Raw genomic sequence first — 56,975 nt, 5'->3', positions numbered from 1 at the left:
GCCCTTGCTGCGATCGACTTGATCGGCCTTGACGGATTTGAGTCCGCCTTCCCGAAGGAACTGTCGGGTGGCATGCGCCAGCGCGTCGGCTTCGCCCGCGCGCTGGTGGTGCATCCGGACCTCCTGCTGATGGACGAGCCGTTCTCGGCACTCGACGTCCTCACGGCCGAGACGCTGCGCACAGATCTGATCGACCTCTGGATCGAGGGCCGGTTGCCGATCAAATCAATCCTGATGGTGACGCACAATATCGAGGAGGCGGTCCTGATGTGCGATCGCATCCTGGTGTTCTCATCCAATCCAGGGCGTGTCGCCGCCGAGATCAAGGTCGACATGCCGCATCCGCGCAACCGGCTCGATCCCCATTTCCGGCAGCTCGTCGACAACATCTACGCGCGCATGACCCAACGCGCCGAACCGAAGGCGCCCCCCGTCGAAGGCATCCTGGGCTCCGGTGTCGGCATGACCCTGCACCACGTATCGTCCAACGTGCTGTCGGGCCTGATCGAGACGCTGGCGGGGCCGCCCTATCACGGACATGCCGACCTGCCCGTGCTCGCAAGCCAGCTCCAGCTCGAGGCCGACGAGATCCTCCACCTCGGTGAGTCCCTGCAACTTCTGCGCTTCGCCCAGCTGAGCGAAGGCGACCTGATGCTCACCGACACGGGCAAGCGATTTGCCCATCTCGAAACCGACGCACGCAAGAAGCTGTTCGCCGAACATCTCGTCACTTACGTGCCGGTGATGGGATTGATTCGCCGCGTGCTCGACGAACGTCCCTCCCATACCGCTCCCGCGGCACGGTTCCGCAACGAGCTCGAAGACTACATGTCCGAGGACTATGCGGACGAGACGCTCAGGACCGTGGTGTCCTGGGGACGTTATGGCGAGCTGTTCGCGTATGATGAGCAGTCGGAGACGTTTAGCCTCGAAAACCCGGGCGAGAGCGCTTGATCCTGCCTGCGGCAATTTGGTCGGGAACCGGACAAATTGTGCATCGAGTTCATATATAAGGGGCTTGGTCCGGCGCTCGCCGGGTCAAGTATCCCTTTTCCTTGCGCACAATGTTGTCCGTCGAAATCATCATCGTCGTCGTCCTGATCGTCATTAACGGCCTGTTGTCCATGTCCGAGCTGGCCGTGGTCTCGTCCCGCCCGGCCAGGCTATCGCTGCTCGCGGCAAAGGGTGTGCGCGGCGCCGAGCGGGCGCTGACGCTGGCGGCCGATCCCGGAAAGTTCCTCTCGACGGTGCAGATCGGCATTACGCTGGTCGGCGTGCTCTCCGGCGCGTTCTCCGGCGCGACGCTCGGACAGCGGCTGACGCAATGGCTGGTCGAGCTCGGCCTGTCCTCAGGGATCGCCGACATCGTCGGCGTCGGCATCGTCGTCACGCTCATCACCTACGCCACCCTGATCGTCGGCGAGCTGGTGCCGAAGCAGGTGGCGCTGCGCGATCCCGAGAGCATCGCGGTCAAGGTTGCGCCCGCGATGCACGTTCTGGCGCGGATCTCGCTGCCGCTCGTCTTCCTGCTCGATCTCTCCGGCAGGCTGATCCTCACGCTGCTCGGCCGTGGCGGCAAGGCCGAGGAGAAGGTCTCGGAGGACGAGATCCATCACCTCGTCAGCGAAGCCGAGAACGCGGGCGTGCTGGAGTCGGGCGAAAAGGAGATGATCGCGGGCGTCATGCGGCTCGGCGACCGGCCGGTCGGCGCGATCATGACGCCGCGCACGGAGGTCAACGAGATCGATCTGAACGATGCGCCGGAGGCCATTCAAGCAATCATCGCGAAGAGCCCGCATTCGCGCTTTCCCGTCTCGGACGGCGATCGCGACAAGCCGATCGGGGTGCTCCAGGCCAAGGACCTGCTGGTCGCCTACATGAACGAGCGCACGCCGGATCTGCGAGCGCTGGTGCGCGAGGCGCCCGGCATTCCGGCATCAGCCGACGCCCGCGACGTGCTGGCGATCCTGAAAGCCGCTCCGGTTCATGTCGGCCTGGTCTACGACGAATACGGCGCCTTCGAGGGTATCGTGACGACGGCTGACATTCTGGAATCGATCGTCGGCGCGTTCCATTCCGAGGAGGGACCGCCGGAGCCGGCCTATGTCAGGCGCGATGACGGCTCGCTGCTGGTCTCCGGCTGGATGCCGGTCGACGAGTTCGGCGAGTTGCTCGGCATCGAGCTGCCGCCGCACCGCTACAACACGGTGGCGGGCCTCGTGCTGCAACAGTTCAGCGTGCTGCCCAATGTCGGCGATGCCTTCGACTTCGCCGGCTGGCATATCGAGGTGGTCGATCTCGACGGCCGGAGGATCGACAAAATTCTGGCGGGCCGGTTGAGTGAGGTCGAGACGGGGTGATTGCGCACCCAACCCTCCACCCGTCGTCCCGGACAAGCGCGCGCCGATCAAGCGCAGACCGCTCACCCGAACCGCACCCCGATCCGCTTCTCCTTGCGCCAGACGACCGTGCAGGCGAGATGCGTTCCGTCGGCCTGGATGACCAGAGTGAACCGCTCGGGGATACCGACCGGACTGGTGACATCGAGCGCGGCGCCGGTGTCGGAGAAATTGCGGACGGTGCAGTCGATCGCGCCGCCGCCGAACTCGATGGTTCCGGCTTTCAGCACGCGGTGCCTGGCTTTGTCGCGTCGCTCGTCCATGGGGCTAATCTACACCCCAAGCTGACACAGACGTTAAAACACAACCACGATCCCCGATGAATTTTCACCGCCGCAGGATGCGGCGGCGTCATGCGGTGGCCCCTACGGGGCCGGCTGGAACGTCTCCGCCCGCGCCATCTGCCAGGCTTGACGGAAGCGCGGATCTTCGGTGCCTTCGAGCAGCTCGCGCGGACGCAGCGACGGATAGAGCTGCGCAAAAGATCGCACCTGGGTGGTCGATGTCCGCTGGCTGAAATGGATCGGGCGCAGCTGCTGCGGATGTTCGAGACCAGCCGCGGCGATCAGCTCGGTGAGCGAGTGCAGCGTGGCGTGGTGATAATTATGCACGCGGTCGATCTTGAGCGGCACGTAGAGCGCGCGCGCACGCGTCGGGTCCTGGGTCGCAACGCCGGTCGGGCAGCGGTCGGTGTGGCAGCTCAGCGACTGGATGCAGCCGAGCGAGAACATGAAGCCGCGCGCCGAGTTGCAATAGTCGGCGCCAATCGCCATCGCGCGCGCCATGTCGAAGGCGGTCGCGATCTTGCCGGACGCGCCGATCCTGATGCGGTCGCGCGCATTGATGCCGACCAGCGCGTTGTGGACGAAATTGACGCCCTCGCGCATCGGCATGCCCAGATGGTCCATGAACTCCAGCGGCGCGGCGCCGGTGCCGCCTTCATTGCCGTCGACGACGATGAAATCAGGATAGATGCCGGTCTCCAGCATCGCCTTGCAGATCGCCAGGAATTCCCAGGGGTGGCCGATGCACAGCTTGAAGCCGGCCGGCTTGCCGCCGGACAAGCGTCGCATCTCGGCGAGGAACTGCATCATGCCAACGGGCGTGGAGAAAGCGCGGTGCGAGGCCGGCGAGATGCAGTCCTCGCCCATCGTGACGCCGCGGATTTTTGAGATCTCCTCCGACACCTTCGCAGCCGGCAGCACGCCGCCATGGCCGGGCTTGGCGCCCTGGCTGATCTTGAGCTCGACCATCTTGATCTGGTCCTGGCTCGCGACGCGCGCGAACGCCTCCGGATCGAACGTGCCGTCGAGATGACGGCAACCGAAATAGCCGGAGCCGATCTCCCAGATGATGTCGCCGCCCATCTCGCGGTGGTAGGGGCTGAAGCCGCCCTCGCCCGTGTCATGCGCGAAGCCGCCCTTCCTGGCGCCGGCATTGAGTGCGCGCACGGCGTTCGGGCTGAGCGCGCCGAAGCTCATCGCCGAGATGTTGAACACCGATGCCGAATATGGCTTTGCGCAATCGGGGCCGCCGATGGTGACGCGAAACTTCTCCTCGGCGTGCGTCTTCGGCGAAACCGAGTGATGCATCCACTCATAGCCCTCGCGGTAGACGTCCTCCTGGGTGCCGAACGGACGCTTGTCGAGCTCCATCTTGGCGCGCTGATAGACCACCGCGCGGATGTCGCGCGAGAACGGCATGCCGTCCTTCTCGCTCTCGAAGAAGTACTGCCGCATCTCCGGGCGGATTTCTTCCAGCAGGAAGCGGATGTGCGCCGAGATCGGGTAGTTGCGCAGAACCGCATGGCCCTTCTGCATGAGGTCGCGGACGCCGAGCAGCGTCAGCGCGCCAAAGATCAGGATCGGGATCAGCAGGATATCGAAGATCTTGCCATCGGCGAGGCCGATGCCGATCAGCAGCGCGGTGACGACCGCGCAGATGGTCAGCACGATGAAGCGCGGCGAGAACGGCAGCAGCAGGGTTTCCATCAGCCCTTCGGCCGAAGCTTGCGTCTTGTTATCGTTGGCCACGACCACATCCCTCTCGTCAGTCTGACGGGGCATGATACGCCCGCGCCACGTCCACAGATATGACGCGGACCCTGCCTTGAGGCTACCGAATCCGGATGCCGCAAATCAATCCATCCCGCGGCGGGCTTCGCAGTGCAATAGATTCAAATGAAATGACAAATCAGTGACCATGAGGCTGCGCCTCGTGCGGAATGACGCCGTGCTGCTCGAGGCCGCCTCGCGCCAGCCAGGCATCGGTGCTCGCGACCGCGCGCTCGATATGGTCGTCGGTCCGCGAAAAATCGTAGGGCGATCCCACCAGCGGACAGAGCGGCGGCACCACGACATATTCGATGTCGGACGCCAACCCCTCGAGCTCCGCCACCAATTGCCGGGCGATCAGCAGCGTCAGCGCATGCAGGGCATTGGCAACCGCGCCCACCGGCGGATCCTTCACCGCGCAGGCGTGCCCGGTCGGCAGCACGACCAGCCGTTTTGCGCCTTTCTGGATCGCGACCCGGACCGGGGTGTTCGAGGAGAGCGCACCGTCGGCCAGGAAGCGATTGCGGTAATAGACCGGCGAGAAGGCGCCCGGGATTGCGGTGGACGCCAGGATCGCATCCACCGCCGAGCCCTCCGACAGCACGACGCTCTCGCCGGAGACGAAATCGGTGGTGACGATGTGCACAGGCAGCACTGCATCCTCGAGGTTGCGGTAGGGCAGATGATCCTCGACCAGCTTGCGGATGCCGTCATGGGGAATCAGGAAATCGCGCCGCCACATGAAGCCGGCGAGGCTTCGCCAGGTGACCGGAAAGACGTCGTGGCGCTTGAGGCCGCGCCAGAGCGCTTCAAGCCAGAGCAAGCCCTTGAGGGTGGGGTCGCCGGCATAATAGGCGCCGTTGATGGCGCCGACGCTGGAGCCGACCACGAGATCGGGGACGACCCCGTGGCTCGCCAGAGAATGCATCATCCCGACCTGGATCGCCCCGAAGCTGCCGCCGCCCGCCAGCACGAAGGCGGTCGGTTTCGGCGGACCATGGTCGATCACGGACAAGATTTGCGCAGCTCCCCGAGCTCTCGCATTGCAACATCGCGGCGAGATTTTGGCGCGAGCTTATAACAAGGGGCGCGCGAGACGCGCCAATAACAAAGTCGGGGGAGGATGGTGAGGGACGTGCGTGGCTGGCGAGTGTGTGAGAGGCGAGATGGCAGCCCCACACTCAACTGTCGTCCCCGCAAACGCAGGGGACCCATAACCACAGGGAGAAGTTGTCGCGCGAAGCTCTCAACCACGAGTCGTCGCCAAACCACTTCCTGTGGTTATGGGTCCCGGGTTCGCGCTTCCGCCTTCGCTCTTCGAGCTACGGCGGACAAGTCGCGCACCCCAGGACGACACCTGTGGTGTGGCAAAAGCCGAACGGCGCTTACCGCTCGACGAACGCCTTCTCGATCACGAAATGGCCGGGCCTGTTGCCGGAGCCCTCGATGAAATCGCGGCCTTCGAACATCACCTTCAGCTCTTCCAGCATCGCCGGGCTGCCGCACATCATGATGCGGTCGGTTTCGATGTCGAGCGGGCCCTGTCCGATATCGTTGAAGATCTGCTCGGAGCTGATGAGGTCGGTGATGCGGCCGCGGTTCTTGAACGGCTCGCGGGTCACGGTCGGATAGTAGATCAGCTTGTCCGCCAGCAGCTCCCCGAACAGCTCGTCCTCGCGCAAGGAGGCAACCAGCTTCTCGCCATAGGCAAGCTCGGAGACCTGACGGCAGCCATGCACCAGCACGATGCTGTCGAACTGGTCGTAGACCTCGGGGTCCTTGATCAGGCTGGCGAAGGGCGCGAGACCGGTGCCGGTCGAGAGCAGCATCAGCCGCTTGCCGGGAATGAGGTTGTCGGTGATCAGCGTGCCGGTCGCCTTGCGGCCGACCAGGATGGTGTCGCCTTCCTTGATCTTCTGCAGGCGCGAGGTCAGCGGACCGTCCTGAACCTTGATCGAGAAGAACTCGAGCTCTTCCTCGTGGTTGGCGCTCGCCATGCTGTAGGCGCGCAGCAGCGGACGGCCGTCGACCTCGAGGCCGATCATCGCGAACTGGCCGTTCTGGAAGCGGAAGCCGGTGTCGCGCGTGGCGCGGAAGCTGAACAGCGTGTCGGTCCAGTGCTGGACGGAAAGAACCTTCTCTCGGTAAAACGCGCTCATGATTTTCGATATTCCGAATAATTGCGGTTTTAGGGCAAAAGCGTTGCCCGGCCCCTGAAAGCGGGGCGGACACCATTGCCATGGCGGAGGATTTCGCGTGTGTGATCTACGCCATTGAGGCCAATAATCAACCTCGTTCCGGATGCAATTGATGCCGCTCAGACCGGCATTTGCGGCGGAAATGGTCACATCATTAATGAATCTGCTGCCGGGCATGCGCGGCGGGCAATTTCTTTTCCCTTCAGGGCCTGATTGCAGCACTTAATTTCCGTCGCGCTCGCGAGAATTTCATTAAGAATAGCTCTGACTTTCACCCCGGTTTGGCGCCGTTTCCCGCATTTTTGCGGCTTTTTGCGACAGGAACGACTGAACACATGGCAAGCGGCGAGCGGATCTTCGTCCAGGCGATCAGGCGCTATTGCGCGACCCATGGCATCGCGCTCGATGTCCGCGCCGGCGGCTGGCTGCTCGCGATGCGCCGCCGCGCGAAGCGCCACTTCGCGTTCGGCTACGACATCGGCCTCAACAGCGCCATCGCGCACCGCCTCGCCAACGACAAATCGGCCACTGCCGAGGTGCTGGCGCTTGAGGGCGTACCATGCGTTCCGCATCGCCTCTTCCTCAACCCTAGCATGGGCGCGCACGTTGCAGGGCCCGATTGGCAGCAGGCGATGCTGGCGCTGCTCAGGCAGAATCCGCAAGGCGTCGTGGTGAAGCCGAACGAGGGCACGTCCGGACGCGGGGTGTTCAAGGTGACGGGCCGCGACGCGCTCGATCGTGCCGTGACCGAGGTGTTTTCTTCGAGCCTCGGTCTCGTGATCGCGCCCTATGTCGAGATCGAGGACGAGGTCCGCGTCATCCTGCTCGATGGCCAGCCGATGTTCGTCTACCGCAAGGAGCGCCCGCAGGTCGTCGGCGACGGCGTGCACACCTTGCGTGAGCTGGCGACCGCGGCGGGACATGACGGGGCGCTCTCCGAGCTCGGTACGCGCGAGGTGAACGCCATTGTCCCGAAGGGCGAGCAGCGCATCCTGAACTGGCGGCACAATCTCGATGCGGGTGCTCGGCCGGTGCTGATGGAGGACGGCGAGGTCCGGGCGGCCTGCGCAAAACTCGCCGGAGAAGCCGCCGACGCCATCGGCATCACCTTCGCATCGATCGACGTGGTCCGTGTCGATGGCGCCTGGCGGGTGCTGGAAATCAATTCCGGCGTGATGATGGAAGCGCTGGCGAAGCTGCATCCGGAGCTGGTGCAGGCGACGTACGACGCGGCGCTGGATCGGGTGTTTGGGAACGAAGCGCAATAGCCGCGGCGAAGATCCCCACCCTCCCCTGGAGGGGTCCGGGACGAGCGTAGCTCGCCCGTGGGTCGCTGTGCATGGAGCGAAGCGGAATGCGCAGCGGGGTGGGGTGACAGTCTCTCCACCGAAGCAGTGCCCGCGTGGAGAGATCACCCCACCCCGCTCGCGCTACGCGCGATCGACCCTCCCCCTCCAGGGCAGGGTAAGAGAAACCGCCGCTAATTATTCGCGCTCGCGGAATCGTCCATCGCCTTGAAGGCTTCCTCCAGTTGCAGCGAGATCGGCACGTTCAGGCGTTCGCCGGTGGGCAGCCGCGCGGTGAACCATTTGTTGTAGAGCGGAACGAGATCGCGATTGGAGCCGAGCTTGCGGAAGGTGCGGTCGACCACCGCCGACAGTTGCGGCTCGCCCTTCCTGAACATGATGCCGTAGGGATCGTAGGACAAGTAGTCGCCGGTGACGCGGAACTTGTCCTGCGCCTTGTGCCGCGCGATCAGCCCCGAAAGCAGGATGTCGTCGGTCGCGAACGCATCGGCCTTGCCGTCGACGAGCATCTGGTACGACTGCTCGTGATCCGGCGACGTGACGATGTTCAGCCCCAACGAGGACTTCTTGTCGGCCGCCTGGATCGCCTGCTCGTTGGTGGTGCCCTTCGTCACCACGATGGTCTTGCCCTTCAAGTCGGTCAGCGACTGGACCTTTGATGCCTTCGGCACCATCAGCTTGGTGCCGGCGACGAACATCAAAGGCGAGAACGCGACGCGCTTGCCGCGCTCGGCATTGGCGGTGGTCGAGCCGCATTCCAGGTCGATCTTGTTCTGGAGCACGGCATCGATGCGGTCGTCCGAGGTGACCTTGACGTAATCGATCTTCAGATCGGGATCGTCGACCTCGACGCCGATCTCCTCGACGATGGCCTCGCAGAGCTCGAGGCTGTAGCCGATCGGGCGGCCGGACTGGTCGAGGAAGGAGAACGGCGGCGAGCTCTCGCGATAGCCGAGCCGCACGGTATGCCTGTTCTTGATGGCCGACAGCGTCGGGCTAAGCCCTTCGCTGCCGCCGGTCTGGGCGGAGGCGCCGGTTGCCAGCAGGCACGCCGCCAGCAACAGGCCACCCGATATCGCCGTTGAAAGGCGCATGACGCACTCCCGTCAATGGCCGGCCATCGCGGGCAGTTCGCCCGGAACCATGTCCGGCGTCGTCGCTTCGCCGGGTCCGAGTTCGTGCTCGGGCCCGAGCTCACCTTCCCACTTCGCGACCACGGCAGTCGCGAGCGAATTGCCGATGACATTGGTGGCGCTGCGTCCCATGTCGAGGAACGTGTCGATGCCCATGATCATCAGCAGGCCTGCCTCGGGGATGCCGAACTGCGACAGCGTCGAGGCGATCACCACGAGGGATGCGCGCGGCACGCCGGCAACGCCCTTGGAGGTGATCATCAACGTCGCGAGCATCGCCAGCTGCGTCGCGAGCGACATCTCGATGTGGTAGGTCTGCGCGATGAAGATGCTCGCGAAGGTGCAGTACATCATCGTGCCGTCGAGATTGAAGGAGTAACCGAGCGGCAGCACGAAGCTCGAGATCCGCGACGACGCGCCGAACTTGGTCAACCCCTCCAGCGTCTTCGGATAGGCCGCTTCCGAGCTCGCGGTGGAGAACGCGATCATTAGGGGTTCGCGGATCAGCTTCAGCAGATGGCTGTATCGCGGCCCGATCACGATGAAGCCGACGATCATCAGGATGCCCCACAGGATCCCAAGCGCGAGATAGAAGCCGCCCATGAAGACGACGAGCTTCCACAGCACGCCGAGGCCGTTCTTGGCGACGGTGGCCGTGATGGCGGCCCATACCGCGAGCGGGGCGAACAGCATCACATAGCTCGTCACCTTGAGCATGATGTGAGCGACGTCGTCGATCATTGCCAGGATCGGCTTCGATCGTTCGGGCATCGAGCCCATCGCCACCGAGAAGAACACGGCGAAGATCACGATCTGCAGGATCTCGTTCTGCGCCATGGCGTCGGCGATCGAGGTCGGGATCAGATGGGTCAGGAATTTTTCGATCGAGAAGGCCGAGACCGGCAAGCCGGTCGATTGCCCCGCCTGCGGCAGCGTGCCGGGGAAGTTCGCGCCGGGCTGGAGCAGATTGACCATGACGAGGCCGAGCAGCAGCGACACGAAGGACGCGCTGATGAACCAGCCCATGGTCTTGGCGAAGATGCGCCCGAGCCGCGCGCCGCTGCCCATATGCGCGATGCCACCGACCAGGGTCGCGAACACCAGCGGCGCGATGATCATCTTGATCAGGCGCAGGAACATCATGGCGATCAGGTTGATGGAGGAAGCCCATTCGGCTCTGGTGTCGGGCAGGAAGTTGAAGATCGCCGCCCCCATGACGATGCCCAGCACCATCGCGGCCAGAATGTATTGCGTAAACCTGTTCGACATCGCTTACCCCCACCTACACCGGCGCTTCATGATGTCGCAGATATGACGACGACGCAACACGCTTGGCGTGCGCGCGCGATGGCCGGATGTTCCCGTTGCGAAACGGGGCGGCGCGATCTAGCCTTCATGCAGCGCACAACGAATGCGGCTTGCACGTTTTCTTTGCGGCGGCTGCATCAATAATCGTCAAGCAAACGAAGAGGAAACGCCATGAGCAGCAGCATCAATCGCCAGATTCTTCTGGTCGAAAAGCCCAGCGGCAAGCTCGGTGCCGAGCACTTCAAGATGGTCGAGGGTGCGATGCCGGAGCCGAAGGACGGCGAGGCCTTGCTGCAGGTGCGTTACATCTCGCTCGACGCCGCCAACCGCGCCTGGATGCATGGCGCGACCTATCGCTCCGCGGTCGAGGCCAACAGCGTGATGGCCGGCGGCGGCATCGCCGAGGTCGTCAGCTCGAAGGCGCCGGGGCTAGCTGCCGGCGACATCGTGTTCGGCGACACCGGCTGGCAGGAGTTTGCCGCGGTGCCGGCAAAGCATCTCACGAAAATGCCGAAGCTGGAGCCGATGACGCATCTGCTCAGCGTGTTCGGCATCGCCGGCCTCACCGCCTATTTCGGCCTGCTGGAGGTCGGCAAGCCGAAAGAGGGCGAGACCGTCGTGGTGTCCGCGGCGGCGGGCTCGGTCGGCTCGATCGTCGGGCAGATCGCCAAGATCAGGGGATGTCGCGTGATCGGCATCGCCGGCGGTGCGGACAAGTGCAACTGGCTGACCTCCGAGCTCGGCTTCGATGCCGCCGTCGACTACAAGGACGGCGCGGTGTTCAAGGCCCTGCGCGCGGCCGCGCCAAAAGGCATCGACGTCTATTTCGACAATGTCGGCGGCGACATTCTGGAAGCCTGCCTGCCGCAGATGAACAATTACGGCCGCATCGCCTGCTGCGGCGCGATCTCGCAATATGACGGCGCCCCCGCAGCGCACGGCCCGCGCGGCGTGCCCGGCCTGATCGTGGTGAAGCGGCTGGTCATGCAGGGCTTCATCGTGATGGACTACATGAAGGAGAGCCAGCGCGCGCTCGCCGACCTCCAGGGCTGGGTCGCATCCGGCAAGCTGAAGGTGCAGGAGGACATCATCGACGGATTGGAGAACACACCGAAGGCGCTGATCGGGTTGCTCGCGGGAGAGAACCGCGGCAAGCGCATGGTCAAGCTCTGACGACGCATTGTTTGAGCATGATCTCCGCGTAAACGCATTCCGCGTTTATCGCGAGGGAAAATCGCTGCACACTTTTTCGGATCATGCTCTAGTTGCGTCGCAATCGCGCCGGTATAATCTACTTGCGGTAGAGGTCGAAGCGGCCAATGATGCTGCACGCGGCATCACCCGCAATGATTGCTTGCATTACATTTGAAAATCGTCGGCGTTACCGACAGGGCAGGGAATTTACCCAAATGTTCAACACGTTGAAACATGCATCAACGCGTCGCGCGCTGCTGGCGGCAACGCTGTTCGCAACTGCAACAGGCGCATTCGCGCAAGCGCCGACCGAGGCTCAGAAGAGCGCCATCCGCTCCGCATGCCGCTCAGACTTCATGGCGCACTGCGCGAGCGTCACGCCCGGCGGCGTGGAAGCGTATCAATGTCTCCAGAAGAACATGTCCAGCCTGTCATCGGGATGCCAGACCGCCGTTCGCGCGGTCGAGCCCGCTGCGGCGCCGAAGACTGAAGCTGCGCCCGCCAAGTCTGAACCGGCAAAGACCGAAGCGGCCCCCGCCGCCGGGGCGAAGCCCGCCGCCGCAGCCGCTCCGAAAGCGGCGGCGTCAAAGCAGCCGAGCAGCACGCAGATTGCCGCGGTCAAGAGCGCGTGCCGCGCCGATTATCCCAAGGTGTGCGCCAGCGTGCCGCCGGGCGGCGCCCCCGCCCTCGAATGCCTCGAGAAGAACAAGGCCAAGGTTTCGCCGGCCTGCGAGAAGGCGGTGAGCGCCGCAACCGGTGGCGGCGGCGCCGCTGCGACGGCAGCGCCTGCGGGCGCAGCTCCAGCGGCGGCGGCTCCGGCGGCGGCGCCGGCCGTGATCGCTCTGCGCCCGCTGCGGCCGCGCGAAGAGCTGTTCATCGTGCGCTCGGCCTGCGGTTCCGACATCCGCACGCTCTGCGCCGGCGTCGCGCCGGGCGGGGGCCGCATCGTGCAATGCATCTCCAGCAATGCCGCGTCACTGTCGCCCGCCTGCAAGGACGTGCTGGCGCCATTCGCGGCGCGATAAGCGACGCGCGATTGCGCGCCAAGGGCGCGACCACGATCGGCCGCGCGAATGAATTTTCGCGCGCCTGCCGCGACAAATCCTTTGCCAGTAACCGATTTCGATCACGACAAGACCGGGAGGAAGACATGCGTTCATTTCTGCTTAGTGCTTCCGCGCTCCTCGCCTTCGGCGCGAGCATGACCTTTGAGTCGACCGATGCCAACGTGGTGGTGTGCGCCCGCGGCGTCTACCGCGCCGGCTGTGCCGGGCCGAATGCGGCCGTCGTGGTGCGTAAGCCGGTTCCCGCGGTCCGCTGTACCAGGGTGCTGGTGAACGGCGTCTACGTGAAGCGCTGCGTCTGACCCCGGATGGCCAAGCCCGCGCGGTTTGGCTATGGTTCGCAACGCCACTGCTTCGGACACGCGCCAGGTGCGTGTCCGGGAGTAAGCTTCGACGCGCCTCGCCTTCGATAATTCCGCTGGCGTGGACGGCCGGAGCACATTAGTCTACCCCTAGATAGTAAGTATACTGTCAATTAGGGAGGCAGACGTTGCGGATCGCCGTGATTGGCGGGGGGCCCGGTGGGCTCTATTTCGCCTATCTCTGGAAGAAGCGTCACCCCGAGGATCAAGTCGACCTGTTCGAACAGAACCCGGCCGACGCGACCTGGGGCTTTGGCGTCGTGTTCTCCGATCAGGCTCTGGAATTCCTGCGCGCCGACGACCCCGAAACGGTCGACGCAATCGCGCCGCACATGGAGAGCTGGGAGAACATCACGCTCAACCTTCACGGCGACAGCGTCGCCATCGACGGCGTCGGCTTCTCCTCGATCGGCAGGCTGGAGCTGTTGCAGTTCCTCCAGCAGCGCGCGCTCGACGCCGGCGTCACGCCGCGCTTCGACACGCCGGTCCACGCCATCGACCAGCTCAACGGCCACGACCTGATCGTCGCGGCCGACGGGCTGAACTCGCTGGTGCGGCGCGCCTATGAGGGCGATTTCGGCACGTCGCTGTCCTACTCCTCCAACAAGTTCGTCTGGTACGGGACCTCGAAGCGCTTCGACACGCTGTCGCAGACCTTCGTGAAGACCGATCGCGGCGCCTTCAATGCCCATCACTATCGCTACTCCCCGACCATGAGCACCTTCCTGGTCGAATGCGACCACGCGACATGGCAGGCCTATGGCTTCGCCTACAAGGATGCCGAGCAGTCCAAGGGCGTCTGCGAGGAGGTCTTTGCCGACACGCTGGGCGGCCACTGCCTGGTCTCCAACAAATCGGTCTGGCGCAACTTTCCCTGGGTCTGGAACGAGCACTGGTCGTTCAAGAACATGGTGCTGCTCGGCGACGCCCTGCACTCGGCGCATTTCTCCATCGGCTCGGGGACGCGGCTCGCGATCGAGGACGCCATTGCGCTGGTCAAGGCGCTGGAATCGGATGCGCATCTGTCGACCGCGCTGCATCGTTACCAGGCGGCGCGAAAGCCGGTGGTGCAGAAGCTCGTCAATGCTGCGCGCACCTCGGCCTTCTGGTACGAGCACTTCGCCCAGCACATGCAGCTCGGCCTGATGGACTTCGCCTACAGCTACATCACCCGCTCCGGCCGCATCGACGACCCCCGGCTGCGCGCGATGTCGCCCGCCTTCATGACGCTCTACGAGGCCGAGAAGAACGGCGGAGATGCCGCATGAGCAGCGAGATTCGCGACCAGGTGCCCGCCGACAGCCCGGGCGCTCGCGAAATCGGCTTTGCCATTCCGCAAACCTACAATGCCAGCCGCGTGCTGTTCGACCAGCTCGCCAAGGGCCGCGGCGACAAGCCCGCGCTGATCGGGCCCGCGGGGACGCGCAGCTATGCCGAGCTTTGCGCGGAAGCTTGCCGCTGGGGCAACGGTTTCGCCTCGCTCGGCCTGAAGCGCGGCGACCGCGTGCTGCTGTTCCTCGACGATACCCCGGCCTATCCCGCCGCATTCTTCGGCGCGGTGCGCGCCGGCTTCGTGCCGCTCCTGATCAACACGCTGACGCCGCCGGACCTGCTGCAATTCTATCTCGCCGATTCCGGCGCGGCGGTCGCGGTGGCGGATGCCGAATTCGCGACGCGCTTCGATGCGGAGGCCTGCAAGGCGACCTGCCTGCGCACGCTGATCGTCGTCAACGGGCAAGCGCGCGACCACGCCGCGCCTGCGGCGATCGCGGCGCCCGGCTGGCTCGCGCAGTTCCCGGCCGAGCTCGCGGAAGCGGATACCCATCGCGACGAGATGGCGTTCTGGATGTACTCCTCCGGCTCGACCGGCCGGCCCAAGGGCATCGTGCATCTCCAGCACGACATGGCCTACAGCGATGCCGCCTTTGCGCAGAGCGTGTTGAAGCTGACGCCCGGCGACATCTGCTTCTCGGTGCCGAAGATCTTCTTCGCCTACGGTTTCGGCAACTCCGTCACCTTCCCGTTCTCCGCAGGTGCCGCGACGCTGCTGCTGCCGGGCCAGCCGAAGCCTGCATCGATCTTTGCCGCGATCGAGCAATACAAGCCGACGGTCTTCTTCGGCCTGCCGACGCTGTACACCTCACTGACCAAGGCGGAGGGAGCAGACAAGACCAACTTCTCGTCGCTGCGCATGTCGCTTTCGGCGGCCGAGGTTTTGTCTGCGGACGTTTTCAACGGCTGGAAGACTCTCACCGGCCTCGAGATCGTCGAAGGCCTCGGCTCGACCGAGGTGCTGCACATTTATCTTTCCAATCGCCCCGAGCAGAAGAAGCTCGGCGCCGCCGGCCTGCGCGTGCCTGGCTACGAGGTCGCACTGCGCGACAAGGGCGGCCGCGACGTCGCCGACGACGAGGAAGGCATTTTGTGGGTGCGCGGCGATTCCAACACGCCGCTGTACTGGAACCGGCCGGACAAATCCGCCGAGACCATCCGCGAGGGCGGTTGGATCTACACCGGTGACCGTTTCGTCCGCGATGCCGACGGCTTCCACTTCTTCCGCGGCCGTGCCGACGACCTCATCAAGATCTCAGGCCAGTGGGTCTACCCGCTGGAGGTCGAGCTGTGCCTCGCCGACCACCCCGACATCCGCGAATGCGCGGTGTTCGCCGCCGAGCTGCCGGACCGGCGCATGACGCTGAAGGCCGTGGTGGTGATGAACGACCGCGCGACCGATCAGAATGAGGCGACGCGGCGGCTACAGGATTACGTCAAGGGCAAGCTGCTTCCTTACAAATATCCGCGCGAGGTGATTTTTATCGACGAGCTGCCGAAGACGGGAACGGGGAAGATCGACCGGCAGGCGCTATTGCGGATGTAGCAATCCCAAACTCGCTGTCATCGCCCGCGGAGGCGGGCGATCCAGTATTCCAGAGGCGGTTGTGATTGAGCCGGGAGGCCGCGGCGTACTGGATTCCCCGCCTTCGCGGGGAATGACAGTTGAGACTGGGGCAACGGCGTCACTACACACGAGAGACGCCACACCCCCTCACCCACCCTTCCCCAGATGCTCCAGCGCATCCTCGGCGCGCAGCGGCACGCGCGAGGCCTCGTTGTTGAGGTCGACGAGCTGGACCAAAAGCCCCATCAGCGTCTTGCGGTCGGCGGGTTTCAGCGGCTCCAGCATCCGCGCCTGGGCCCGCTCGACGGCGGGGATGATCTCGCGCAGGATCGCCGCGCCTGATTTCGTCAGATAGAGCAGCTTGATCCGCTTGTCTTCGGGGGCCGGCTTGCGCTCGATGAAATCCTTGGCCTGCAGCCGCTCGATCACGCTGCCGAGCGTGGAGCGGTCGAAGGCGATCACCGCCGACAGCCGTGTCGCGTCGATGCCGGGATGGGTGTGGATCGCGATCAGTGCGGCATATTGCACCGGCGTGAGATCGAACGCCTTGCACTCCTCCATGAAGATCGAGACAGCGATCTGCTGCATGCGCCGGAACAGATAGCCCGGCGCGGCGTAGACCGCGTCGATCGTGATCGGAGGGGCGGGCTTACTCGGCATCGGGCTGCTGCTCCGGCGCGGCGTTTGCGAAGGCCGGCAACCCCTTTGCCGCAGCTTCCGCCTTCAGCAGCCGCGGATAGGCAGCGACATCGACCCCGAAACGGCGGGCATTGGCGAGCTGCGGCACCAGGCAGAGATCGGCGAGCGTCGGCGCATCGCCGAAGCAGAACGGCCCCGGCTCGTCCTTGATCAGCGTCTCGCAGGCCGACAGCCCCTCGCGGTTGACCCAGGCCGCCCAGTCCTGGACCTTCTCCTCGGCCAGGCCGAGCTCGCGCAGCCGCGCCAGCACCTTCAGGTTCTGCACCGGGTGGGTGTCGCAGGCGATCGCCAGCGCGAACGCCCTCACCTTCGCGCGCCGCAACGGATCCTTCGGCAGCAGCGGCGGATTGGGATGCGTCTCGTCGAGCCATTCGATGATGGCGACCGATTGGGTCAGCGCCACTCCCGCATCGTTCTCCAGCGTCGGCACCAACCCTTGCGGATTGATGGCGAGATAGGCGGGCGCACATTGCTCGCCCTTGCGAAGATGATGCGGCAGGTGCTGGGCGCCGAGGCCCTTGAGGTTCAGCGCGATCCGCACCCGATAGGCGGCGCTGGAGCGGAAATAGCCGTGCAGCTTCATCGGAACCCTCCCTTTCATTTTCCGTCATTCCGGGGCTCGCAAAGCGAGAGCCGGAATGACGACCTTGTATGTCGTTCGTCACGTTGACGCTACCTAGATCGTCAGTATACTGTCAATTAACAAAACGATCGGGAGCAGCAACCATGGAAGCCGTGACCAAGACGCCGGAACGCGAGGCGTTCTACCGGAAGATCGACGGCGAAAATCTCACCGCGCTGTGGACGGTGATGAGCGATTTGATCACGCCGGAGCCGAAGAGCGCCTGCCGCCCGCATCTATGGAAATTCGAAATCATCCGCGACTACATGACGGAGGCCGGCAAGCTGATCACGGCCAAGGAAGCCGAGCGGCGCGTGCTGGTGCTGGAGAACCCCGGCCTGCGCGGCCAGTCGAAAATCACGACCTCGCTCTATGCCGGCGTGCAGATGGTGGTGCCCGGCGACGTCGCGCCCGCCCACCGGCACAGCCAGTCGGCGCTGCGCTTCGTGCTCGAAGGCAAGGGCGCCCACACCGCGGTGGACGGTGAGCGCACCGCGATGGAGCCCGGCGATTTCATCATCACGCCGTCGATGACCTGGCACGATCATTCCAACGAGACCACTGAGCCGATGTTCTGGCTCGACGGCCTCGACATCCCGCTGGTGCAGTTCTTCGACTGCTCCTTTGCGGAAGGCTCCAAGGAAGACCAGCAGAAGATCACCAGGCCCGCCGGCGATAGCTTTGCGCGCTACGGCCACAATCTGCTGCCGGTCGACGCGAAGCGATCGTCCAAGACCTCACCGATCTTCAGCTATCCCTATGCCTACACCCGCGAGGCGCTGGAGAAAGCCCGCGCGAGCCAGGAGTGGGACGCCTGCCACGGATTGAAGCTGAAATTCAGCAACCCCGAGACCGGCGATTTCGCAATGCCGACCATCGGCACCTTCATCCAGTTGCTGCCGAAGGGTTTCAAGACCGCACGCTACCGCGCGACCGATGCGACCGTGTTCTGTCCGATCGAGGGCAAGGGACGCAGCCGTATTGGCGATGCCGTTTTCGAATGGGGCCCGCGTGATCTGTTCGTGGTGCCGAGCTGGCAATGGGTGACGCACGAGGCCGAAGACGACGCCGTGCTGTTCAGCTTCTCGGATCGCCCGGTGCAGCAGAAGCTGGATCTGTTTCGCGAGGATCGCGGCAACGCGTGAGGCTCTCGTAGGGTGGGCAAAGGCGCAACGCGCCGTGCCCACGTCTTCTCATGAAGGAATGGTGGGCACGCTTACGCTTTGCCCACCCTACGGCTGCGGTGATTGTGGCTACCGCCAGTGCAACAACCGCGTCTCCAGCCAGCCAATCACCTTCCCGACCACAAGCCCGAACACCGACAGGATCACCACGCCCGCGAGCAGCTGATCCGTCTGCATCAGATTGCCGGCCTGAAGCACAAAGGCGCCGATGCCGTACTGGGCGCCGATCATCTCGGCGCTGACGACGAGCAGCAGCGCGACGGACGCGGTGATGCGGAAGCCGGCGAGGATGGCGGGCAGCGCGCCGGGCCAGATCACCTTGCGCACGATGGTGGCGAAGGGAACGTTGAAACTCTGCGCCATGCGGATGAGGTTGCGCGGCACCGCATCGACGCCGCTATAGACCGAGATCGCGGTCGAGAAGAACACGCCGAGCGCAATGGTGGCGATCTTCGGCTCTTCGCCGATGCCGAGCCAGAGAATGAGCAATGGCAGCAGCGCGATCTTCGGGATCGGGAACAGCGCCGAGATGAAGGTGATGCCGACGCTGCGCGCAAGCCGCGACAAGCCGATGGCAAAGCCGACCGCGACGCCGGCCGCTGTTCCCAGCACCCAGCCGACGCCGATGCGCAGCAGCGAGGCCGAGAGATGCTGCCAGAGCGCGCCTGACATCGCGAGCTGGTAGATCGCGCGCGCGATCGCAGCCGGCGCCGGCAGGAACAGCGGATTGACGAGCCCGGCGCTGCCGGCCGCCTGCCAGATCGCAATGACGAGGGCGAGCGCGATCCAGCCGCCGAAACGGCTGCTCGCGGGCACGAAGCCGGCGCCGCGAAAACGGACGCGCCGCGTCGTGTCGTCCTTCGCAGACGTCCCCGCGCGATCAAGCATGCTGGACCTCGCGCTCGGCGTCGATCGCCTCGTTGCGGATCAGCGACCAGATCTGGTTCTGAAGCGCCAGCAGCTTTTCACGCGCAGCGATCTCGCCGCGCTCGGTGCGCGTCATCGGTACGGTCACGACCTCTCGAATGCGGCCCGGCCGCCGCGACAGCACCACGATGCGGTCGGCGAGCCGTGCGGCCTCCTCGAGATTGTGGGTGACATAGACCGCGCCCATGCCGCCATCGGCGAGCAGGCGGACAAAGTCTTCCATCAGCAATTCGCGGGTCTGCGAATCCAGCGCCGAGAGCGGTTCGTCCATCAGCAGGATGGCGGGCTTGACCGCAAGCGCGCGCGAAATGCCGACGCGCTGGCGCATACCGCCGGAAAGCTGCTTCGGATAGGTTGTGCGGAAGTCGGTCAGGCCGGTGCGGCGCAAGGCGTCGTCGACCAGCGCGCGGCGCTGGGCCGCCGAAAGCTGCGTGTGCAGCAACGGGAATTCGACATTCTCCTCCACCGTCGCCCAGGGCAGCAGCGCGAAATCCTGGAACACGAAGGTCAGCGGATTGAGGCTGTCCGCCGGCGGGGCCCCGCGCAGCTCGGGCGCGCCGGACGTCGGCTGCAACAGCCCGCCGAGGATCGACAGCAGCGTGCTCTTGCCGCAGCCGGACGGACCGACGATCGCCACCACCTCGCCGGCACCGACGGTGAAGGAAACGTCGTCGAGCACGGCGAGGTCGCCGAAGCGATGGCTGATGTGGTTGGCGATCAGGTCCATGCGACGAGCCCGCTTTTTTCACCCTCCCCTGGAGGGGGAGGGTCGGTTCGTATTGAGCGAAGCGAAATGCGGGCCGGGGTGGGGTGACGGACTATCCGCAATGATACTGACAGTGGATAGGCGCGAACCCTTCGCGAGTGGTTAGAGCGAACGACGGAGAGATCGCCGCTGTGGCTCACCCCGCCCCGCTCGCTCCGGACGATGCTGCGCATCGCCGGTACGATCGACCCTCCCCCTCCAGGGGAGGGTGGCAGATCGCCTGCCGCACCAATCCACATTGTTAGCATCAATCCGCCTTCACAAAATCCTTGGCGATGATCGTGTTCGCATCAAAGCCCTTGTCGGCAAAGCCCTGCTCCTGCAGCCATTTGATCTGGTTGTCGACGTTCTTGACGTCGAGCTTGCCGTCGGGATCGATATAGGCGCAATTGCCGACCACCTGCTCGACCGGCAAATTGGTGTATTTGGCGATGATCTCCAGCAGCGGCTTTGTCTTGTCGTTGATGGGCGCGACGCCGTCCTTCATTGCGGCGAGGATGACGTCGTGATATTCGCGGTCGGCTTTCGCGAGCACGCCGAGAAATTTCGTCACCAGCACCTTGTTGGTCAGCGTCTTGGGCGAAGCGAACACCGCACCCAATTGCCAGGGCGTCTCGTCGCCGACCCATCCCAAAAACTTCGCGCCGCCCTCGTCCATCAGCTTTCGCGCGGTGGAGATCGGCAGCAGCGCCGCATCCACGGTTTCGCCCTTCAGGGCGGCCGCCGCGTTCGACAGCGATTGCAGCGGCACGATCTTCACGTCGGCGAGCCTGAAACCGTATTTGTCGGCGAGCAGCCCCAGCGAATAGTGAAAGGACGAGCCAACCTGCGTCATCGCCACACGCTTGCCCGCGAGGTCTTTCGGCGTCTTCAGCCCGGCGGCATAGGCGTTGTTGCTGGCGAAATAGCCGATCAGGGGATAACCGGCCTTCTCGCGGCTCATGCCGCCGATCACTTTCAGCGTGCCTTTGCCGGCGAGATTGTAGAGACCCGCCGTGAAGGCGGTGACACCGAAATCGATGTCGCCCGAGGTGGTCGCGACCGCGATCGGCTGCGCCGCATCGAAGAACTTCAGCTCGACATCGAGACCGGCCTCGCGGAAATAGCCCTTGTCCTGCGCAATGAAGACGGGCGCGGACGACGACAGGCGGAGCACGCCGACCCTGGCCTTCAGCGCGTCTTCGGCCCGGGCCGCGCCCAGCGCTGTGATCGTCATCAGGCCAGCCAGTGCGAGCCGCACAATCCCGATCATCCCGTTTCCTCCGTCGTCGTTCTCTCGGTCGTAATGTTACAACCGTCACAATCCTTCGGGCACGGGCTGGTCCCGCCCGATGAAGGCGCCCTGTTGTTTCAACGTTTCCTGCAATTTTTCAATGGGGATGTCGCGCGGGATGCGGTTTCCTGAGAGCGCGAGCGCGGCGGCGGAACCGGCGGCCTCGCCCATCACGAAACAGGCACCGGAAACCCGCGCCGCCGACTGGCCCTCATGGGTCATCGAGGCGCAGCGGCCGGCGACGAGGAGATTGTCGACGCCCTCGGGCACCAGCATCCGGTAAGGCAGCTCGTTATAGCCGCGCGATTCCGGGATTGGCGGGAACGTGAAGACGACATCGCCGGGAACATGGGCCTCGATCGGCCAGCCATTGACGCCGATCGAATCCGCGAACGAGGCGCAGCCGAGCACATCCTCGCCGCTGAGCTGGTAGCCGCCCTTGATGCGACGGGTCTCGCGGATGCCGAGCTGCGGCGGCAAATCGACGATGTAGGATTTTTCAAAACCCGGCACGCTGCTGCGCAGGAACTCGAATGCGGCCAGCGCCTGCTTGCGGCCCTCGATCTCGCCGCGGGTGAGGTCGTCGGGCTCGATGCCGTTGATGGCATGGCCGTCCTCGCGCGCCACTTGCGTGAAATTCACCCGCCATTCGATGCCTGATTTCTGCGGCCGCACGATCGCGCTCTTGCGCGGGAATGTGTGGGTGCCGGCGGCGATCGCCTTCTCCATCAATTGCGGGATGGTTCGCCAGGCATCGCCCGCCTTCTCGGGATCGATGCCGTTGAGACGAAGCATCATCGAGGGGTACATCGGATGGCCGTGCTCATCGCCGACCTCGAACGGCGCCCCGGCCCAGACCGCGAGGTCGCCGTCGCCGGAGCAATCGATGAAGATCTCGGCGCGGACCGCCTGCCGTCCGGCCTTGGTTTCGACCATCAGCGCATCGATGCGGCTGTTATCGCCCATCACGACACCGGCACCGAGCGCATGGAAGAGGATGTGCACCTTGTGGCTGGCGAGCAGCTCGTCGGCCGCGATCTTGTAGGCCGCGGTGTCATAGGCCTGGGCGAAGACCTTGCCGAGGATCAAATGCGGCGCGTTGAGGCCGTTCAAATGATCAATCCGCGCCAGCAGATCGGACGCCATGCCCTGCACCAGCCGGTGGGCCTGGCCGTAGACATTGCCATGCAGGCCGCAGAAATTGGTGACGCCGGCAGCCGTGCCCATGCCGCCGAGGAAGCCGTAGCGCTCGATCAGCAGCGTCTTTCGTCCCGCGCGCGCCGCTGACGCCGCCGCCACGATGCCGGCCGGCCCGCCGCCGAGAACGACGACTTCATATTCGCCGTAGAGCGGCACCTGGCGTGCCGGTTCTTCGATCATCATGGCCCGCATGCGCGTCCGCTCCCAAAATCTCTTGCTTGAAGCCGACTATGAATTAACGCTAGGCGAGCTACAATCCACCAAAATACGCGATCAGCTTTCTCGAATCGAGAAAGGTCGACATGGACATCCTGGTAAACCTTCAGGCGTTCCTCGCCACCGCCGACGCAGCCGGTTTCTCCGCCGCTGCGCGAAAGCTCAATGTCTCGACCTCGGTCGTGGCCAAGCGCGTCACACAACTGGAGGCGCGGATCGATACGCCGCTGTTTCACCGCTCGACCCGGCAATTGCGTCTGACCGACGCCGGCCAGCGCTACGTCCATCGCGCGCGCGGCGTCGTCACCGATGCCACCGACCTGCTCTCCCGCATGGGCGAGAAGGGACACGATCTCGTCGATCACCTCCGCATCAAGGCGCCGACCTCGCTCACCGTGGCGCGCCTTGCCGACGCCTTCAGTGCCTTCCAGACGCAGAACCCGCGATTGAAACTCGAGATCGTGCTGATCGATCGCCCGGTCGATCCCGTCACCGAAGGCTTTGACATCGCCATCGGCGCCTTCCCTCATTCCTTCGGCGGCGTGGTCGACGAGCCGCTGTGTCCGCTGAAGCGGCTGCTGTGCGCCTCACCGGCCTATTTGAAGAAGCACGGCGCGCCAAAGCACCCGCGCGACCTGGTCGACCATCGCTGTCTCAGCTTTCTGCCGACGGGACCTGAGTGGATCTTCGACGGCCCGCGCGGGCGCATCAGCATCCAGGTCAGCCCGCTGCTCTCCTCCAACGAGGGCCATGTGCTGGCGCGTAGCGCGATCGCCGGCAACGGCATCGCGCTGATCTCCCATTATCTCGTGGCGGATGCCCTGCGCGACGGTACGCTCAAGCCGGTGCTGCGCGACTTTCCAATCCCCGAGCTGTGGGTCAAGGCTGCGATCCCCGAGCGGCGGCGCAACGCCGCCGCGGTGCAGGCTCTCTTGCGCGAATTGAAGAGCGCGCTGCTACCGGTGCTGTAAGGCCGCCTCGTTCGCCCCCCGTGGCGTCGCCGGCTTCTCCGGGTTCAGGCCGCCGAGCGGATGGTGTGGAGGAAATCGTCGACGTTCGACCTCATCGAATCCGCCTGCTGCTTCAGGGCGGCTGCGACCGTAAGGGCGGCTTCGGCGCCGGCGTCGGTCTCGCCCGCCACGGCGCGCACCTGCCCGATTTCCTGCGTCACCGCCGTGGTGCCGTTGGCCGCCTCTTCGACATTGCGCGCGATTTCGCCCGTGGCCGCGCCCTGCTCTTCGACGGCCGCGGCAATCGCCGTGGCGATGTCGGCCATTTCCTTGACGGTGGAGCCGAATTGCTTGATCGCCTGAACCGATTGGCCGGTCGCACTCTGGATCGTCGCGATCTGGCTGGCGATCTGCTCGGTCGCCTGCGCCGTCTGGGTGGCGAGACTCTTGACCTCGCTGGCGACGATCGCGAAGCCCCGGCCGGCGTCGCCGGCGCGCGCCGCTTCGATGGTCGCGTTCAGCGCCAGCAAATTGGTCTGGCTGGCGATCGCCTGGATCAGCTGAATGATGGTGCCGATCTTCTCAGCCGCATCCGACAGCCCATGCATCAATTCGGAGGTACGGTTGGTCTCGTCGGTCGCCCGGCTCGAGACCGCGACGGAGCGGTGGACCTGGCTCGAGATTTCACGGATCGAGGCCGCGAGCTGCTGGGTGGCGGAGGCGACGGTCTGCACATTCATCGATGCCTGCTCGGCGCGGGTGGCGACAGCTTCGGCGAGCCCGCGTCCGCGTTCGGCGACCTTCGCCAACTCCTCGGCGCTGCGCCCCATGTCGTCGGCACGACCGCCGACACCGGAAATGACCCCCTGCATGCCCTGCTCGAAGCGGCCGGCAAGATCCGACATCATGCGGGCGCGGTCGGCCTCGCTGGCTTCGCGCTGTGCCGTCGCCTCACCTTCCATGCGGCGAACCGCCAGCGCGTTTTCGCGGAACACCTCGACGGCGCGTGCCATGCGGCCGATTTCGTCGCGCGAGTCACCGCCCGGAATCGGCTCATCGAGCTCGCCCGCCGCCAGCGATTGCATCCGGTCGGTCATGCCGCGAATCGGACCCGACACGCTGGCGCCGATCAGCCACGCCAACACCGCTCCCAGCAGCAGCGCGCCGGCCGCGGTCGCGATGACGGTCTGCTTGGTCTGATCGACCGCTGCCGCGGTCTTGTCGCCCTGCTCGGCGCGCACGGTGCCGAGCTTCGCGTTGATCTTGTTGACGTGGTCGTCGATTGCCGCACTGGCCTTCTTCAATTCGGCCTGCCTGGCGCGCAGATCGGCGGCCACCTTGATGACCTCGTCCAGCGCGGCCGCGTCGGCCGTGATCGCAGTCTTGAGCGCTGCGACCAGCGCCTTCAGTTTGGCGTCGTTCGCCCCCGCCAGCTCAGCCTCGGTGTCCGCGATCGCCAGCTGGGCGTAGGACAACGCCTGCTTGGCGTCGTCGGCATCGCCCGTCGACAAAGTGGAGCCATAGCGCATCACGGTGATCCGCAGTGCGTCAACGACGCCGGCCAGGCGCATCGGGTTGACCAGCCGTTCCGCGTCCTCGGACCGGTTGGCGAGCGCAACCTGGATGCCGCTGACATTAAGGCCGGCGGCTGCACCATGGGCGTCGGTTTTCGTGGTCGCGGCGCGCAGCCGATCCGCCGCCTCCGCTGCCGCGGTGAACGACGAACGATAGGTTTCCAGCGCGGTCTTGACCGGGCCGATGCCTTCTGAGATCGCTTGCAGCTTGCCGAACTGCCGGTCGACCTGATCGGCCAGTTTGCCGACGCCGTCGATCGCCTTGGCCGCGGCATCCTTGTCGCCGACGTTCCAGGTTCGGATGAATTTCTCGACCGCCGAGTTCGCCTCCAGAAGCGCGGCCCGCGCCTGTGACATGCCGGCGTCGCCGGCAGCGCTGGTCACGAGCTCATTGACCGTTCCGCCGATCCGCTCGACCTGGACCATGGCGAAGCCCGCGAGCAGGACCAGAAAGCTGAGAACCAGCGCGAAGCCGCCAAACACGCGCGGACGAACGCCGACCCGGGACATCATGTGCGATAATTTCATGGCAAATCCGAAATTCTTCAACGCGTGGACCGGATGGCGGCGAGCAGATCCTTGCCAAACCGCTTCTCGAATTCCTGATCGAGCGGCTTGACCGCGTCGACGAAGGGCTGGCGGTCGAATGTCTCGATCACGTCCATGCCGCCGCTACGCACCTGCTCGAGCGATGCGGCATCGAGCTTGGCCTGCCAGGTCACCTCCGCACCCTCCTTCGCCAGCGCGATCAGCATGGCCTGGTCGGCCGGCGGAAGCTGTTCGAACATGGCACGGTTGGCGACGAACGCGATCGGCGCGAAGAAGTGACCGGTCAGCGTGAGGTATTTCTGGACTTCGTAAAGCCGGGAGCCGGCGATGGTCGGCACCGGATTTTCCTGCCCATCGAGCCGGCCGTCCTTCAGCGCGGTATAGACCAGCGGAAATTCCATCGGGACCACTTCGGCGCCGAGCGCCTTGAATGTCATCTGGTAGATCTCGTTCGGAATGACGCGAATCTTGAGACCTTTGATATCCTCGGGCGTGCGAACCGGCCGTTTGGAATTGGTGACGTTGCGAAATCCCTGTCGGCCGATCGCCAGCAGCGTCAGCCCCTTGTCGGCGAATTTAGTGGCGATTGCCGCGCCGGCCGGACCTTGCGCCACGGCCTTCGCGTGGGCTGTGTCGCGGAACAGGAAGGGAATGTCGAACACGCCAAGTTCGGGGACGACCGAACTGACCACAGACCCCGACAGCACCGCCATATCGACCGAGCCGGCCCGGGTCGCCGCCAGGATGGCGTTCTCGCTGCCGAGCGCGTTGGTGGCGCGCTGGTCGATCACGATGCGCTTGCCGGCCGATGCCACCAGCTTCTGGCGAAACTCATCGGCCCCGAGCTGCTGCGGGCTCCCCAGCTGGGAATTGAACGCCAGAGAGATCAATCGCGGTGAAGCGGCAGCCGGTTGCAGAACCAGCAGCCCTGCCGCCGCGGCGACGATCGATCCGGCTTTCCAAAGTCCCAAAACTTGTCTGTGCATTCGACACCGTGGCGTGACAATTGTCGTAACCCTAATGCCCGGGAATGATTGAACCCTTAAGGAAGGCCCCGCGGTATTACGGAGATTAGCCTCGATCCGCCGCCGACGAGATTCGGGACAGAGGTCCGATGCAGATGGTATCGGATTGCTGTGGGATAATGAGTGGTTCGAGAGAATGACGATGGGATCAAGAATACAAATGGCAGCCGCCATCGCGATCGGCATCATGGGCGGCACGGTCCCGGCCCGCGCCGAGGTCGCGCAATGCCGGTTCATCCAGGCCAAGCCGGAGCGCGAAGCGTGCTACCAACGTCAGGAAGCCGCGCTGGCCGCCAAGCGCAAGCCGGAGCCCAGCGCGGAAAGCAAGACGCTCGAATCGATGCGCCAGATGCGGCAGGACGACGATGCCGTCTATCGCAGCATCAACAACATCTGCCGCGGCTGCTGAACGATAGAGGCTCAGCCTTTACCGCCACCCCAACTCGCCGCGCGCTTCTCGGCGAACGACGCCAGTCCTTCCACCGCCTCCGCGCTCTGGCGCTTGAGCGAATGCAGGTGCACGAGCCGCTTGTAGGCGGCATCGTCCACCGCCATCCCGCCAAACGAGCTCTCCAGCGCGAGCCGCTTGGTCTCGGCCATCGCCTCCGGTCCGTTGGCAAGGAGCTGCTCGACCACTTTGGCGCCGGCGGCTTCGAGGTCGGCGAGCGGGACGACCTCGTGGACGAGGCCGATGCGGCGGGCATCTTCGGCGCCGAAACGTTCGCCCGTCAGCGCGTAGCGGCGGACTTGCCGTACACTAATGGCATCGCAAAGCTGCGGGATGATGATCGCGGCGGTCAGGCCCCAGCGCACCTCCGTGATCGAGAACAGCGCATTGTCCGCCGCGATCACGACGTCGCAGGCGGCAATCACGCCGGTGCCGCCGCCAAAACAGCCGCCCTGCACCAGCGCGACGGTCGGGATCGGCAAGGTATTAAGCCGCTGCACGGCTTCGAAGGTCGCACGCGACGCCGCCTCGTTGGCCTCGGTCGATTGCGGCCGCACGCCGTTGATCCATTTGAGGTCCGCGCCGGCCTGGAAATGCTTGCCATTGCCCCGGAGCACGACGACGCGAAGGTTGGGCTTCCTGCCGAGATCGTCCATGGCCGCGAGCACGCCTGCGATCAATGCGCCGTCATAGGCATTGTTCACTTCGGGCCGGTTCAACGTGACGGTCGCAACCCCACGCTCATCGAGGGTCCACAGGACGGGGTTGGCAGTCATCGGCGATCCTCCGGTCATCTTGTTTGCCGCCCACTATGGCTGAGGCAACTCATCCCGATCCATATCTTTCCGGCGTAGGGCGGCCGCGTCCATCGCATGGCGGCTTGTGTCATGCTGCTGCCGGGCGTCATCAAGGGATCAGGGACGGGACATCACACCATGCGCATCTGCATTTTCGGCGCGGGCGCCGTCGGCAGCCATATCGCGGTCAGGCTGGCCCGCGCCGGCCATGAGGTCTCGTGCGTGATGCGCGGCGCCCATCTGGAGGCGGTCCGCGCCAATGGCCTGAAGCTGCGCGTCGGCGATTCCGAGGTCACCGCCAAGGTGAACGCCTCCGGCGATGCGGCCCAGCTCGGCCCGCAGGACGTCGTGATCAGCACGCTCAAGGCGACCGCGCTGACGGGGCTGGTCGCCAGCATCAAACCGCTGCTCCAGGACGACACCGCGATCGTCTTTGCGCAGAACGGTATTCCCTGGTGGTACGGCATCGGCCTGCCGCCACGGCATCCGACGCCGCCCGACATTTCCTTCCTCGACCCCGGCGGTCGCTTGCGCGCATGCATCCCGAAAGAGCGGATCGTCGGCGGCGTCGTCTTCTCCTCCAACGAGGTGACCGCGCCCGGCGTGGTGCAGAACCTGACGCCGGACCGTAACCGCCTGCTGATCGGCGAATGCGACGACCGCAATTGCGAGCGCATCACCAGGCTTCGCGGCGTTCTCAACGATGCACGGCTGGAATCGCCGCCGGTGGCGGAGATCCGCGAGGCGATCTGGTCAAAGCTCCTGACCAACATGTCACTGTCGGTGCTGTGCCTGCTCACCGGCCAGACCGCGCGCGGCGTGCGTGACGACCCGGCCTTTGCCGAGGTCATTCCGCGCATGCTGAACGAGGCCAACGACATCGCGCAGCACTTCATCCCCGAGGTCAAGCGCGTGACGCGCAGCGGCCCCGCCCCCAACCACAAGCCGTCGCTGCTCCAGGATTACGAGCTCGGCCGCGCCATGGAGATCGACGTGCTGGTGAAGGCGCCCGCCGCCTTCGCCCGCACCGCCGGCCTGTCGACGCCGACGCTCGACCTGATCGCCGCGCTGGCGATCCAGAAGGCGCGCGACAAGGGGCTTTATTCGGCGTGAAGCGCGATGCGCTTCACGTTATTTTTGGAGCATGATCTTTCTCGGAAAACCGCTGCGCACTTTTCCGGATCATGCTTGAGCCTCAGGTGAGCGCGTCGATCCACGCCGTCAGCGTATCGAGCACCTCTGTGAGCGCCTCTTCGTTAGTGCGGCCGGATTTCTTCAGCACCGCGAAGGAGTGATCGCCGCCGGCGACCTCGTGCAGCGTCGCTTTCGGGCCGAGTGCATCGATCACGGGCTTGAGGAGGCCGAGATCGGCAAGCCCGTCGCGCGTGCCTTGTAGGAACAGCATCGGGATCTCGACATGGGCCAGATGCTCGGCGCGCTCCGTCGACGGCTTTTTGTCGGCGTGCAGGGGAAAGCCGAGGAAGGCGAGCCCTTTGACATGAGGCAGCGGCGCCTTGGACTGCGTCTGCGAGGTCATGCGCCCGCCAAACGACTTTCCGCCGGCAACGAGCTTCAAGCCGGGGCAGAGCCGGCTTGCGTCCTCGACTGCCGCGCGGATAGTGGCGTGGGCGACCGCTGGCTGGTCAGGACGGCCCTGCTTGTTTTCCATGTAGGGAAAATTGAAGCGGAACGTCGCGATGCCACGATCCGCGAGGCCGTCCGCAATCTTGTCCATCGATGCATGCCGCATCCCTGCGCCGGCGCCGTGCGCGAGCACGTAGCAGGCGCGCGCCTTGGCCGGCTGCGTCAGGATCGCCGAGACCGTGCCGATGCGCTCGATGTCGAGCTTGAGCTCTTGAGTTTTGGTCGCCACAATCAGCCACCCTGACAGACGCGTTTCCGGCCGCCTTGGTAGCGTCACCGGCGCAGCCTGAAAACACAATAATTGCCGCCGCCGACCAGCCTACCAAGTCGGAAAGCCGAATTGACCGAGGTGACCATGTCCTACCGCTCCTCCTGGATGACCGAAGAGCTCGAGATCTTCCGCGACCAGTTCCGGAAATATCTGGCCAAGGATCTGGCACCGCATGCCGAGAAATGGCGCGAGCAGAAGATGGTCGACCGCTTCGCCTGGCGCGGGCTCGGCGAGATGGGCGCGCTGCTGGCGAGCGTGCCGGAGGAATATGGCGGCCTGGGCGCCACCTTCGCCTATGACGCCGCCGTGCTCGACGACCTCGAAAGCACGGTGCCGGAGCTCACCACCGGCGTCTCCGTGCACAGCGCCATCGTCGCGCACTACATCCTCAATTACGGCTCGGAGGAGCAGAGGAAGCGCTGGCTGCCGAAGATGGCTTCCGGCGAGATGGTCGGTGCCATCGCCATGACCGAGCCCGGCACCGGCTCGGACCTGCAGGCCGTCAAGACCACCGCGAAAAAGCAGGGCAATTCCTACGTGATCAACGGCCAGAAGACTTTCATTACCAACGGCCAGGCTGCCGATCTCGTCGTCGTGGTCGCGCGCACCGGCGATGTGGGTGCCAAGGGCATTTCGCTGATCGTGGTCGAGACATCAGGCGCGGAGGGCTACAAGCGCGGGCGCAACCTCGACAAGATCGGCCTGCACGCCTCCGACACGTCAGAACTGTTCTTCGACAATGTCACGGTGCCGCCGGAAAACCTGCTCGGCAAGGAGGAAGGCCAGGGCTTTGTGCAGCTGATGCAGCAATTGCCGCAGGAACGCCTCGCGCTCGCGGTCGGCGCCGTCGCCTCGATGGAGCGAGCCGTAAAACTCACCACCGAGTACACCAAGGAGCGGAAGGCGTTCGGCAAGCCGCTGATGGACTTCCAGAACACCGCCTTCACGCTCGCCGAGCGCAAGACCGAAGCGATGATCGCGCGCGTCTTCGTCGACTGGTGCATCGAGCGCCTCGTCGCCAAGGACCTCGACACCGTCACGGCGTCGATGGCGAAATATTGGTGCTCGGACAAGCAGGTCCAGACCGCCGATGAATGCCTCCAGCTGTTCGGCGGCTACGGTTACATGCAGGAATATCCGATCTCGCGCATCTTCATCGATTCCCGCATCCAGAAGATCTATGGCGGCACCAACGAGATCATGAAGCTGCTGATCGCCAGATCTTTATAGATCAAGACGCTGTAGCTCCGTTCATCGCGCACGCCAATCGCGTGGGCGGCAGCCGAAGCGCTGCTTGAAGCGCCGCGCGAAGTGGGAGAGATCGGAGAAACCCCAGTCGAAGGCGATGGCGCCGATCGCGCGGCCGCCCGATGCCGGATCCTTCAGGTCGGCCGCCGCGCCCACGAGGCGGCGATCCATCACATAGTCCGAAAATGTCGTGCCGGAGCGTTCGAACAGCTTGTGCACATAGCGCTCGCTGATGCCGACGGCGCCGGCGACTGCCGCGACCGTCAGTCCCGGCTCGCGCAGCCGCTCGTGAATGGCGCGGCGCAGCGCCAGCACGGTCGCGTCCGCAAAGCTTGCGGCTTCCGCCGTCTGCGCCCGCGAGCGGCGCGACAGGCTGAGCGCAACGAGATCGAGCAGCACGTCGAACAGCCGAATGCTGTCCTCTTCCGCCATCCGCAATGCGCCGGCGTTGAGGGAGCGTGCGGTCTCGACGATGAGGTGACCGACATGGGGATCGTCGGAGACGCGCTCGGCCCTGAAATCGAACGACGGCGGCAGCCGGTCGCGTAAGGCGCGCGATGGCACCCAGAACGAAGCGACCTCCAGCGTCGGACCGCGATCGTGCAGCAGCGTCACCTCGCGGTCGCTGTCGACGATGCCGACCTGGCCGCGCGACAGGCTGACCTCGCTGTCGCCCTGGAGCATGCGGCAGCGCCCGGCGAGCTTGAAGTTGAGATAGAAGCAGCTCTCGGTCGATGCCGCGATATCGGCGCACGAGCGATGCACGGTGTGCTCGGGAAAGACCACGCGATTGATGGCGCCGGTGCCGATCTTGATGGCCTCGACCTTGGCCGGAAAGCGCGAGGTCGTCGCCGATTCCGGCGTCAGGCTCATGAAGGCCCGGCAGATCGCCTCGCGATAGTAGGAGAACTGCTCCTCCGGCCGCGTTCCGCCGGTATCCCAGACCAGATGCCGGGGCCGGCTTTCGGAATTGAGCTGCTCCATCAGTTCGCTCCGAGACCAATCCGGTTCAGCGTCAGACAAGCGGAAAATGGTCCGCCGGTTCACACTTCGCACAACAAAGAATTGTCCGCCGCGCCTCGCCAGCGCCGCAAAAGACCCAATTCGTACCGATCTAACCACATCCTGCGGAGGAGCCACAACATGTCGACCTACGTTCTCGTTCACGGCGCCTGGCACACCGGTGCCGAGTTCGAGCCTGTCGCGGCCCCGATCCGCGCCCATGGCCACCAGGTCTACACGCCGACGATCAAGGGCAACCGTCCGGGCGACGCCAAGACGACCGGGCTGAAGGACGCGATCCAGTCGATCGCCGACTATCTCGCCGAAAACAATCTGAAGGACATCGTCCTGCTCGGCCATTCATATGGCGGCATGATCATCACCGGCGTCGCCGACCTCGCGCCCGAGCGCATCCGCCGCCTGGTCTATTGGAACGCCTTCGTGCCGAACAACGGCGAATGCCTCAACGACATGGTGCCGCCGCACTTTATCAGGCTGTTCGATGCCATCGCGGCCGAACGAGGCGACAGCTCTGTGGTGTTGCCCTTCCCGATCTGGCGCGAAGTCTTCATCAACGATGCCGATCTCGAGACCGCGCAGCGCGCCTATGACGTGCTCAACCCGCATCCGTTCGCGACTTTCACCGACAAGATCGCGCTCAAGACCAATCCGGCGGAGATGCCGCTGGCAAAGTCCTACATCAACTGCACCGAGGACATCGCGATGCCGCACAGCCATCCCTGGCATCCGCGGCTCTCGGAGAAGCTCGGTCTGTTCCGTCTGGTGCAGGTGCCGGGAAGCCACGAATTGTGCTTCTCCGATCCGGCGCGCCTCGCCAAGGCGATCATGGAGGCGGGGCGCGACTGACGCGCGTCCGTCAGAAGCGAGACGACTTCTGGCGATTGCTCGTACCGCCGGCCTCGGCGGCACAGCCCTTGCTTGTCCGCTAACGAATCCAGATCGGTAGAAGCAACCCCTGCTTGTCACGCGTGGCTCCCCGCCATACGCTGCCCATGTTCGGCAACCGCCATCTGGTTTCGTTTTGCGTCAAGTCAGGAGAAGCGAATGGTTCACGTCTCGCGACGGAAACTGCTTCAGCTTGCGGCTGTTGCGCCATCGACACTTCCTCTGGCCTGGACGTCGGTTGTATCTGCCGCGACCGGAAAGAAGACCCTGAGCGCGGTGATGCAATCGGACCTTCGCGTCACCGACCCTGGCTTCACGACAGCCATCATCACCCGCGACCATGGCTACATGGTCTACGATACGCTGCTCGGCATCGATTCCAGCTTCAAGGTGCAGCCGCAGATGGCCGACTGGACGGTGTCCGCGGACAAGCTGACCTACACCTTCACCTTGCGCGACGGCCTGAAGTGGCATGATGGCGCACCGGTGACGGCGGAAGACTGCGTCGCCTCGCTGAAGCGCTGGGGTACGAGCGTCGACGGCATGGCGCGCAAGCTGATGGATTTTACGGCCGCCATCGAAGCATCAGATGCCAAGACCATCGTCTTCAAGCTGAAGGAGCCCTATGGCCTCGTGCTGGAAACGATCGCCAAGCCGTCGGCCGTTGTCGCCTTCATGATGCCCAAGCGGCTTGCGGAGACCCCGATCACCAAGCAGATTCCCGAGCAGATCGGCTCCGGCCCGTTCAGATTCGTCGCGGCCGAATTCCAGCCCGGCGTGAAGGCCGTCTACGAAAAGAACACCGACTATGCGCCGCGCAAGGAGCCGGCCGAATGGACCTCGGGCGGCAAGGTGGCCAAGGTCGACCGGGTCGAGTGGATCACGATGCCGGACGCGCAGACCGCGCTCAACGCGCTGCAGTCAGGCGATGTCGATTTCGTCGAGACGCCGCCGTTCGACATGCTGCCCGCGCTCGAGTCCAATCCGGACATCAACGTATCCATCCTGAACAAGTTCGGCTTCCAGTCGTTCGGCCGGATGAATTTTCTGCATCCGCCATTCGACAATGTGAAGATCCGCCGCGCCGCGATGCTGGCGATCAACCAGAAGGACGTGCTCGACGCACAAATCGGCAATCCCAAATACTACAAGCTGTGCGGCGCGTTCTTCATCTGCGACACGCCGCTCGCGAGCGACGAGGGTGGCGAGACCCTGATCAAGGGCAATGGCCTGGCACAGGCGAAGAAGGCCCTGGCCGAGTCCGGCTATGACGGCACGCCCGTGGTGATCCTGGCGCCGACCGACCAGATCCTGCTGAAGGCGCAGCCGGTCGTGGTCGCGCAGCTGTTGCGCGACGCCGGCTTCAAGGTCGATCTGCAGGCGATGGACTGGCAGACCGTGGTCACCCGCCGGGCAATCCAGAAGCCGCCGAAGGAAGGCGGCTGGAACATGTTCTTCACCTACCAGGGCGCCGCCGACTCCTTGAACCCGCTGGTCAACGTGCCGATGGGCGGCAAGGGCACGAGTGGTGGCTGGTACGGCTGGTCCGAGGACCCCAAGCTCGAGGAGTTGCGCGATTCCTTTGCCCGCGCGACCTCGCCCGAGGAGCGCAGGAAGATCGCGCTTGAGGTGCAGAAGGAGGCCTACGACCAGGTGATCTACGTCCCGCTCGGCCAGTTCCAGGCGCCGAGCGCCTGGCGCAAATCGCTCACCGGCGTGATCGACGGCCCGGCGACGCCGATGTTCTGGAATGTGGACAAGAACGAGTAGCCTGTTCTCCCTCTCCCCGTTCTTACGGGGAGAGGGTTGGGGTGAGGGCTGCTTCCGCAAACGCGGTGACAGCGAGACTCGTGGAGAGTCCCCCTCACCCGGATCGCATCTTGCGATGCGATCCGACCTCTCCCCGCAAGCGGGGCGAGGTGAAGATTCCGGCTATTTCGGATGCCACCAGCGGCCACCGATCACGACGCCTTCGGAGACGATCTTGCGATCGCCGATCAGGTGCTCGCCGACGACGTCCTCATAGTCGAACTGGCCCTGCCTGACCGTAACAAGCGTGGCGTCGCCGACGCAGCCGGGCTTGAGGCTGCCGAGCTCGGGACGCCGCAGCGCCATCGCCGCGTTCACCGTCGAGGCCGCGATCACGTCCGACAGCTCCATGCCCATGCACAAGAACTTCGACATGGTCGTGACCTGGTCGAAGGCCGGGCCGTCGATGCAGAGCTGATGGATGTCGGAGGAGATGGTGTCGGGATAGAAGCCGTTGGCGAGCATCGCGCGCGCGGTCTTGAAGGCGAACGAGCCCTTGCCGTGGCCGATGTCGAACAGCACGCCGCGCTCGCGCGCGTCCAGCACCGCCTTCTTCACCGTGCCCTGCGCGGTCGCCGGCGTATTGGGGAAGGGGCGGAACGCATGGGTCAGCACGTCGCCCGGACGCAGGCGGCCCAGCACCTCCTCGTAGCTCGGCGGCGGATGGTCGATATGCGCCATCAGCGGCATGCCGACCTCGTTCGCGACCTCGAGCGCGATGTCGAGCGGCACGATCCCCGACGTTCCCGAGGAGTGCAGCCCCACGCGCACCTTGATGCCGACGATGAGGTCGCGGTTGGCATCGGCCACCTTGGCCGCCTCGATCGGATTCATCAGCCGCAACTCCTCGCTCTCGCCGACCATGATCCGGTGCGAGAAGCCGAAGATGCCGGCATGCGAGACGTGCAGATAGGCGAGGATGCGGACCTGGCTCGGCTCGATCACATGCTTGCGGAAGCCCGCGAAATTGCCGGGACCGGCGCTGCCGGTATCGACCGCCGTGGTGACGCCGGAGAGGCGGCAGAATTCCTCGGCGTCGATGCCGAGCGAGGTGCCGCCCCAATAGACATGGGTGTGCAGATCGATCAGCCCCGGCGTCACGATGTAACGCGAGACGTCGCGCACATCGGTGCCCGGATCGGCCTTGAGCCCGGTCCCGACGGCGGCGACCTTGCCGCCGGCAAAGGCGATGTCCGTCACGGCATCGAGCTTCTGGGACGGGTCGACCACACGGCCGCCGCGCAGGATCAAGTCGAAAGGCATTGTTATCTCCGACAACGTGGCACGCAACTGGTGGACGTCAGTCGGGCCGGTGGCTCATTGCCTATATCAGCGCGTACCCCGGCGAAGCAAACAGCTCGCGCCATGACATCGCTCAATCGCGTTTTCCGAGGGCAGCCGCAACGAAGCTGGCATGGTCGGACCGGCCAAGGCGCGTGATCCCCCTGGCGTCGCGCTGGTGGTTGCGTTCCGTGCGTGGAGCAATCATAGTGACACCTGTTTTCTTTCGCCAATTGCTCTTTTTTGCACGACATGTGCCGCATTTCGCCGGGATCGGCATCACAACAAATCACCGGTCTAAACAAGTCGCTGGCCTGAAATGAGGTGCCTGTCGCCATGACGAAGATCTCGAAGATCCTGTCGCTGCCCTTGTTTTCGATTGCACTGGTCTGGCTTGCCTCGACGGGCATGTCCCGCGCCGACGACTATTCCTGCGATGCCGTTGCCGGGCTGCTCACCGCCAGCGCCGAGCAGGAATTGTTTTACTGGAGTCCCGACAGAGCTTGGAAGGCGGTGCCGGCCGACGGTCTCGCGTTGACGACATCCGAAGCCAGGTTGATCTATGTCACAAGGGAACTGTTCTCGAACGAGCCGAGATCGGGCGCGATCGTCGTCAAGACTGGCCGGACCATTGCGAGCGGCGCGATCGATCCCGAACCCATCCGCAAGCGGATCAGCCTCAATCGCCTGAGGCAGGAGGAGTTTGAAAGGTGCCAAAGGCCGCGCGACTTGCCGTCATTCCAGGGCTCGGTCTCGGCGCTCGAATATGACTGGCATCACGATTACGGCTATGACGCGAGCGACAACAACGACGGTTACCGCCTGACCCAATTCCACACCGGTTATGCCGGCCGGCGTGACCGATGCAAGGAGACCGACAACACCACATTCGATGCACCCCTGCGCTGGGACTGGCGCAGCAACAGATCCCAATTTTCCTTCGACCCGAGCGTCGTGAGGGGCGGCTTCAACAGCCAGATCATGGCCGGGCTGCATCCCAGGGGCGCCACGGCGGTCGGATCGGTCGGGCTTGCCGATCAGCGCGTCGAAATCATCAAATACCGCACCAATGCCCAGAATGTGGCCTGCATCCCCGTCAGGGTAAAGCTCACCGGCGCCAACTTCTTCATTCGTATCAATGACTTGGAAGGAGCACCGGGCGGCACCCGACTGATCCGCGCGGACGAACTTTCGCGCCAATTGAAGCGTTAATTCGTCGTTAGCCATGCTTGCCTAGAATTCTTGCTGGCGTGGTGTACGGTGTGGCCGAGGATCGCGACGATGGCAAACGGACTGGCAATGACATCGGCGAGCCATCGCGGCTCCGAGGGAAGCCATGACACACGTGGCCTGCCGTCACCCGTTTCCGCGATGCTCAACATAGGTTTGCTGCTCGCGGGTTGCGTCGCCTTTGTCCTCGCCAAGTCCATCACCACACACGGCCGGGTCCACATCGACGACGTCGAGTACCTGCTCGTCGGCGTCATACCGCCTGCGCTTCTCTATGGACTGTCCCTCGCCGCTGACCGGCTCATTCCCGACGCCGGCAAGGATTCCATTGCGCGAAGGCTCCTCACGACATGGCTGCTTACGCTCGCCGCGTTCTGCCTCGGCAAAGAGCTTCATGTCTATGAAGCCCTGAGGAGCGTGGTCGAAGCGGCCGCCGGGATCGGCCGCGACGGGGCCGAGTTCGCCATGGCGTTCCTGCTCGCCAGCCTCGCCTCGATGACGACGATGACCGGCTTCGTGTCGAGAGCGCCTGAGAAGCGTAGTGCCATCGCAGTCAGCCTGGCGTCTCTCGTCGCGATCAGCGTGATGATGCACCTGCTGCTTTTGCCGCGCTGAGCTTCAGGTAGTTCAACCAGATCTTGTCCTGAGTCGGGAAGCCATTGGCTCCCGCGAGCTTCAGCTCTTTGATCATCAGCGCAGCGCTGCGGAAACCGAGATCACGATAGGCTTCGAACTGCGTCGGATCGAAGAATTGATCCAGCGTGGTCTGATGTGGGAAATCCGGATTGCCGGCGCGGTATCCCGAGGTCGTGAAATCGAGATCCCGGATCAACGTCGCCTTCAGATAGATGACGATGCCCGGCGGCGATCCGTCTTCGTACTCGACGCGTCCCACGACGTAGGGCGCCTGCGCGAAATGCGCGCCGGCGGGGTAGCCCACGGCCTTGTCGACCGGCACGAGACGATCGACGCCGAGGCCGGCGGGGAACGTCAAGGTCGCCTTGAAGTCCTCCTTGATGCGAACCGCAGCCGATACCAGCGCCGGCAGCGCGATGGTCGCGTCCGCTTCGCCGTCGATCAGGATGATGACGCCGAGCTTGCGCCGCACCAGTTCATAGAGCCCGAGATTCTCGAAGTTTCCGCCGTCCGAGATTTCGATGAAAGCGCTTGTCCGCGCGTGGCCGAAGCCGAACAGGCCGGCCGTCAGCGTCGGGCTCCAGTAAAGCGGCGTGCGCCGCCGCTTGCCCTTGCGCCCGGGATTGCCGACCCAGATGCCGAGCCGCATGTTGAGGATGGTCATCACTGCGGAGACGAGGCGATCGCGAGTCAAGCCGGTGCCGATATAGCCCGCGTTCGAATTGACCGCCGCGCCGGATGCAGCCATGGCCGTCGCGAGCGTGAGCGGACCGTAGCGCCTGGAATAGGATTCGGCGTCTTCCCAGCCCGTCGAGCGCGAGCCGACGTAGAAGGGAGACATGATGAAATTCTCTCCGCCCCTGCTGACGATCTTCGGGTCCTTATCTCTGACGATGCGTCCGAACGTGTTGATGATCGGATAGGGGACCGGCCCCACGGTATGGGTCGCCCTGGAAAAAGAAGTCCGGAGATCGAAGACATTGAGGCTATCGGCCACGGGCGAATAGGTGGACCAGCCCTCGGCGACAGCCACCGGTGACGGCATGAAGGCTTCCATGAGCCGATCACGGTAGAAGCGATGCAGTCCGACCTGGTTGACGTTGGCGAGAAAGCAGAGAAGAAGTGCGATCGGCAGCGAAAGCACCGCACCGTAACCAATCGCAGCCTTGGACATTTCGACGATCGGCTCCCGGCTTCCCAGGACGTCGAACACGAAGACTGCGCCCATGTAGGTGACCGTCAGCGTGCCGTAGAGAAAGATGCCCGCCCCAAGGGGCGGAAAGACGCGGCCCGCTATGCCCTCATCAACTTTCCTGGCAACAGAGAAATATCCGTAAAGCGCTGAGGCCGCGCCGCTGAGGATCGCGAATAGCGCAGCAAATGCGACCGCGGGTCCACCGGCCGCGCCGGCGGCGAGGCTTGCCGCTTTCGCACCGGAAGCCCCGTCCGGCTGCGCGCAACTGTCTGCCGCATTCGCAGAACAGGTTGCCGCCTGAGACGGTTTGGCCGCCGTTGAGGCCTGCTTTGCGCTTTCATCCGCCTTGTGGACGGCCCAGTACGGCAGCACGGGCAGCGAGCCGATGACCAGGACGACGACGCCGACCTTGAACATGAAACCAAACCATTGCTCGAGCGTCCGCCGCCACCAGTAGCTGCCGCTGATGCGACGCACCCTGGCGAACTGATCGAAGCAGAACCTGATCACGAGGAACAAGCCGATCAGCACCGACAGGACGACGAAAGGAGCTGTCGTGATGCTGATGAGATGCTGGTACAGCACCGGCGGCCCGAACATCATGACGAGGCCGAACAAAGCGAGTAAGACACTCCTGACGCTCGGCCGATTGGTCGAACGAGTCTCGCTGGGAACTCTGGTAAGAAGAGCAAAGACCAGCGACGCCAGGACGAAGCCGACGACGATAAACACGTAGAGTGCAAGCGCCGTCGCATAAAGCGGCGGCAGCGCGAACTTGCACGACATGATCTTGTCGTCACACGTCCATCTGAAATACTGACGGTAGGAAGGGTCCGGTTCGGACAACCAGGAGGGCAGTTTTTGCGCTCCCAGCAAAGCCAGTTCATTCGCGCCGTGAATGAGCAGGAACAGTCCGAGCAGCAGCGGCAGCCACACGATCAGGCTGATCAGCAACGTCCTCAGGACGACATAGATGCCGGACAAGGCGGTTATCCCGTCGCCGGGCGTCAGATAGTTGCCGTGATTTCGGAGAAACGCGAGGTTGCGCTTCTGGATCTCGCTGTCCTGGATTTTGGGATCGGAGAGGTGACTGCAACCATAGGGAAAACTGGCCGCGTCGGCGCCGTAGGTTTCAGGCGGCGCAGTCGATTTGCCCGCAAGCTGCGCCTCGGCGGCTTCATCCAAGCGGGCCTTGCTCCACCACCATTGCAACGACGAGCCGATATAGCCGCCGCCCGACACGGAGGACATGTAGTCGATCTTGGTAAGCAGCCGGTGCGCAACCAGCGCCTGCAACGCGCCGAGGCTGAAGGTCGCGGAGCGAATACCGCCGCCTGACAGACCTATGCCCTTCCAGTCGCGATTCTCGTCGTCCTCCGACCTCTGGTCGTGAGCCCAAGTGAGATTTTCCTGCTCGCGTGTCAGGACGTCCTTTTCATGCAGCTCTTCGAGCGTAGCCGCCTTTTTCTCGACGATCGCGGGCAAGGAGGCGGTACTGGAAGATGCGGTCATGGGCAAATCGGCCATGGGGCAATTCTCGAAATGCAGACGCGAAGGACAATGCACCACGCTAACCACGGCCACCCGTGATTGCAACCTAGGCAGGAAGGAATTCCACGCACCACTTCATTGCACACCCGGGATATGTCCCAGCGCACCGCGGCACTTGTCGAGCGTCACCGCGCTCGCGGCGCGACGGCTTGCTCCCGGAGATGTCTTGGGTCAGGCAGCTGGCGATCCCGGCATGACTCGAACATGCGACCTACGGTTTAGGAAACCGCCGCTTTTATCCCACTCTACGTAACACAGACAGGCAACGCCCAACCCGAAAATGCGCAAAAAACTCCTAATTTGTTGGCATCTGGGCCGAAGTTAGCGTAAGTTACCAACGTAGGCTAACAGAGCATAACGGTCCCTTTTTGTTACCCCTGCGTTACCCCTGAAAGGACGGGTAGCGATGGCCAAGGCGTTGACGGCAGCAGCTGTGAAGAGCTACCGCCCCGGCAAAGGGCGCCGCGAAATACCTGATGGTGGCTGCCCAGGCTTACACCTTGTAGTGCAACCCAGCGGGGCCAAATCCTGGGCGTTGCGCTATCGCCGGCCAGACAAGCGCACAGCGAAATTAGTTCTGGGTTCAGTGTTCGAACGGGACGGCGAAGAGCCCGATACGCCGCCGGTGATAGGGGGTCATCTTACTCTCGCCGCTGCGCATCGCTTGGTGGGAGAGTTGCGCCATCAAATAGCGCAAGGGCGGGATCCGGGAGCCATACACATGGCCGAACGTGAACGCCGTCGCAGCGCGACGCTCGATCGCGCGGCCAACACCTTCGGTGCGGCCGCAAGAGACTTTATAGAACAATACGCGAGCAAGAAGACCCGCCGCTGGGAGGAACAAGCACGACTCCTTGGTATTCGCCCCGAGGATCTGAGACTAATCCCAAAAGGTCTCGCAGATCGGTGGAGTAAGAGGCCAATCGCCGAAATCGACGGCCACGATATTTATGGCGTGGTTGACGAGACGCGCCGGAGCGGCGCGCCAGGTTTGGCCCGCCGAAGTGATGGGCTGACAGAAGGACGCGCACGCGCCATGTTAAGCTGCCTGTCTCAGATGTTCAGGTGGCTCATGCAGCATCGCAGGGTCAGCCTTAATCCATGCACCGGCGTCCACCGGCCCGACACTCCAAAAGCGCGCGACCGTGTCCTGGCCGACAGCGAGATCCTGAAATTTTGGTCGGCCGCTGGCGCCGAACGTCTGGAATTTGGCGCGCCCCTTAAGCTGCTGCTGCTAACGGGCTGCAGACTCAACGAGATCGCGGGCATGACATCAGCCGAGCTAAGCAACGATCGCACAATTTGGAACATACCAGCCGCGCGAACGAAAAACAGGCGACCGCATTTGGTTCCTCTGGCGCCGCTTGCGCAGGAAATTCTGGCAAGCGTAACGGATGCCGCAGCGGGAGAGACCTACATCTTCTCAACCACAGACGGAATCTCTCCTGTGAGCGGCTGGTCAAAGGTTAAACGTCGCATGGATCATAGAATGAAGATTCCCAACTGGCGTTTACATGATTTGCGGCGTACCGCGGCCACGGGTATGGCCGAAATTGGTATTGCCCCGCATATTGTCGAGGCAGCGCTAAACCATGTGAGCGGAGCGAAGGCCGGCGTTGCCGGGATCTACAATCGTGCACAATACGCGGCGGAAAAGAAGGCGGCACTAGCGCGCTGGGCGCAGCACGTTTCGAATATCGTCGGCACCGCCGGCGCGACAAACGTGGTGCCGCTGGACAAGAGGCGGCGATGACCGCGAGCGCACCAGCATTGTTTACAACGCCCCCCAACGCAAGCGCCAGACAGAAGCGCCAATGGGAAGACCAGATGCGTCGCTGGCTGAGTGATCAGATAGACCAACAACACATCCAAGAGGTCATAGACGCAACTGCCGCTGATAATTCCTCGTATGAAGAAAGGTGCATCGCGCTTGCGCGGATCGGAAAACCTGAGCAGCTGCGAAAGCTGTATCCGCAATTCTCAGACTGCATTCACGCGCCCAAGCTGAGAAAAGGCCAGAAATATTGGAAGCCCGCAAAAGATAGCCCAGCCAAAATGGCTGCTGATCTTGCGAAGCGCATTCGGGCAATCTGGCGGGAGCATTACCCCGAAGTGAACCGAAGACGAAATGAGAAGACCGCCGAGGGCTTCGCTGTCGAAATCTGCAAGGAATGGTTCGGAAGCAAAGCAGAAGGGCTGGACGAAGACGCAGTGTTGTCTGCCGCAAAACCAAGCGGCAAGCGGAAGCCTCGCCGCAAATAGATTTTTGCGCGCCAAATGGCGCATTTGGCGCGGTAGTTTGTCGGGCGCGTAACTGCATAGTTGGCACCGTTAGCTACGGAGCCACACTATGCGAAATACAGCGCCTCTCCCCCGCACCTCAATTGACCTGCTGCCCCCGGACCAACTGGTGCCGGACACCATCGTCGCCAAGGAGTTTGGTGGCGTCAGCCTTATGACTTTGTACCGATGGACCAAAGATCCGAAGCTAGGCTTTCCCCAACCGGTAAAAATCCGAACAAAGAATTTCCGCTCGCGCCGCGCCCTTGAAGATTTCAAGGCCCGATTAATCAACCAGCGCGTGGAGACAAAGTGACCATGGAAAAAGGCAAACCCCCGACGCCCGCAGCAAAGACAATTGGGACAAAGGACACGTCTCCAAACGAAGTGCGTGACTATCGGCCCGGTAAGGACTCCATCTGGGACGCGTGTCGTGAGGTGCAGGAGGCCGCTGCCGCACGAAAGAAACAGGAAGCCGATAGGGAGAAATGTGCGGCGCTTGCGCTCGGGTTCACGCAAAACGAGAATGGTCGATGGACAACGACGTGTCCCAACTGCGCGTGCGAAGTGTATCTTTACACCGCGCCAAACGGTCTCGTCCGCGCGAATAGTTCTAACCCGCATTGTGGTGCCGTTCAGGAGGTTCCGATCCAGCTCCAGAAATGGGGGCTCCAATGAAGAGCCTCCTCGAAGGCGCCCTAGAATATGCCAAGCGCGGCTATTTAGTGTTTCCCGCCAGATTCGCAGAGAAGCAGAAGCTAGGTCACACGTCCGCCGAAAAGAGCAACGGCAACCCATGGGGCTACACCGGGGATCCGCATGAGATAAGTGAGTACTGGCGGCGCTGGCCAGGCGCCGCAATCGGCCTGCCTACGGGAGCGGTGAACGGATTGTTTGTGATCGATGTCGATACGCCCGAGGGCCATGAGCATGATGGCAATGAGAGCCTCGAAGCTCTCACAATGAAGCATGGCTCTCTGCCTTGGACACGCATGGCCGAGACTCCCACTGGCTCAAGGCATTATTACTTTAGGCAGCCGCCCGGCACCGTGATCCCCTCCAGCGTCTCAAAACTCGGACTAGGCATTGATGTACGCGGCGATGGTGGATTCGTCATTGCGCCGCCCTCAGTAAGGCCAGGTCGCGGCGAATACGCGTGGATCAACTACGTCGCAATCGCTGAAGCGCCTAAGTGGCTCATCGATCTAATAACGGCAAGATCGCGAGTTCTAGAAGCCGCCGATTTCGCTCCCGAGCTTCTGGCCACGATTGAGGCTGACAGCGGCAAGGGTGTGTCGATTGACGCCGAAGACAACGTGCTCTCCGCACCGATGTCGGCGGAAGAGCTCGAACTGAAGATCAGGGTCGCGCTTTCCGTCATTCCTAGCGACGAATACGATCTTTGGTACCGGATTGGGGCGGCCGTTTTCGACGGGCTGGGCCCTGCCGGCTTCACATTGTTCGACGAGTGGTCGCGGGAGTCTACCAAGTACGAGGCTAGGGCCAGCGAGCGCAAGTGGCGCGACTGCCATAAGATTAGGTCGATAGGCGTCCAAACAATCTTCTGGCACGCGGACCAGTACGATCGCGGCTGGCGCAGGTTGTATCGGCAGCTGCTCAGCGGCGAGATCGCGAAGTGACGTTGCCATCAATATCGAAGTTGAAAGCGATCATCACCATGGAACAGGACGTCGGCGATATGCCCGTCATCGTCAGTTTGGAAAAGATCAATTCGGAGGAACCGTATTGGAACGTAACCATCCGTGGCAGCAACGGCAGCATGAGAATAAAGGATGCCCGGGACTTCACCGATTCTCGGCGGTTCATAACGCAGTGTTTCAAGCAATTGAACATGATGTTTCCGCCCGTGAAACACGTCGCATGGGCGAACATGCTCAGAGACGCTATGCCTAAGATGACGGAAAAGCAGGCAGAGGAGGATACGACGCGCGAGGGCGAGTTTAGGGAGTTGCTCGAGACATTCCTGACGAATCGGACGCGCGGTCAAACGAGAGAAGACTTATTGCGCGGAGTACCATGGGAGGACGAGGAACGCGGCCGGCGCTATTTCACGATGGCCGCATTGGCTAAGTTTCTCGACAGGGAGGGACTGCGCAAGGTAGATCGAAAGGATATTGCCACTTGGATCAGAGCGCTTGGTGGAGAGCCGCAGAACCTCACGATCAAGAATTGTCGCACGCGTTGCTGGTGGGTGCCAAGCGACGCGGTCAATGAGGCTCCCGAATTGTCAGCGCCCGACCTATCGGGCGATGTGATATGAAGCGTTAGAACTACTACACGAAAAGTGTTGTAGTGGAGCGCAGTTAGGCGCTTTGCGCTGTTGTGGGGCTGATGAGGCGTTGTAGCAAAGTGGTAGTGCTTACATGCACATACGGGTACACCACAACACTACAACTCTACTTAAGTGCGCGGGCCTGTAAGCCAACTTTCCATGTGCGCATGCGTAGTAAAGTAGCTCCTATGCCGCCGAACTGATGCGTTCTTGGCTGCGTAGTATGCCCTGCACGCGCACCGCCAAATCACCTGCAGACGTGTCTGAAGGGCCTTTTGCGGGCATTAGCGAACTGCCCAGGCGTTGGCCGGTGCAGCCGCCGCGGCGTTTTCACCCCAAGGTGGGCAACGGTTGCCAAAACCGCGGGCCAGCCAATTTTACCATGTAAAATCAGCCACTTAAGAGCCTTGTGGCCGTGGCGTTTCGTCACGGGTAGTCTACGGGTATAAAATACCCACCTGCCGCGCCCCTCAACGGGCCCAGCGGGGCCTGCCTAGCCCTCCAGACGGCAACCGCTAACATATTTGGAGCCCGGCAAGGCCCGGAGCTGAGCGAAGCCCCTATTGCGCCTGAAGAGGCAACTGCCCGCCAAAACCCTGCGTGGGGATCGTGGTCGCGCCGATGCTCAGCCCACTAGCCCGCCTGGCAGGCGATATGAAATCGGGGCGGCGGTCGGTGTGCCTCAGGTGCCTCAGTTTGAAATTTAAGGGGGGGCAATACAGGCTTTCGGAGTTCCCTTCGGAAGTGGAAGGACAAGGCCGTCATCTATCCACACGCGCGGCCATTCGTCGCCCTTTGCTGGGGCGCAATAATAACGCTCCTAAAGAGGAATACCGCAACATTAGGACCTTGCTGCAATGGATGTGCCTGAAACCCTGTGGCTAGTTTCAGAGCTGGCAAATCCAGCAGCCGTGTTTCAAAGGCGACCGCCGCACTGATGAAAATTTCAAACTGATGCAACCCGGCGGTTAGCTAGGCCTACGGCGCCAAGAATCTGCATTCTGAAACCAATTCTCGTGCGGCTCCCCCCCGAGAGTTGGCTAACCTGATAAGAAAATCAAAGATGGCAACGCGGCACTGACGCCAAACGCTTTGTATTGAGTCCTTCTGCGACTTTGGTAGCCGATCGTATTTTTGATCAAATCAAAAAGGGCCAATCCGCCAAAAATTTCATTGGCTCGCGTCGAGACCGGCCTTATCGCCGCGGCCGGCAACAGCACTTGCACAGGTTCGGACTCACATCCTGTATCGCTTTTGTCACCGGAGCAGTACCAATCGCACTTTCTAGAAATCGACGATGATTTCAGGTAGCAACTCCGGCCCACGAACGTTTAGCTGTCGACACGCCCCCGGTCAGTCTTCCGCTCGTTGTGCTCTCCAAGGAAACGTCGCCTTCTACTTTCCGTGAGTCCGCGCGCTCACAAGTTTGAAGCGCGTGCCTCCCCCTTTCCCGAGGAACCCTGGCGCTCGACCAGCATTTGGATTGCGCTCCGGGCCCGTCCAACTTCGTGTCCGGACGCTTTGCACAGTGTGACTGCGCGGCTCCAGCCTCCTCGACCCTACCGCTGGAGCCGCCTTTTCGCTGGTTGTGCCGGTGCCCAGCAAGCAACTATGGCGTTGCGTTTCTAGCTGCTGGACGATCGATCAAACGAGCAAGGTGCTGGTTATGGCTGACAAATCAACCTTCACGTCCGACGAATGGAAAACCCCTTTGGAGAGCGTAACGGCTGCGGGGCTTAACGCCCAATTGACGACTTCGTTCTTTCGGTGCCCGGCGATGGGTAGAAGCCATGAAACCCTAAATCGCTGGCGAGGCCGGGCAGCGTCCCCCGAAGCGAACGAGAGCGTTTCGCAGAGAAGGCATGCTGTCGGCGCGTCAGTCCACTTTTGAACGCTGCGTCCGCGCCTGATTGACGCTACCGCAACCGAGGAACGAAGCGTCGGCAACCGCCGTTGGTCGATCTTAGTTCGTTCAAGGAGGAGCGCCATGGACTGGAACCGCGTCGAAGGCAACTGGAAACAGATGAAGGGCAAAGTGAAGGAGCAGTGGGGCAAGCTTACGGACGATGATCTTGACGTGATCAACGGCAAGCAAGAGCAACTCGAAGGGAGATTGCAGCAACGGTACGGCTACGCCAAAGATCAGGCGCAAAAGGAAGTGAATGACTGGTACGGCCGCCAAAATTGGTGATGGCCGGCACTGCTAGTCGAAGTCCGGAGGGCCGCTGCTCCGAGACGGCGGCCCTTGTGAAGCTGCAGGGCGGTGGTCAGGCCCTCAAACGGCTTGCGTGGGCCGTACTTGCCCTCGGTGTTCCGTAAGGGGCGCTGTCAATTACCGCGCCGGCGGTGTCCACTTAATGAACATCAATAATGTTCAAAAGGAATCCGCTGCCAGTTCCGCGCGTTCCTTCCTGCTGTTTCCTTCGCGCGCGTCCGAACTCGGCGACTTCCAAGGCGGCGGATCAAAATATCGGATATTCGCATACTCTGCGAGGTTCACTGCCATTGAGGTTGTAGGCGCCTCGACCGGCGCTCAAGGAATGTTGACCGCAGGAATTGGTGATGTCGGAAGCGGCCTGAAAGGACCTTGATGCACGGCTGCTACCGCCACGAACACGACGGCAAGAACAATCACGGCTCGCATGATGAGGCTTCGCATTAAGCCACATCTGAATTGTTGCTGGGCCTTTATGAAGTGACTCACGCAATCTTTCTAACGTGCCGACAGCTGCTGCAACTAAACGTGCCGGCCCGCTTAGCGCTACGAGCGTCGCTCCGGGTATTAGACAGGAAGCCGCAACGTGATTTCCGCGCTTGATAGCGTACCGGTTGGCGTAGCTATTGCCATGTCAACGATCGTCAACGAACCCGGCTGATTGTCATACAAGTACTTGAGATGCCAAACCGGCCCAACGTCCGGCGAGATAGCAAAGTCGTTCAACGCGTTTGTGATGTTGCGAACGGCATCGCGTCGCGCGATCGGTGCGGAGAACATCGCGTCTAATAGCGCGGCCAAGCTCATGCCGTGGACCAGCATAGACCGTGCAGCTTCGTCACCGTGAGTAAGCCGGAGGGCCGTCACGATTACGGCAATAGCGTCGGGATTCTTTAGAGCCAAGCATTTCGCTTCGGCGCCGGTTGCGTGTTCACAACACCTCGGCACGAACCTGAGCCACGCCACGATCTGTAATCCCTAGGCTGTGCGCGGCGGCCAGGGAGAGGTCTAGGACGCGGCCCCGGACCCATGGTCCGCGGTCATTGACGGTGACAATGACGCTTCGGGTGCCGTGAGTGACGCGTAACTTAGTCCCGAACGGGAGGCGGCGGTGCGCCGCCGTCAGTAGATTCCTATCGAACGATGAACCGCTCGCTGTCCTGCCTTTGGAATAAGAATAGTAGGAGGCTTTGCCGGAAAAGATTCGATTATCTTTCGAAGGCTCTTGCGCGGTCTGAGGTTGAGTCTGCTGTGTCGTCGAAGGTTGCGCTTGCGGCTCATCCTTCTTGGTCTGATCGGACCCTTCAGCAGCTGGCTCCGCGTGAGCTTTTGGAATGATGGACCACCTGTCATCGAAGGTTTGCGCGAAAGCGGAAGTCGGTTGGATTGCCATCCAAGTGGGGATTGTTGCAATCGCGATCATTCTACAAAGAAGTCGCATGATCGGCCTCACGCACAAATGAAACTGATGGACAATGCCAACTCATCGGCCCGTGTTCCTGCACACGCATTCACGTGCAGAACAAAGGTGGATGCATACCGGCGGCTCGAATAAGAGGTCCTGGACCGTTAAGGCGCAGCGCAGCAAGAAGTTATCTCGCTGCGGCCCATCATAGTCGCCGATGAACGAACCCTTTCGACTTCAGCGCATCCCTTCGAGTGGCTCGATGCAGTACGGTCAACGTTACGGGCGAGCGCCCCTTCGGGGCTCGCCCGCCCGATACGCACAGCGCGAAGCCGGGCGGAAACTTAGCCGACCGGCGGTGGTCATGTTCTCTGTTGGCTGCATCTTTGCTGATGCCGATTTACCATGCTTCTACGGGTCGGTGCAGGTTGCATCACTGATGTAGTAGACGACGCAGGGGTCGTCGGGCTTAGGATTCTGCTGACCTGATTTCATTTTCTGGCGGCTTGACCTGAAACCAGAGGCGTAGATCAACGTTGGGCAATATGGATGACAATAAGCTGCAGGCCCACGGTGAACGGGCTCTGGTCGTCATGACGCTTAGCACGGCAGCGTTGATTGGGTGCTTTACTCTCCTATTTTTGCAGTTGTAGGTTCGCAGTCGTAGGCCGCCTCAGTTGGCGGCCTCCTTCATTCAGCGGCAACCTTGTGATCACAGCGCTGCGGCTGACCTAGCTCCGACTAAGTTTTAAGCGGCACGTTTGTCTTTGTCTGCCGGATCCTCAACAGTTGTCTTGGTTTCGTCCAAGCCCCTCTCGTAGTTATATGCGAACCTCTCGATGCTGTTGGCCCACATCCTCAACATTGAGACCTGAAAGTGCATAATCGGCTTCAGGGCATTCATGCCGATTGCTGTCACGGCGGCGGCGGGTCTTTGTAGGTCGCGCGCAGAGCGGCTTGCGTAGAGATATTGTCTGCCATGCGGTCGCGAGGCTCGCACCTCGGGCGTCGTGCAGCTCGTCTAGTTTTTTCAAGTAAACGACCGCCGCCATTTGCAGGAGATCGAAACCGTATTCGCCGGTATCAGAAAGATTGGTGACGTAGCGATAGAGGGCGGACCGCACTGAGATCGCTGTGGATCAGCAAGTAGTTCCGCCAAGCGAACGCACACGCGCCGTCTCTAGCCTGAGCAGTCATGGGCACCTCCCAATAGCGGGAAAGGGCTAGCCAGCCTTTTCGTTCCGCGATCTTCTCGGTTGTAACGTTGTTCCGTAGGTGCGGTGCGAGAGGATTGTGTAGGGCCCGACCGGCCTGTTCTATCTTGTATTTTCTTCCTTCTCCGGCGAGATTCGCGCTTTGCTTGCACGCAGCTGCCTAAGGGAGGTGCGACAGTGGCCATTGCAAAGCGACTTTACGTGATTTCCGACCTACACCTCGGGGGCGACTATCCTGAACGCCACGGTGCCAATAGTAGCGTGGAAGTTCTTTTCAAAGAGAGCATCCTCGATGATCGAGGCTTCCGAATCTGTACTCACGTCAGCGATGCTGCGAAATTTGTACGGAGTCTTGCCTCCGCTGTGAGAAAGGAACCCTTAGACATCGAGCTCGTAATCAATGGAGACCTTGTCGACTTTCTCGCAGAGAAGAGAGAGGTAATCGATCCGACAACGGGAGAGACAAGCACCGGCTGGTTGCCCTTCATTGAAGACCCTTTTGAAGCTCAGAAATTGCTCAAACGCATCATAGAAAGAGATCTTGATTTCTTCAGAGCTCTTTCAGAATTTCTGGACAGCGGGGGTTTTCTCACAATCACGCTGGGAAATCACGATCTGGAACTATCGTTTCCGTCCTTGCGCCGGACATTGATAAATGAACTAAATGCTAGCGGGCGGAGACTCTCGCTCCTGTACGACGGCGAAGCTTACCCAGTCGGGCGGGTGCTAATCGAGCATGGCAACCGATACGATGAATGGAATGTGGTATCACATGATAGCCTCAGGCGCGTTCGGTCAGCCCAATCCCGGATGGAGCACCCGCTAGACCTCGCACGCTCGTTCCAACCGCCCGCTGGAAGTTTTCTGGTTGCTTCCATCATCAATGAAATCAAGTCCCGATTTCCATTCATTGACCTGCTTAAGCCAGAAAGCGAAGCTGCTATCCCTATCTTGCTTGCTCTAGCTCCAGAGTATCGGGGTAGAATTGTTGCGATTGCCGAGCTTGTCGCACGTTCTCGCAAACATCGGTTAGGGAATGATGGCCTACCGTCGCAGATGGGAGATATCGCGTACGCAACTGACGCAACGATTAGCGATGGAGAAAACGTAGTCAGAGACATTCTCGCGAGGAGGACGATCGAGGAAACATCGATCCGAGGCGATCTCTATAACGCTTTGGATAGAGAAGCTGGCGACATAGGCGCGAGTGAAATCCGCTCCCTCTGGTCAACTTTGAGATTGCTCCTACCCGGATCACGATCATCAATAGAGGAGCGTCTACCGCTCCTGCTAAACGCTCTTAAAGGCACTCAAAAAGACTTCTCATTCGATCGAAGTTTCGAAGTTAACCCTTATCTCGGCGCAGCCCAGCGACTCATCTCCCGTGGCTTTCAGGCCGTCCTTTTCGGGCACACTCATTTGGCGAAAGAGGTTCGCATTGAGGGCGGAGTTTATATCAACACAGGAACATGGGCCGATCTAATCCCCTTTCCAAAACACATTATTTCGTCGGCCGGAAAGCCTCATGGCGCACCTCTCGGGCCATTGTCAGACTTTGTGAGCGACATGGCGGGAGGGAGGTTGCGCAAGCATCTGCGCTTCGCTCCGACTTATGCTCGTATCGAGTTGGATAACCGCGGCGAAGTAATCGACGCACGTTTGCTTGACTACGATGGTCGGGATGATGGGTTATGAATTCGCAGGCAAAGAAGTCGATCGGGCAACTAAGGGCGACCCTCGGTGATGGGCGGCAAATATTCGGTACGGCATTTCTTGTGGGGCCCCAACACATCCTAACCGCCTTCCACGTGGTCGGGAATCGGATCGGGTCCATAGCTGCTCGGTCCCCATTGCTTTATCCATCGCTGCAGTTTGTGCCTTTCGATGGCGCGGAAACCGCCGCGAAGGTCATACCCGAAGCATGCGACTTCTACGACGACTGGGCTTTGGCTGAACTCCCTTCGCCTATTAGAGAAGTCATCCCTCTCCCTCTTGGCACAATCTCCACAGGGGAGTTGGAAAGGCTCGCCGCGATGGGAGAACACCTAAGGTTCGAAACGTGGGGCTACCCTGCCTTAGCCAAGCTTTCCGGTTCCGGCATCGCCATCGAAGGGCATATTCAGGACGCGAGTGCGAGTTATCAAGAAGCACTAACGTATCAGCTATACAGTGCGAACGTCGCGGCCGTCTATGATCGAACGTTAAGTGGGCTTTCGGGAGCGCCGTGCATTGTCGAGGGAGCTGTCGTGGGCATTATACGGTCCACGCTAGTCGCGAGCGATAGTACTGCTGAGCGGCCCACTCCTATAGGTGGTATTCTCTACGCCTGCCCGATCGCGACAAGTAGCCTTCAGGAGCGAAGCGCGGGAATAATACCCGCCTTGGATCCGATCCGGGGATTGCCCGGGCTTCCTCACCAAGCGCTACCACTCCAGCCGTTCCGATACTTGCGCTGGTACGGCGCAGAGCATGCCGAAGTTTTCTTTGGGCGCAACCAACGGATCCGAGAACTCTATGTTCTATTGAAAGACCAAGCAGCGCCGCGGCTCGTTCTGCTGTATGGATCATCAGGAGTTGGCAAATCCTCCGTCCTAGAAGCCGGCCTTCTTCCTAGAGTATCGATAACGTTCGAGGTTCGTTTTCAACGTCGCGAGATCGGAAAAGCATTAGCACAGACATTCGAAGAGCAGCTTCGCTCAGCGAGGGAAGCTGCCCGGGCTACAGGCAAACCGACCCTCATTATCCTTGATCAAATCGAGGAGGTATTTCTTACCGGAGAAACCGATGGTAACCTTCAGGTAGCTGAGCTCGCGCGTCGATTAGCAGCGTCTCATGATCCTCACTCGGATAAGATTATTCTTGGCTTCCGCAGTGAGTGGCTTGCGAACATTCGTTCACGATTGTTTGAGGCGAAACTTCCAGTACGCGAGTGCCATCTGGAGCGATTGACTTTTCTTGAGATCCAGGAAGTGGTCTCTGGCGTCGTCAACACGGAACGTTTGAGGCACTTCTACGCTGTAGCAGTGGACGAGGCGCTCCCCTCTCGAATAGCTGGGGATCTACTTGCAGACCCACGTTCGCCGGTCGCGCCGCTGTTGAGCATTATCCTGACGCGCTTGTGGGCAGACGCAAAAACGCATCTCGCTGGCGAGCAACGTCTCAGTATTACCTCATACGACCGCGACATGCGGAACAAGCTCGATTTGGATCGATTTTTGTTAGAGCAAATCGGGCAAATTGCATTAGTTAGGCAGGCGGATGTTGGATCCGGCTTGTTGTTCGATATTCTATATCGACACACGACAGAGTACGCGACAGCCCGAGAACTTGATTGGGGCGAACTCTGTAACATCTACCACCAGCTGCCAAGTGAAAACAATCACAGCTATTTACGCGGTCTCATTGATGCTCTCATCGCGCATTCTCTTTTAGTCCCTATCGAACCTCCCGGTGCGCAAATGCCGGCCCGAATGGAGCTAGGCAGCCGGCTGGTTCACGATACGCTGGCAACGCCCGTGCGAAAAAATTATCAAAAATCTGACCTCCCCGGTCAGCGAGCAGAACGCAGGCTGCTAAGCAGGATCGAGGATTGGGATCCGGCTCGGAGAAACCTCAATACTTTAGACGCGGGATCGATCGCCTTGATAGCCGCCGGTTCCAAGGGGATGCGTGCGCTTACTTCAAGCGAGAGCGACTTTCTGGCCGCCTCGATATCAACAGCAAATGCAGCCTCAAGGAAATCCATTCGCGATCTCAGCATCGTCGCTCTAATAGCCTTCTTCGTTATTGTTGCTGCAAGCTATTTTGGGACAACATCTGTTTGGTCACCTCGCTCTGAGGTGCGTGGCCCAGGCGAGATAATGAACCTCGTCACCGTCGACGGCATAAAGATTATAATGACCAGCACGGAATCGACTGTTGTATGGGACCCGGAGCGTCGCACGAGCGCAAACTACGAGGGCGAGCAGGTCGCAATCTACTACCCATACATGATACTGTACAAAACAAGATTTAGTGGAAGCGAAATATTCGAGCACGTAAGCGTGGTAAACCTGCATTCAGGTATTCAGAAAGAACTTGAGCTTGGAACCCTGCTTAGGGACGATAAGCCCTGGATTGATCGGGGCGTCCTCCTCGTGCCAACGTATACCTTTGGTACGTATATTTCTGGTCCGGAAAGAGGATTGTCACTCGTCAATTTAGAAACCAACGAAGTTCTCGGCAAGCTAAAGCGCCTAAACAAAATGCAAGTAGCAGTGATTGATCGCGAGAACTTGTTATTATTTGAAGACAAAAAGCAACCGCCCTCCATCTGGAGCATCCCAGAGAGTCGTACTCTAGCGAACCTCGCTTCATACGACGATCACTGGGTTGAGACGTTAGCAGTGGGGGTTGATACTGAGGTGAAGCGGTTAGCTACCGTTCAGCGAACGAGATTGACCAGCTCGGGCGCACACGATCCTCGATCTGCAGATAATTTTGAGATTAGCCAGTCCGCTGACACCGTGAAGTCTGATGTAAATCCTCCTACAGAAGAAACGGACGATACCGCGGTGAATCTTTCGATCCGCATTTGGGATCTGTCAGGTGGAGTTCCCCATGTGTCGGCGGAAGCCTCGATCGATCCCGAGAGCGTCGAAAATCAACTTGAAGATTCGAGTCCCGAGAGTGGAGTTCATTACGGCGCTTCTGTAGGGCTATCAAAAAGAGTTACTGGAGTAGCGATCTGGATAAAGGATGATTACGACTCTGCTTTCTACTTGCTAGATCCAGAGCTGAAAAAGCTTGCTTCACGACAGCAATCGTACGGATTTGGAGGAGCCGCGTCGTATTCTTCGACGATGTTTTATTTCGAACGCCCGCGAGACGCATTCGAGCTCTGGACGCTGGATGGTGAGCGTATCGTGTCGGTAGATGCAGCCGCGCCCGATGAGGAGCCGCCGTACAGGAAGTATGGTCGGCGTTTCGTGCTTAAGGAGAGTCTCGATCGGCTACTCGTTCAGAAGGGACGCGACCAGATTGAGATTTGGGGACTGAGCGGCCACGAAGCACGCAGGCAACATACCTTGAACACTGTCAACCTCTTGAATGTGCAATTCACATTAGACGGATCTGCTATAGCGGCTTGGCAGGAGGGCGCATTATTGAACTTGTGGTCTCTAAGCGGCGTCCCGCTCGGATCGATTTCCGGTATTGGTGGCCAGTATGTTCCCTCAATTTACTGGAGCCCCAACAGTTGCCTCGTTAAGGCCTGGACTTCTGAGGGACGTGTCATGGATTTCGAGAATGAATGGAACGTCCTGGGTCTCTTTCGCATCAAAAAGCAGAAATGTATTCGCTGAGCGGATTGCGCCTGTGTTCCAGCGTGTAGCTTTGACTAAGGGCTACTTGCTCTTTTGGCGCAGTGCTGATCGACCAAGACAGCCTACAGAAGCCGGATTGTGCCGCGGCACCTGATACTCTGGAGATCCACCGGGCCCGCCCAGTGGGGGTGATTGCCTGCCCTTCCGCACAGGGTCGACCTGCTGCATTTTACGCCTCTTAGAGAGCTCACTAAGGGCCTTTTAGGCCCTTGCCAGGCGCGGATGGCTAGCCAACCGTGTGCGCAGGCCTTTTTTGGGTAAGCGATGTTCTCAGGCCACGCGCCAGTGTTCTCGGGTAGCGAGATAGGCCCAGGGTAGCAGTTCGTCGATCTGGCTGTTCGGGTGGCCGTTGACGATGCGGGTGATGACGTCGGCGAGATAGGCGTGGGGTTCGACGCCGATGAGCTTACAGGTTTCGATCAGTGAGGCGATGACGGCCCAGTGTTCGCCGCCGCCGTCCGAGCCAGCGAACAGAGCGTTCTTGCGGTTCAGCGCGATTGGGCGGATAGCGCGCTCGACGACGTTGGAATCAATCTCGATGCGACCGTCGGCAATGAAGCGCGTCAGCCCGTTCCAACGCGACAGCGCATATCGAATGGCCTCCGCGAGTTTGGTCTTCTGACTGATCAGACCAAGCTTGGCGCGCAGCCAGGGTTCGAGCTCGTCGACGATCGGCCGGCTCTTCTCTTGGCGGACGGTGCGACGCTCGTCGGCGGCGCGGCCACGGATCTCGGCTTCGATGACGTAGAGCCCAGCGATACGTTCGAGCGCCTCGCTGGCGATTGGTGCGGGGCCGGCTGCGGCGAGTTCGTAGAAGCGCCGGCGCACATGGGACCAGCAGAACGCCAGTTCAACGTCACCGCGCTCGGCCAGGACCCGATAGCCGGCATAGCCGTCGACCTGAAGGATGCCGGCAAAACCCGCGAGGTGGACGATCGGCCGTTCGGCCTTGCGATCGGGAGCGTAGACATAGGCGACGGCGGGCGGGTCCGTACCGCCCCAGGGCCGGTCGTCGCGGGCATAGGCCCAGAGCTGGCCGGTCTTGGTGCGGCCGCGTCCGGGATCGAGCACCGGGGCGGTGGTCTCGTCGGCAAACAATTTTGACGACTGCTTCAGCCTCGCGAGCAGCCGCTCATGCACCGGCCGCAACAGGAAGGCTGCCCGCCCGACCCAATCGGCCAGGGTCGAGCGATCCAGGTCGAGGCCTTGGCGGGCGTAAATTTGAGCCTGCCGATACAGCGGCAGATGGTCGGCATATTTGGCGACGAGCACCTGCGCCACGGT

The 56,975-nt window shown here is 62.1% G+C and carries 49 protein-coding genes, 1 tRNA gene and 1 pseudogene (1 of these 51 running past the window's edge); 27 read left to right on the top strand and 24 right to left on the bottom strand.

Annotated elements, in window-relative coordinates:
• Nucleotides 1-954, top strand: the 3' portion of a protein-coding gene (locus tag AC5ZFO_RS35140; RefSeq protein ID WP_282520341.1) for an ABC transporter ATP-binding protein. 360 nt of this gene lie to the left of the window's left edge; 954 of the gene's 1,314 nt are visible here — the last part of the coding sequence; the start codon falls outside the window, past its left edge; the stop codon is at nt 952-954.
• 110 nt (nt 955-1,064) lie between these two features.
• Nucleotides 1,065-2,360: a hemolysin family protein gene (locus tag AC5ZFO_RS35135; protein WP_282520340.1), complete on the top strand. Its 1,296-nt coding sequence runs from the start codon at nt 1,065-1,067 to the stop codon at nt 2,358-2,360.
• 62 nt (nt 2,361-2,422) lie between these two features.
• On the opposite strand, the gene AC5ZFO_RS35130 is transcribed toward AC5ZFO_RS35135, so the two are convergent.
• From AC5ZFO_RS35130 to AC5ZFO_RS35115, 4 genes are all read right to left on the bottom strand, one after another.
• Nucleotides 2,423-2,662, bottom strand: a complete 240-nt coding sequence (locus AC5ZFO_RS35130; protein WP_028159962.1) for a PilZ domain-containing protein — start codon at nt 2,660-2,662, stop codon at nt 2,423-2,425.
• A 102-nt stretch (nt 2,663-2,764) separates the two neighbouring features.
• The gene (locus AC5ZFO_RS35125) at nt 2,765-4,390 is read right to left on the bottom strand and encodes an FMN-binding glutamate synthase family protein (RefSeq protein ID WP_282520522.1); all 1,626 of its coding nucleotides are present in this window, start codon (nt 4,388-4,390) and stop codon (nt 2,765-2,767) included.
• A gap of 202 nt (nt 4,391-4,592) precedes the next feature.
• Nucleotides 4,593-5,462, bottom strand: a complete 870-nt coding sequence (locus tag AC5ZFO_RS35120) for a patatin-like phospholipase family protein (protein ID WP_282520521.1) — start codon at nt 5,460-5,462, stop codon at nt 4,593-4,595.
• A gap of 376 nt (nt 5,463-5,838) precedes the next feature.
• Nucleotides 5,839-6,612 (bottom strand): ferredoxin--NADP reductase, encoded by a 774-nt coding sequence (locus tag AC5ZFO_RS35115; protein ID WP_282520339.1) that lies wholly within the window; start codon nt 6,610-6,612, stop codon nt 5,839-5,841.
• 374 nt (nt 6,613-6,986) lie between these two features.
• Here AC5ZFO_RS35115 and AC5ZFO_RS35110 point away from each other — a divergent pair, with 374 nt between their 5' ends.
• A complete protein-coding gene (locus AC5ZFO_RS35110) occupies nt 6,987-7,919 on the top strand; it encodes an ATP-grasp domain-containing protein (protein ID WP_282520338.1) in 933 nt (310 codons plus the stop codon).
• A 212-nt stretch (nt 7,920-8,131) separates the two neighbouring features.
• Here the strand turns inward: AC5ZFO_RS35110 and AC5ZFO_RS35105 are convergent, their stop codons facing one another.
• Nucleotides 8,132-9,052, bottom strand: coding sequence for an amino acid ABC transporter substrate-binding protein (locus tag AC5ZFO_RS35105; RefSeq protein WP_282520337.1), 921 nt, complete (start codon nt 9,050-9,052; stop codon nt 8,132-8,134).
• Nucleotides 9,053-9,064: 12 nt separating this feature from the next.
• Complete coding sequence (locus AC5ZFO_RS35100) at nt 9,065-10,360, bottom strand: dicarboxylate/amino acid:cation symporter (RefSeq protein ID WP_282520336.1); 1,296 nt, start codon at nt 10,358-10,360, stop codon at nt 9,065-9,067.
• A 210-nt stretch (nt 10,361-10,570) separates the two neighbouring features.
• On the opposite strand from AC5ZFO_RS35100, the gene AC5ZFO_RS35095 reads away from it, so the two are divergent.
• The 5 genes from AC5ZFO_RS35095 to AC5ZFO_RS35075 all read left to right on the top strand — a co-directional run bounded on the left by AC5ZFO_RS35095 (nt 10,571) and on the right by AC5ZFO_RS35075 (nt 15,897).
• The gene (locus AC5ZFO_RS35095; protein ID WP_247316385.1) at nt 10,571-11,572 is read left to right on the top strand and encodes an NADP-dependent oxidoreductase; all 1,002 of its coding nucleotides are present in this window, start codon (nt 10,571-10,573) and stop codon (nt 11,570-11,572) included.
• A gap of 236 nt (nt 11,573-11,808) precedes the next feature.
• Entirely contained in the window at nt 11,809-12,618 is an 810-nt protein-coding gene (locus AC5ZFO_RS35090) for a cysteine rich repeat-containing protein (RefSeq protein ID WP_282520335.1), read from the top strand.
• Between the two features lie 125 nt (nt 12,619-12,743).
• Nucleotides 12,744-12,959, top strand: a complete 216-nt coding sequence (locus AC5ZFO_RS35085) for a hypothetical protein (protein ID WP_496123223.1) — start codon at nt 12,744-12,746, stop codon at nt 12,957-12,959.
• 188 nt (nt 12,960-13,147) lie between these two features.
• A complete protein-coding gene (locus tag AC5ZFO_RS35080; RefSeq protein ID WP_282520333.1) occupies nt 13,148-14,287 on the top strand; it encodes an FAD-dependent monooxygenase in 1,140 nt (379 codons plus the stop codon).
• Nucleotides 14,284-15,897 carry a benzoate-CoA ligase family protein gene (locus AC5ZFO_RS35075; protein ID WP_282520332.1) on the top strand — a complete coding sequence of 538 codons (1,614 nt, stop codon included), beginning with the start codon at nt 14,284-14,286 and terminating at the stop codon, nt 15,895-15,897. Before AC5ZFO_RS35080 ends, AC5ZFO_RS35075 begins: the two co-directional genes overlap by 4 nt.
• A 168-nt stretch (nt 15,898-16,065) precedes the next feature.
• Here AC5ZFO_RS35075 and AC5ZFO_RS35070 read toward each other — a convergent pair whose 3' ends face one another.
• Complete coding sequence (locus AC5ZFO_RS35070; protein ID WP_282520331.1) at nt 16,066-16,578, bottom strand: MarR family winged helix-turn-helix transcriptional regulator; 513 nt, start codon at nt 16,576-16,578, stop codon at nt 16,066-16,068.
• Nucleotides 16,568-17,200 carry a maleylacetoacetate isomerase gene (gene maiA / locus AC5ZFO_RS35065; protein WP_282520330.1) on the bottom strand — a complete coding sequence of 211 codons (633 nt, stop codon included), beginning with the start codon at nt 17,198-17,200 and terminating at the stop codon, nt 16,568-16,570. Before maiA ends, AC5ZFO_RS35070 begins: the two co-directional genes overlap by 11 nt.
• A 143-nt stretch (nt 17,201-17,343) precedes the next feature.
• On the opposite strand from maiA, the gene gtdA reads away from it, so the two are divergent.
• A complete protein-coding gene (gtdA, locus tag AC5ZFO_RS35060) occupies nt 17,344-18,384 on the top strand; it encodes a gentisate 1,2-dioxygenase (RefSeq protein WP_496123222.1) in 1,041 nt (346 codons plus the stop codon).
• Nucleotides 18,385-18,492: 108 nt separating this feature from the next.
• Here the strand turns inward: gtdA and AC5ZFO_RS35055 are convergent, their stop codons facing one another.
• The 4 genes from AC5ZFO_RS35055 to AC5ZFO_RS35040 all read right to left on the bottom strand — a co-directional run bounded on the left by AC5ZFO_RS35055 (nt 18,493) and on the right by AC5ZFO_RS35040 (nt 22,781).
• Nucleotides 18,493-19,311 carry an ABC transporter permease gene (locus AC5ZFO_RS35055; protein ID WP_282520328.1) on the bottom strand — a complete coding sequence of 273 codons (819 nt, stop codon included), beginning with the start codon at nt 19,309-19,311 and terminating at the stop codon, nt 18,493-18,495.
• Complete coding sequence (locus AC5ZFO_RS35050; protein ID WP_282520327.1) at nt 19,304-20,077, bottom strand: ABC transporter ATP-binding protein; 774 nt, start codon at nt 20,075-20,077, stop codon at nt 19,304-19,306. Before AC5ZFO_RS35050 ends, AC5ZFO_RS35055 begins: the two co-directional genes overlap by 8 nt.
• Before the next feature lie 286 nt (nt 20,078-20,363).
• Nucleotides 20,364-21,368: an ABC transporter substrate-binding protein gene (locus tag AC5ZFO_RS35045; RefSeq protein WP_282520326.1), complete on the bottom strand. Its 1,005-nt coding sequence runs from the start codon at nt 21,366-21,368 to the stop codon at nt 20,364-20,366.
• Nucleotides 21,369-21,413: 45 nt separating this feature from the next.
• Nucleotides 21,414-22,781, bottom strand: a complete 1,368-nt coding sequence (locus AC5ZFO_RS35040; RefSeq protein ID WP_282520325.1) for an FAD-dependent oxidoreductase — start codon at nt 22,779-22,781, stop codon at nt 21,414-21,416.
• A 110-nt stretch (nt 22,782-22,891) separates the two neighbouring features.
• On the opposite strand from AC5ZFO_RS35040, the gene AC5ZFO_RS35035 reads away from it, so the two are divergent.
• Entirely contained in the window at nt 22,892-23,776 is an 885-nt protein-coding gene (locus tag AC5ZFO_RS35035) for a LysR family transcriptional regulator (RefSeq protein WP_282520324.1), read from the top strand.
• Between the two features lie 44 nt (nt 23,777-23,820).
• On the opposite strand, the gene AC5ZFO_RS35030 is transcribed toward AC5ZFO_RS35035, so the two are convergent.
• Nucleotides 23,821-25,857 carry a methyl-accepting chemotaxis protein gene (locus AC5ZFO_RS35030; protein WP_282520323.1) on the bottom strand — a complete coding sequence of 679 codons (2,037 nt, stop codon included), beginning with the start codon at nt 25,855-25,857 and terminating at the stop codon, nt 23,821-23,823.
• 17 nt (nt 25,858-25,874) lie between these two features.
• Nucleotides 25,875-26,864, bottom strand: a complete 990-nt coding sequence (locus AC5ZFO_RS35025; protein WP_282520322.1) for a TRAP transporter substrate-binding protein — start codon at nt 26,862-26,864, stop codon at nt 25,875-25,877.
• A gap of 199 nt (nt 26,865-27,063) precedes the next feature.
• Here AC5ZFO_RS35025 and AC5ZFO_RS35020 point away from each other — a divergent pair, with 199 nt between their 5' ends.
• Nucleotides 27,064-27,312, top strand: a complete 249-nt coding sequence (locus tag AC5ZFO_RS35020; RefSeq protein ID WP_282520321.1) for a hypothetical protein — start codon at nt 27,064-27,066, stop codon at nt 27,310-27,312.
• Nucleotides 27,313-27,323: 11 nt separating this feature from the next.
• On the opposite strand, the gene AC5ZFO_RS35015 is transcribed toward AC5ZFO_RS35020, so the two are convergent.
• Nucleotides 27,324-28,127, bottom strand: coding sequence for an enoyl-CoA hydratase-related protein (locus AC5ZFO_RS35015; protein ID WP_282520320.1), 804 nt, complete (start codon nt 28,125-28,127; stop codon nt 27,324-27,326).
• A 159-nt stretch (nt 28,128-28,286) separates the two neighbouring features.
• Between AC5ZFO_RS35015 and AC5ZFO_RS35010 the strand changes: the two genes are divergently transcribed.
• Complete coding sequence (locus AC5ZFO_RS35010) at nt 28,287-29,261, top strand: ketopantoate reductase family protein (protein WP_166353464.1); 975 nt, start codon at nt 28,287-28,289, stop codon at nt 29,259-29,261.
• Between the two features lie 82 nt (nt 29,262-29,343).
• Here the strand turns inward: AC5ZFO_RS35010 and AC5ZFO_RS35005 are convergent, their stop codons facing one another.
• Nucleotides 29,344-30,021: an alpha/beta hydrolase family protein gene (locus AC5ZFO_RS35005; RefSeq protein WP_282520318.1), complete on the bottom strand. Its 678-nt coding sequence runs from the start codon at nt 30,019-30,021 to the stop codon at nt 29,344-29,346.
• A 126-nt stretch (nt 30,022-30,147) separates the two neighbouring features.
• On the opposite strand from AC5ZFO_RS35005, the gene AC5ZFO_RS35000 reads away from it, so the two are divergent.
• The gene (locus tag AC5ZFO_RS35000; protein WP_282520520.1) at nt 30,148-31,293 is read left to right on the top strand and encodes an acyl-CoA dehydrogenase family protein; all 1,146 of its coding nucleotides are present in this window, start codon (nt 30,148-30,150) and stop codon (nt 31,291-31,293) included.
• A 21-nt stretch (nt 31,294-31,314) separates the two neighbouring features.
• Here AC5ZFO_RS35000 and AC5ZFO_RS34995 read toward each other — a convergent pair whose 3' ends face one another.
• The gene (locus AC5ZFO_RS34995; protein ID WP_282520317.1) at nt 31,315-32,295 is read right to left on the bottom strand and encodes a helix-turn-helix domain-containing protein; all 981 of its coding nucleotides are present in this window, start codon (nt 32,293-32,295) and stop codon (nt 31,315-31,317) included.
• A 159-nt stretch (nt 32,296-32,454) separates the two neighbouring features.
• Here AC5ZFO_RS34995 and AC5ZFO_RS34990 point away from each other — a divergent pair, with 159 nt between their 5' ends.
• Both AC5ZFO_RS34990 and AC5ZFO_RS34985 read left to right on the top strand, forming a co-directional pair.
• Nucleotides 32,455-33,180 (top strand): alpha/beta fold hydrolase, encoded by a 726-nt coding sequence (locus AC5ZFO_RS34990; protein ID WP_282520316.1) that lies wholly within the window; start codon nt 32,455-32,457, stop codon nt 33,178-33,180.
• Between the two features lie 198 nt (nt 33,181-33,378).
• On the top strand, nt 33,379-34,989 hold the full coding sequence (locus AC5ZFO_RS34985; RefSeq protein WP_282520315.1) for an ABC transporter substrate-binding protein: 1,611 nt from the start codon (nt 33,379-33,381) through the stop codon (nt 34,987-34,989).
• A 162-nt stretch (nt 34,990-35,151) separates the two neighbouring features.
• Here AC5ZFO_RS34985 and AC5ZFO_RS34980 read toward each other — a convergent pair whose 3' ends face one another.
• The gene (locus AC5ZFO_RS34980; protein ID WP_282520314.1) at nt 35,152-36,291 is read right to left on the bottom strand and encodes an amidohydrolase/deacetylase family metallohydrolase; all 1,140 of its coding nucleotides are present in this window, start codon (nt 36,289-36,291) and stop codon (nt 35,152-35,154) included.
• A 354-nt stretch (nt 36,292-36,645) separates the two neighbouring features.
• Here AC5ZFO_RS34980 and AC5ZFO_RS34975 point away from each other — a divergent pair, with 354 nt between their 5' ends.
• Both AC5ZFO_RS34975 and AC5ZFO_RS34970 read left to right on the top strand, forming a co-directional pair.
• Nucleotides 36,646-37,521 carry a hypothetical protein gene (locus AC5ZFO_RS34975; RefSeq protein ID WP_282520313.1) on the top strand — a complete coding sequence of 292 codons (876 nt, stop codon included), beginning with the start codon at nt 36,646-36,648 and terminating at the stop codon, nt 37,519-37,521.
• A gap of 69 nt (nt 37,522-37,590) precedes the next feature.
• Entirely contained in the window at nt 37,591-38,154 is a 564-nt protein-coding gene (locus AC5ZFO_RS34970; RefSeq protein WP_282520312.1) for a hypothetical protein, read from the top strand.
• On the opposite strand, the gene AC5ZFO_RS34965 is transcribed toward AC5ZFO_RS34970, so the two are convergent.
• Complete coding sequence (locus AC5ZFO_RS34965) at nt 38,117-40,897, bottom strand: patatin-like phospholipase family protein (protein WP_496123221.1); 2,781 nt, start codon at nt 40,895-40,897, stop codon at nt 38,117-38,119. The genes AC5ZFO_RS34970 and AC5ZFO_RS34965 overlap by 38 nt on opposite strands.
• Nucleotides 40,898-41,101: 204 nt before the next feature.
• Nucleotides 41,102-41,170 (bottom strand) — tRNA-OTHER (locus AC5ZFO_RS34960).
• A 157-nt stretch (nt 41,171-41,327) separates the two neighbouring features.
• Here AC5ZFO_RS34960 and AC5ZFO_RS34955 point away from each other — a divergent pair.
• The 8 genes and pseudogenes from AC5ZFO_RS34955 to AC5ZFO_RS34920 form a co-directional block, all read left to right on the top strand.
• Nucleotides 41,328-41,624, top strand: a pseudogene (locus AC5ZFO_RS34955) (Arm DNA-binding domain-containing protein); the annotation flags it as partial.
• An 18-nt stretch (nt 41,625-41,642) separates the two neighbouring features.
• A complete protein-coding gene (locus AC5ZFO_RS34950) occupies nt 41,643-42,674 on the top strand; it encodes a tyrosine-type recombinase/integrase (protein WP_496123239.1) in 1,032 nt (343 codons plus the stop codon).
• Complete coding sequence (locus tag AC5ZFO_RS34945; protein WP_496123220.1) at nt 42,671-43,183, top strand: hypothetical protein; 513 nt, start codon at nt 42,671-42,673, stop codon at nt 43,181-43,183. Before AC5ZFO_RS34950 ends, AC5ZFO_RS34945 begins: the two co-directional genes overlap by 4 nt.
• Nucleotides 43,184-43,271: 88 nt before the next feature.
• Nucleotides 43,272-43,517 carry a hypothetical protein gene (locus tag AC5ZFO_RS34940; RefSeq protein ID WP_496123219.1) on the top strand — a complete coding sequence of 82 codons (246 nt, stop codon included), beginning with the start codon at nt 43,272-43,274 and terminating at the stop codon, nt 43,515-43,517.
• Between the two features lie 358 nt (nt 43,518-43,875).
• The gene (locus tag AC5ZFO_RS34935; RefSeq protein ID WP_496123218.1) at nt 43,876-44,841 is read left to right on the top strand and encodes a bifunctional DNA primase/polymerase; all 966 of its coding nucleotides are present in this window, start codon (nt 43,876-43,878) and stop codon (nt 44,839-44,841) included.
• Nucleotides 44,838-45,482, top strand: coding sequence for a hypothetical protein (locus AC5ZFO_RS34930; protein WP_496123217.1), 645 nt, complete (start codon nt 44,838-44,840; stop codon nt 45,480-45,482). The genes AC5ZFO_RS34935 and AC5ZFO_RS34930 overlap by 4 nt, the downstream gene beginning before the upstream one ends.
• A 1,999-nt stretch (nt 45,483-47,481) precedes the next feature.
• On the top strand, nt 47,482-47,685 hold the full coding sequence (locus tag AC5ZFO_RS34925) for a CsbD family protein (RefSeq protein WP_496123216.1): 204 nt from the start codon (nt 47,482-47,484) through the stop codon (nt 47,683-47,685).
• 166 nt (nt 47,686-47,851) lie between these two features.
• Complete coding sequence (locus AC5ZFO_RS34920) at nt 47,852-48,085, top strand: hypothetical protein (protein ID WP_496123215.1); 234 nt, start codon at nt 47,852-47,854, stop codon at nt 48,083-48,085.
• A gap of 191 nt (nt 48,086-48,276) precedes the next feature.
• On the opposite strand, the gene AC5ZFO_RS34915 is transcribed toward AC5ZFO_RS34920, so the two are convergent.
• The 3 genes from AC5ZFO_RS34915 to AC5ZFO_RS34905 form a co-directional block, all read right to left on the bottom strand.
• Nucleotides 48,277-48,675 carry a hypothetical protein gene (locus tag AC5ZFO_RS34915; RefSeq protein ID WP_496123214.1) on the bottom strand — a complete coding sequence of 133 codons (399 nt, stop codon included), beginning with the start codon at nt 48,673-48,675 and terminating at the stop codon, nt 48,277-48,279.
• The gene (locus tag AC5ZFO_RS34910; RefSeq protein WP_496123213.1) at nt 48,641-49,150 is read right to left on the bottom strand and encodes a septal ring lytic transglycosylase RlpA family protein; all 510 of its coding nucleotides are present in this window, start codon (nt 49,148-49,150) and stop codon (nt 48,641-48,643) included. Before AC5ZFO_RS34910 ends, AC5ZFO_RS34915 begins: the two co-directional genes overlap by 35 nt.
• Before the next feature lie 785 nt (nt 49,151-49,935).
• Complete coding sequence (locus tag AC5ZFO_RS34905) at nt 49,936-50,238, bottom strand: hypothetical protein (RefSeq protein ID WP_496123212.1); 303 nt, start codon at nt 50,236-50,238, stop codon at nt 49,936-49,938.
• 267 nt (nt 50,239-50,505) lie between these two features.
• On the opposite strand from AC5ZFO_RS34905, the gene AC5ZFO_RS34900 reads away from it, so the two are divergent.
• Together AC5ZFO_RS34900 and AC5ZFO_RS34895 are read left to right on the top strand one after the other, a co-directional pair.
• Entirely contained in the window at nt 50,506-52,023 is a 1,518-nt protein-coding gene (locus AC5ZFO_RS34900; protein WP_496123211.1) for a hypothetical protein, read from the top strand.
• Nucleotides 52,020-55,670 carry an nSTAND1 domain-containing NTPase gene (locus AC5ZFO_RS34895; RefSeq protein WP_496123210.1) on the top strand — a complete coding sequence of 1,217 codons (3,651 nt, stop codon included), beginning with the start codon at nt 52,020-52,022 and terminating at the stop codon, nt 55,668-55,670. Before AC5ZFO_RS34900 ends, AC5ZFO_RS34895 begins: the two co-directional genes overlap by 4 nt.
• A gap of 291 nt (nt 55,671-55,961) precedes the next feature.
• On the opposite strand, the gene tnpC is transcribed toward AC5ZFO_RS34895, so the two are convergent.
• On the bottom strand, nt 55,962-56,975 hold a 1,014-nt coding region (gene tnpC / locus AC5ZFO_RS34890), incomplete at its 5' end, for an IS66 family transposase (RefSeq protein WP_496123209.1).

The organism is Bradyrhizobium sp. Unk1, assembly GCF_059512345.1.
The sequence above is the reverse complement of the archived record's forward strand: the minus strand, read 5'-3'. Positions and strand labels throughout refer to the sequence as shown.

Excerpts from the sequence above, each read along its gene's own strand:
- AC5ZFO_RS35135 (WP_282520340.1), top strand. The coding sequence starts at position 1,065 with ATGTTGTCCGTCGAAATCATCATCGTCGTCGTCCTGATCGTCATTAAC.
- AC5ZFO_RS35130 (WP_028159962.1), bottom strand. The coding sequence starts at position 2,662 with ATGGACGAGCGACGCGACAAAGCCAGGCACCGCGTGCTGAAAGCCGGA.
- AC5ZFO_RS35125 (WP_282520522.1), bottom strand. The coding sequence starts at position 4,390 with ATGGAAACCCTGCTGCTGCCGTTCTCGCCGCGCTTCATCGTGCTGACC.
- AC5ZFO_RS35115 (WP_282520339.1), bottom strand. The coding sequence starts at position 6,612 with ATGAGCGCGTTTTACCGAGAGAAGGTTCTTTCCGTCCAGCACTGGACC.
- AC5ZFO_RS35110 (WP_282520338.1), top strand. The coding sequence starts at position 6,987 with ATGGCAAGCGGCGAGCGGATCTTCGTCCAGGCGATCAGGCGCTATTGC.
- AC5ZFO_RS35105 (WP_282520337.1), bottom strand. The coding sequence starts at position 9,052 with ATGCGCCTTTCAACGGCGATATCGGGTGGCCTGTTGCTGGCGGCGTGC.
- AC5ZFO_RS35100 (WP_282520336.1), bottom strand. The coding sequence starts at position 10,360 with ATGTCGAACAGGTTTACGCAATACATTCTGGCCGCGATGGTGCTGGGC.
- AC5ZFO_RS35095 (WP_247316385.1), top strand. The coding sequence starts at position 10,571 with ATGAGCAGCAGCATCAATCGCCAGATTCTTCTGGTCGAAAAGCCCAGC.
- AC5ZFO_RS35090 (WP_282520335.1), top strand. The coding sequence starts at position 11,809 with ATGTTCAACACGTTGAAACATGCATCAACGCGTCGCGCGCTGCTGGCG.
- AC5ZFO_RS35085 (WP_496123223.1), top strand. The coding sequence starts at position 12,744 with ATGCGTTCATTTCTGCTTAGTGCTTCCGCGCTCCTCGCCTTCGGCGCG.
- AC5ZFO_RS35075 (WP_282520332.1), top strand. The coding sequence starts at position 14,284 with ATGAGCAGCGAGATTCGCGACCAGGTGCCCGCCGACAGCCCGGGCGCT.
- AC5ZFO_RS35070 (WP_282520331.1), bottom strand. The coding sequence starts at position 16,578 with ATGCCGAGTAAGCCCGCCCCTCCGATCACGATCGACGCGGTCTACGCC.
- maiA (WP_282520330.1), bottom strand. The coding sequence starts at position 17,200 with ATGAAGCTGCACGGCTATTTCCGCTCCAGCGCCGCCTATCGGGTGCGG.
- gtdA (WP_496123222.1), top strand. The coding sequence starts at position 17,344 with ATGGAAGCCGTGACCAAGACGCCGGAACGCGAGGCGTTCTACCGGAAG.
- AC5ZFO_RS35055 (WP_282520328.1), bottom strand. The coding sequence starts at position 19,311 with ATGCTTGATCGCGCGGGGACGTCTGCGAAGGACGACACGACGCGGCGC.
- AC5ZFO_RS35050 (WP_282520327.1), bottom strand. The coding sequence starts at position 20,077 with ATGGACCTGATCGCCAACCACATCAGCCATCGCTTCGGCGACCTCGCC.
- AC5ZFO_RS35045 (WP_282520326.1), bottom strand. The coding sequence starts at position 21,368 with ATGATCGGGATTGTGCGGCTCGCACTGGCTGGCCTGATGACGATCACA.
- AC5ZFO_RS35040 (WP_282520325.1), bottom strand. The coding sequence starts at position 22,781 with ATGCGGGCCATGATGATCGAAGAACCGGCACGCCAGGTGCCGCTCTAC.
- AC5ZFO_RS35035 (WP_282520324.1), top strand. The coding sequence starts at position 22,892 with ATGGACATCCTGGTAAACCTTCAGGCGTTCCTCGCCACCGCCGACGCA.
- AC5ZFO_RS35030 (WP_282520323.1), bottom strand. The coding sequence starts at position 25,857 with ATGAAATTATCGCACATGATGTCCCGGGTCGGCGTTCGTCCGCGCGTG.
- AC5ZFO_RS35025 (WP_282520322.1), bottom strand. The coding sequence starts at position 26,864 with ATGCACAGACAAGTTTTGGGACTTTGGAAAGCCGGATCGATCGTCGCC.
- AC5ZFO_RS35020 (WP_282520321.1), top strand. The coding sequence starts at position 27,064 with ATGGCAGCCGCCATCGCGATCGGCATCATGGGCGGCACGGTCCCGGCC.
- AC5ZFO_RS35015 (WP_282520320.1), bottom strand. The coding sequence starts at position 28,127 with ATGACTGCCAACCCCGTCCTGTGGACCCTCGATGAGCGTGGGGTTGCG.
- AC5ZFO_RS35010 (WP_166353464.1), top strand. The coding sequence starts at position 28,287 with ATGCGCATCTGCATTTTCGGCGCGGGCGCCGTCGGCAGCCATATCGCG.
- AC5ZFO_RS35000 (WP_282520520.1), top strand. The coding sequence starts at position 30,148 with ATGTCCTACCGCTCCTCCTGGATGACCGAAGAGCTCGAGATCTTCCGC.
- AC5ZFO_RS34995 (WP_282520317.1), bottom strand. The coding sequence starts at position 32,295 with ATGGAGCAGCTCAATTCCGAAAGCCGGCCCCGGCATCTGGTCTGGGAT.
- AC5ZFO_RS34990 (WP_282520316.1), top strand. The coding sequence starts at position 32,455 with ATGTCGACCTACGTTCTCGTTCACGGCGCCTGGCACACCGGTGCCGAG.
- AC5ZFO_RS34985 (WP_282520315.1), top strand. The coding sequence starts at position 33,379 with ATGGTTCACGTCTCGCGACGGAAACTGCTTCAGCTTGCGGCTGTTGCG.
- AC5ZFO_RS34980 (WP_282520314.1), bottom strand. The coding sequence starts at position 36,291 with ATGCCTTTCGACTTGATCCTGCGCGGCGGCCGTGTGGTCGACCCGTCC.
- AC5ZFO_RS34975 (WP_282520313.1), top strand. The coding sequence starts at position 36,646 with ATGACGAAGATCTCGAAGATCCTGTCGCTGCCCTTGTTTTCGATTGCA.
- AC5ZFO_RS34970 (WP_282520312.1), top strand. The coding sequence starts at position 37,591 with ATGGCAAACGGACTGGCAATGACATCGGCGAGCCATCGCGGCTCCGAG.
- AC5ZFO_RS34965 (WP_496123221.1), bottom strand. The coding sequence starts at position 40,897 with ATGGCCGATTTGCCCATGACCGCATCTTCCAGTACCGCCTCCTTGCCC.
- AC5ZFO_RS34950 (WP_496123239.1), top strand. The coding sequence starts at position 41,643 with ATGGCCGAACGTGAACGCCGTCGCAGCGCGACGCTCGATCGCGCGGCC.
- AC5ZFO_RS34945 (WP_496123220.1), top strand. The coding sequence starts at position 42,671 with ATGACCGCGAGCGCACCAGCATTGTTTACAACGCCCCCCAACGCAAGC.
- AC5ZFO_RS34940 (WP_496123219.1), top strand. The coding sequence starts at position 43,272 with ATGCGAAATACAGCGCCTCTCCCCCGCACCTCAATTGACCTGCTGCCC.
- AC5ZFO_RS34935 (WP_496123218.1), top strand. The coding sequence starts at position 43,876 with ATGAAGAGCCTCCTCGAAGGCGCCCTAGAATATGCCAAGCGCGGCTAT.
- AC5ZFO_RS34925 (WP_496123216.1), top strand. The coding sequence starts at position 47,482 with ATGGACTGGAACCGCGTCGAAGGCAACTGGAAACAGATGAAGGGCAAA.
- AC5ZFO_RS34920 (WP_496123215.1), top strand. The coding sequence starts at position 47,852 with ATGAACATCAATAATGTTCAAAAGGAATCCGCTGCCAGTTCCGCGCGT.
- AC5ZFO_RS34910 (WP_496123213.1), bottom strand. The coding sequence starts at position 49,150 with ATGCGACTTCTTTGTAGAATGATCGCGATTGCAACAATCCCCACTTGG.
- AC5ZFO_RS34895 (WP_496123210.1), top strand. The coding sequence starts at position 52,020 with ATGAATTCGCAGGCAAAGAAGTCGATCGGGCAACTAAGGGCGACCCTC.